Source organism: Shewanella sp. 0m-8, assembly GCF_052977265.1.
Map to the genome: position 1 here is coordinate 57,672 of NZ_JBRIMB010000013.1, position 57,671 is coordinate 115,342.

A 57,671-nucleotide genomic window follows, 5' to 3' on the forward strand; every position below is an offset into this window, starting at 1 on the left:
TTTTTTATGATTACTAATGAGTATATTGGGATGATTGGATAGGATTCAATGGCGAAAAAAAATTATTTAAAAAAGTGTACAAAAAAGGAGCCAATTTGGCTCCTTTTCAACTCACCATCAAACTATAGGTGAAATTTTATTCAGCTGTTGCAGCTTGCGCTTCGTTGTTAGCGTAAATCAGTATAGGTGTTGATTCACCTTTAACCACTGATTCATCGATAACCACTTTAACAACATCATCTGTCGATGGAAGATCATACATAATATCAAGTAGGATCCCTTCAACGATTGAGCGAAGACCACGAGCACCGGTCTTACGAGTTTGCGCTTTAAGGGCAATCGCCTTTAACGCATCTTCTCTAAACTCAAGCTCTACATTTTCCATCTCAAATAATGCAGCAAACTGTTTAGTGATCGCATTCTTTGGCTCTGACAGAATTTGGATTAACGCTTCATCGTCAAGCTCAGACAGTGTCGCAAGTACAGGTAGGCGACCGATAAACTCTGGGATCAAGCCGAACTTAACTAAGTCTTCTGGTTCCACTTCTAACAGTGAATCCGAGATAGTCTTCTTATCAGCTTCACCTTTTACTTTGGCGCCAAAACCAATACCAGTACCGACATGAGCACGCTGTTCGATGACTTTTTCCAGACCAGCGAACGCACCGCCACAAATAAACAAGATCTTAGAGGTATCAACCTGTAAAAACTCTTGCTGTGGATGCTTACGACCACCTTGTGGTGGTACTGCTGCAACAGTACCTTCGATCAGCTTAAGTAGTGCTTGCTGCACCCCCTCACCCGATACGTCACGCGTAATTGATGGGTTGTCAGACTTGCGACTGATTTTATCAATCTCGTCGATGTAGACAATACCACGTTGCGCTTTTTCAACGTCGTAGTCGCATTTTTGCAGTAGCTTCTGAATGATGTTCTCGACATCTTCACCTACGTAACCCGCTTCAGTTAGCGTTGTCGCATCTGCCATCGTAAATGGTACATCAAGAACACGTGCCAACGTTTCGGCTAACAAGGTTTTACCGCTACCGGTTGGACCAATTAGCAAGATGTTACTCTTGCCAAGTTCTACGCCATCTTTAGGGCTCGCATTTTTAAGACGCTTGTAGTGATTATACACTGCGACTGCAAGCACCTTCTTCGCTTTATCTTGACCGATTACATAATCATCCAAATGCGCTCTTAGCTCATGAGGCGTAGGCAACTTGTCTTGATCTTGCTTTGGTGAGATCTCTTTAATCTCTTCTCTAATAATGTCATTGCAGAGTTCAACACACTCGTCGCAAACATATACAGAAGGCCCAGCGATGAGTTTTCTTACTTCATGCTGGCTCTTACCACAAAAAGAGCAGTACAGCAGTTTTCCGCCGTCACCGTTACCTTTGTCTTCACCCATTACTTTACCTCTGTTTGCAGTAATCCTACTGCCTAAATCTTTTCATTACTTCATATTTGAGCATAGCTCAGAGGAGAGTAAAAATCAGCCTCGTTTTGCTATCACTGAATCGACCAATCCGTATTCAGCAGCTTCAGCTGCGCTCATGAAGTTATCACGGTCTGTATCACGTTCAATCACTTCAAGAGGCTGGCCAGTATGCTCAGCTAACATAGAGTTAAGCTTGTTCTTAATGCCCAGGATCTCTTGAGCATGAATAGCAATATCTGATGCCTGACCTTGGAAGCCACCTAATGGCTGATGGATCATTACTCTTGAATTTGGTAAGCAATGGCGCTTGCCTTCTGCACCGCCTGCTAATAAAAATGCGCCCATGCTCGCCGCTTGACCAATACACACTGTGCTCACATTTGGCTTAATAAACTGCATAGTGTCATAAATAGCCATACCCGCAGTCACGCTGCCACCTGGTGAGTTAATGTATAGATAGATATCCTTATCTGGGCTCTCTGATTCCAAAAACAGTAACTGAGCAACGATAAGGTTAGCCATATGTTCTTCAACTTGGCCAACGAGAAAGATCACTCGCTCTTTTAAAAGGCGAGAATAGATATCATATGAACGTTCACCCTTAGCTGTCTGTTCGACAACCATAGGAACGAGTGCGTTAAGTACTGATTCTGGCGCTTTGTGCATGATTAACTTCCCTAAATAAAAATGGCCCGCATGAGGAACCTCATACGAGCCATTATAAATGGCTAATAGCCATTTAAGTCAAGCGATGGTTACGCGCGACCTGTAGCCTTGTTCATAAATTCTTCAAATTTGACTGCTTTTTCAGTCAAAGTTGCAGTTTTTAACAAAGCTTCAACCGCTTGCTCTTCTAGAGCAACGTTACGCATGTTCTGCATAAGTTCTTCGTTACCATTGTAGTATGCTACAACTTCACTTGGATCTTCGTATGCAGAAGCCATAGAAGCGATCAAACCTTGAACACGCTCATCTTCAGCTTTAAGCTCGTTAGTCTTGATCACTTCGCCAAGTAGTAGACCTACTTTAACGCGACGTGCAGCTTGCTCAGTGAATAGATCAGCTGGTAGCTCAGGCATGTTTGCAGCTTGGTCGCCGAAACGTTGCATAGCTTGCTTGCGCAATACTTCAACTTCGCCGTCGATTAGTGCTGTTGGCAATTCGATGTCGTTTTGCTCAACTAGACCATTAAGCACTTGCTCTTTAACATTCGCTTTAAGCGCTTGCTCAAGCTCACGGCTCATGTTTTTGCTGATTTCAGCGCGAAGAGCATCGATGCCACCTTCAGTGATACCGAATAATGTAGCAAACTCATCGTTAACTTCAGGAAGGTTAGCCGCTTGAACTTCGTTCAGAGTAATAGCGAAAGTTGCTACTTTACCCTTCAAGTTTTCTGCGTGGTAATCTTCAGGGAAAGTCACTTCGATATTGAACTCTTCACCTGCTTTGTGACCTTCAACACCAGACTCGAAACCTGGGATCATACGGCCGCTGCCTAGTTGTAGTTCGAAATCGTCAGCTTTGCCGCCTTCAAACTCTTCACCGTCGATTGAACCAACAAAGTTGATTTTAGCTTTGTCGCCTTCAGCCGCTGCGCGGTCTGCTACTTCAAAAGTAGCGTGTTGGTTACGTAGCGTTTCAATCATAGCGTCAACGTCAGCTTCTGTTACTTCAGCAGTAGGCTGCTCAACAGTGATTGACTCTAGACCTTTTAGCTCTACTTCTGGGTAGATTTCAAAAGTAGCAACAAACTCAAAGTTTTCGCCTTCAGTTGAACCAGGAGTTAACGTTGGTGCGCCTGCTGGGTTTAACTTCTCAGCAATGATTGCTTCAACGAAGTTACGCTGCATCACTTCACCAGTGATATCTTGACGAATTGCATTACCATAACGCTTATTAATAACGCTTACAGGTACTTTTCCTGGACGGAAACCTGGGATACGGGCACGCTTAGCTTCGCTTTTTAATGCTTCTTTAACAGTGTTCTCGATCTGCTCAGCAGGTACAGAAATTGTTAGGCGACGCTCTAGGCCTTGTGTGGCTTCAACAGAAACTTGCATTTTTTTACCTCGAAATATGTCTATCGTCCTTTGCAATAGTCGAAAAATCAACTATTCAGGTATTCGTTTCTTGATCCGTAAATTTCACCAAAATGCCCATAATTACTGAAGATCGGCACAGGTATCTTTTAGTTGATAATTATCAAGACGCGACATTATAGCTATGGAATGCGCCAGAGTCGAGCCTCAAAGCGTGATTTACAGGTGTAAAAAAAGCGACCTGAGGTCGCTTTCTTAACTTCTTTGCAGAATGAGTGGGGTGACTGATGGGGTTCGAACCCACGACAACCGGAATCACAATCCGGGACTCTACCAACTGAGCTACAATCACCACAAAAATGGTACGCCCGGCAGGATTCGAACCTGCGGCCACCCGCTTAGAAGGCGGGTGCTCTATCCAACTGAGCTACGGGCGCTCGGTAATGAAATAAATTCCATTTCCTGAACTGGGCAACTAACGTGTCACGCTAGTTTAAATGTGGTCGGTGATAGAGGATTCGAACCTCTGACCCTCTGGTCCCAAACCAGATGCGCTACCGGGCTGCGCTAATCACCGAAATTTGAAACCTAATGTAAAGTACGTTTTCACGCTGGGACACCCTTTACTGTTTCTGGCTCTCAAGGACAACAACTTGCTGCTCGTTGAGAACGGAGCGCATAGTACCCCCGCACCTAAAAGTCGTCAATGACTTTTTTAAAAAATACACTCACATGGCTATTTAACACACTAACGGGTGCAGCTTTGACCATTGTGGCCAAAATTAAGACTACGCAGAGTGATTTGCTGCTAATGACTAACTAAAGTGACATAACTGGTATTTAAAACCAAACTTCAATACAGTTAATACTGCAATCAATTGCCTAAAGCTTAATACTGCAACCAAATGACTAAGCTAACCTTGTTCCATACAGAAAGTTATTATCCGTATATTAGAATTGTTTGTTAACAGTCTAAATCAATGACACCCTTGGTCTGTCCTGTTAAAATGCAGCCGTTTTCCATTATCGCGTCGTATAAAGGACACCAACCCCAATGACAGCCCAAAACATCGATGGTAAAGCGATTGCGCAAACCATTCGAACACAGCTCAAAGATAAAGTCACCGCCCGTAAAGAGGCTGGTCAAAGAGCCCCAGGTTTAGCCGTAATTCTTGTTGGAGCAGATCCTGCATCGCAAGTTTATGTCGGCAGCAAGCGCAGAGCCTGTGAAGAAGTCGGTTTTATATCTCGTTCTTACGATCTAGACTGCAGCACATCAGAAGACGCCTTATTGTCACTCATTGATGAATGTAACGACGATCCAAGCATAGATGGGATCTTAGTTCAGCTACCTCTTCCAGAGCATATCGAAGAATCGAAAGTTATTGAGCGTATTCGCCCAGACAAAGATGTAGATGGCTTCCACCCCTATAACGTTGGCCGTTTAGCTCAGCGGATCCCAGTACTTCGCTCATGCACTCCCATGGGGATAATGACACTGATCCAATCGACAGGTATTGATACCTTTGGTTTAGATGCTGTTGTCGTCGGCGCATCTAACATCGTTGGCCGCCCAATGTCACTGGAGCTGCTATTAGCAGGCTGCACGACCACAACATGCCATCGTTTTACCCGTAACCTTGAAGATAAAGTAAGACAAGCCGATTTAGTCATTGTAGCAGTGGGTAAACCTGGGTTTATTCCTGGCGATTGGATAAAGCCCGGCGCAATCGTTATCGATGTAGGTATTAACCGTTTGGAAAGCGGTCAGCTTGTAGGTGACGTACAGTTTGATGAAGCTGCCGAGCGTGCAAGTTTTATCACGCCAGTACCTGGCGGTGTAGGTCCGATGACGATCGCAAGCCTACTTGAAAACACGCTATATGCTTGCGAGCAGTATCACGATTAACAGAAGGTTCTAGGTTTAAAACAAGGTCCTAGGAAAAGCAGCTAACAGCCAAGACGGAAAAGCTATTTCCATGATATTCCATCTATCCATGTGTGGTGGTATAAATATTCCAGACCTAGTTACTCAAAAAAGAGATACCACACCTTTCCATCCATGGGGTGTGGCATAAGTGTTCCAGACCTAGTTACTCAAAAAGAAAAGCCTGCATTAAGCAGGCTTTTTTGATGTCTTACATCAGAGCAATCAGTGGTTAAGAATTACTTCTTACGCCAGGTGGTGCCTTCTGGACCATCTTCTAAAATCACACCTAATGCATTAAGCCCGTCACGTGCAACATCGGCTGCAGGCCAGTCTTTTTCTGCACGAGCACGGTTACGCTCAACAATTAAGGCTTCAATTTCTGCCACTTCGTCATCAGTCCCCTCTCCTTTAAAGAAGGTATCAACATCTTGACCTAAAATGCCTAGTACATCCGCCAGCTCTTTAAGTGCGACACCTAATGCTGAGGCTTTTGCCATGTCAGTTGCTTTTAAACGATTGATCTCACGCACAATATCAAACAATACCGAATAAGCTTCAGGCGTATTAAAATCATCATCCATCGCCGACTTAAACTTGTTAACGAAGTCTTCAGCAGGTGCGGCTTCAACCGTTAGGTCTAAATCTTTAAGTGCAGTATAAATGCGCTCTAATGCTGATTTAGCTTGCTTAAGGTTATCTTCTGAGTAGTTTAGCTGGCTGCGATAATGACCAGATAACAAGAAGTAACGAACCGTTGCAGCGTCGTAGTGACCCAGCACATCACGGATAGTGAAGAAGTTATTCAAAGACTTTGACATCTTCTCTTTATCTACCATCACCATACCAGTATGCATCCAATAGTTTACATATGGCGTATCATGAGCACAGCAAGACTGAGCGATTTCATTTTCATGATGTGGGAACTGAAGATCGCTACCGCCGCCATGGATGTCGAAATGGATCCCTAAATGCTTGCTATTCATTGCTGAACATTCGATATGCCAACCTGGACGACCAGGTCCCCATGGAGAATCCCAAGTCGGCTCGCCTGGTTTTGACATTTTCCACAATACGAAATCCATTGGATCGCGCTTAGTGTCTTCAATCTCGACACGAGCACCCGCTTGCAGTTGCTCAAGGTTCTGCCCAGATAAACGACCATATTCAGGGAATGATGACACGCTAAATAGCACATCCCCACTTGAAGCAACATAGGCGTGATCACGTTCTATGAGTCTTTCGACCATATCGATGATTTCAGGTATATGCTGTGTGGCACGAGGTTCGTTATCTGGACGAGCCATGTTCAAGGCATCAAAATCTTTATGCATTTCAGCAATTAGACGCTCAGTTAACGAATCGCAACTTTCATGATTTTCATTCGCGCGCTTAATAATTTTGTCATCAACGTCGGTAATATTACGTTGAAAATTAACGTCATATCCGCTGTATCTTAGGTATCTAACAATCATGTCGAAAGATACAAATGTACGCCCATGGCCAATATGACATAAATCATAGATGGTCACCCCACACACATACATGCCAACCTTTCCTGGCTGTATTGGCACAAACTGCTCTTTTTGGCGGGTAAGACTATTGTAAAGCTTCAACATTGATTATTCTCTTCAACGGCTATATTTAGAAATTAGTTGTTCAGTCTACCACTGCAAAAGTCGCTGTTCCAAGCTGTTTTCGTACACCAAGCCCGCAAAATTGAGCAGATATACCGCAACTAAGCAAGTTTGCGATCTTATCCCGATGATTCACAAGCGTTACAACAATGCTGTGGTGCACTTTCGATTCCAATATCGCATAAATGGTGCTTAATTTAATTAGCCAAACACACAATGCTTTATGGTTTTACGCAATTACGTTAGAATCCAACCATTATTACAGCGTGTTAAATGACGAGAGTTTAAATATGATCACACTTCATACAAACCATGGCGAAATCAAAATAGCTTTGAATACTGAAAAAGCGCCGAATACTGCCGCTAATTTCTTAAACTATGCTAAAGAAGGTTTCTACGATGGCACTGTTTTTCACCGTGTAATCGACGGTTTCATGGTCCAAGGTGGCGGTTTTACTGAAGATATGGGCCAAAAACGCCCTAACGAAACAATCGCAAACGAAGCAAATAACGGTTTATCGAACAAAATCGGTACTATCGCAATGGCTCGTACTTCTGATCCACACTCAGCAACTGCACAGTTTTTCATCAACGTTGGCGACAACACTTTCCTAGACTTTAAGTCTGAGTCAGCTCAAGGCTGGGGTTATTGTGTATTTGGTGAAGTAGTTGAAGGCATGGATGTTGTTAACAAGATTAAAGCCGTTAGCACTGGTAACCGTGGTATGCATCAAGATGTTCCTCTTGAAGCTGTTATCATCGAAAAAGTAACCATCGAAGAGTAACATTGCCTCGATGCGAACTCTATTTGTGGGCGATTTGCACCTAAGTGCCGATCGCCCCGATATCACCCAAGCTTTTCTTACGTTTCTCGATACTCAACTTCACGACACTGATGCATTATACATCCTTGGTGATCTCTTCGAAGTATGGGTTGGTGACGACATAGCTGAACCTTTTGCTAACCAACTTGCTGATGCAATAAAACAAGCCTCAAAAAAACTGCCTATTTACTTTATTCATGGCAATCGGGATTTCCTAATTGGCAATGCATTTGCTACACGTAGCGGTATGACACTGTTACCTGAAGTCTATACTTTAGATTTATATGGGGTAGCTACAGTGATTTTGCATGGCGATAGCCTCTGCACCTTAGATAAACCTTACCAGCGTTTTAGAAAATTTCGAAATATGAGCTGGGCCAAGTGGCTTTATGCGCATTTACCGCAATCTAAACGACTTGATATTGCCAGTAAACTACGAGCAAAAAGTCAGAGCAGTAATCAACAAAAAAGTTATAGCATTATGGATGTTGAACCTGAGGCTGTGCTTGAGCTACTCGATGAGACGAAAACCAAGCAGATGATCCACGGTCATACTCATAGACCCGCAATTCATCAACTTAACAATGGTAAACGCCGTATTGTTGTTGGGGATTGGTATGATCAAGGCAGCATGCTAAGTGTTAGTAAAGACTGTGTTGAACTGATAGAACTTCCTTTCGGCAAGTAGTTTACTGCTTGCCTCTTTAGGATTCCCCTTTAATGACAGCCTAAGTAAAGACAAGCAATTTAATTGCTTGTCACTGTTGCCAGCGGCGCCCCGCTATGGAACTTAAAATCTTCATCATCAGATAAAATAAGCTCCGCTTCTACTGCGGCAAAATGGGCTACTCTATCACTGATATCGGTAGCTGAAATAGCCTGCGCCAATGTCAGGTAATCTTGATAATGACGCGCTTCAGAGCGCAGCAAGGAATTATAAAACTTCTTTAGCTCTTCATCTAAATGCGGTGCCAACTTAGCAAAACGCTCACAAGAACGTGCCTCAATAAATGCACCAATAATTAATTTATCGACAAGCTTGGCAGGATCATGAGTTCTAACCTCTTTCATCATGCCTTTGGCATAACGCCCCGCGCGAATGTTCTGGTATTCAATACCTCGACTATGCATGATGCCCAGTACCTGCTCAAAGTGATGAAACTCTTCTTTGATCAAGCGTACCATCTTATTGATTAAATCCCTGCCGTGTTCGAAATCATCACGAGCGATAAGCTCTGCTGAAAACTCATTTTTTTTACTGTCTTTGGCCAAAAAAGATTCTGTATTTCTGCCCTTATCATAAACAAATTCTTCATAGGGTTTTACCCAGTCAAGCAGCACTTGGCCACTTTGTTTATCTACGGCATATTTACGGACTAAAAACAGAGCCGTCTGCGCAGCCTTTAGCTCACAGTTACAATGATCGATTAATAGTCCTGTTAATTGCTCAGGTTTCTTTGCCTCTTCAACCCAACTATCTGGCGTTTCGCATTTTAAAAAATTGTAAATTGGCGCTAATAGCTGCTGCATGGCTAAGTTCATCCTGGTCCCATCTCGACCTTGTCAATAGGACACTATTTTATCAGCAATTTTCAGCAGAGTCCTAGCTTAACACCTATGATTAATTTGACAGGCTTGACTCTTAGCAGATTTTGTTCAATAAATAACCTTAGAGCTGTAACAAGTTCGTCTGCAGTTTGGCGAGCCAATTTAATATAAAAGTTAAATGCTAAACGAGGATAATTATAATGATATTGAATCACTTAATGGGGCTATACACTCATCCAAAGGAAGAGTGGCACACTATTGAAAAAAACCACGAAGCACTGCGCAGTAGCTTAAGCCATATCGTCATTGTTGCGCTTATTCCAGCTATCTGTTCTTTTATCGGCACATCTCAAATTGGTTGGGACTTAGGCGTTGGTGACCGTCAGTTCCTAACTGCGCAAAGTGCTATGATCATGTCTACTGGAATGTATTTTGGCCTAATCGTCGGAGTGTTTGCCCTCGCCTACCTCGCTTTTTGGATGGCAAAAACCTTCGATGCAAAACCGAGTTATACCCAAGCACTAGAGCTTGCAGCCTATACTGCTACACCGCTGTTTATGGTGGGCTTAGCGGCGCTTTATCCTACACTGTGGTTTATCATGGTTGTCGGGCTTGCAGGCCTTGCTTACTCGGTTTATCTGCTTTATACCGGTGTACCGATTATTATGAACATCCCAGAGGAAAAAGGCTTTATTTACGCAAGCTCTGTTGTGACTGCTGGCTTAGTCTTGCTGGTCGGGCTAATGGCTTCGAGCGTCATTCTTTGGAGTGTTGGTTTTGGCCCTATGTATCAATAAGCTCACTTTGACTACTTTCAACTCTTTATATTGATGGGTATTCATACTAATCAATATCACAAAGTAAGCCAGCGAACTCCAAAACACAAGCAACAAAAAAGCCGACATTATGTCGGCTTTTTTAGTGTTAATAAGTACTTAGATAAGGCTTACTCGAAAGAGTCTCTTAGTGGCACGGTTAAGTTAAACACTAACGCGTCCTCTGTAGAATCTTTACTGTCTGCGCAGAAGTAACCTTCACGCTCAAACTGATAAGCTTTTTCAGCTTCTGCAGTGATAAGGCTAGCTTCTACTAAACCATGCTTAGTTGTTAACGAGTGCGGGTTTAGCACTTCGTCAACAGACTCAGCAGCAGCTGGATTAGGGTCGCTGAACAATCTTTCATACATGCGAAGCTCTGCTGGTTTTGCAGTCGTTGCTTCAACCCAGTGAATAACGCCTTTAACTTTACGACCATCACTTGGGTTTTTACCCAACGTTTCGTCGTCATAAGTACAGAAGATAGTGGTGATGTTGCCATCAGCATCTTTCTCACAGCGCTCAGCTTTGATCACGTAAGCATTACGCAAACGTACTTCTTTGCCTTGGACTAAACGCTTGTACTTCTTGTTTGCTTCTTCGCGGAAATCATCTGCATCGATAAATAGTTCACGGCCAAAAGATAGCTCGCGCTTACCCATCTCTTCCTTGCTAGGATGATTTGCTGCGTTAATGATCTCAACCTGACCTTCTGGGTAGTTTTCGATAACCACTTTCACCGGGTTAATCACTGCCATTGCACGAGGAGCGAACTCGTTAAGCTCTTCACGAATACACGCATCAAGCATTGCAACTTCGACCATGTTGTCTTGCTTAGTAACACCAATACGCTTACAGAATTCACGAATAGACGCAGCGGTATAGCCACGGCGGCGGTAACCCGCAATCGTAGGCATACGCGCATCGTCCCAACCTGTTACTAGGTTGCGTACCACTAAGTCATTAAGCTTACGCTTTGACATTAATGTGTATTCAAGATTCAATCTTGAAAACTCGTACTGACGTGTTCTGTTTGGCGCTTGGAAGTCATCTAATTGATCTAGCACCCAATCATACAGTCTACGGTTATCTTGGAATTCTAACGTACACAATGAGTGGGTAATGTTTTCAATCGCATCAGAAATACAGTGAGTAAAGTCGTACATTGGGTAAATGCACCACTTATCGCCCGTCTGATGATGATGAGCAAAACGAATACGGTAGATGATTGGATCACGCATACACATAAATGGTGATGCCATATCAATCTTAGCTCGAAGCGAACACTCGCCTTCTTTGAACTCACCTAAACGCATTTTTTCAAATAACGCCAAGTTCTCTTCAACTGAGGTATCGCGGTATGGGCTGTTCTTACCAGGCTCTTTAAGCGTACCGCGATATTCGCGAGTCTCTTCACCATTTAAGAAGCACACATAAGCTAAGCCTTTAGTGATTAATTCAACCGCGTACTGATGTAATTGGTCAAAATAGTTTGATGAATAACGAATATCACCATCCCACTGAAAACCGAGCCACTGCACATCAGCCTGAATAGAATTAACGTAATCGATATCTTCTTTTTCAGGGTTGGTATCATCAAAACGTAAGTTACATTGACCTTTATAGTCTTGTGCAATACCAAAGTTTAGGCAGATAGACTTAGCGTGGCCGATATGAAGAAAGCCGTTTGGCTCTGGTGGAAAACGAGTTTGAACACTCGTGTGCTTACCAGTAGCGAGATCTTCATCTATGATGTTACGTATGAAGTTACTAGGACGTACTTCAGTGTCCACATGACTCATGGAATTCCTCTTTGCGAACGATGATTAAAGACTAAAAATGCATAATCCTACAGATCTTGTAAAGGATCAACGACTGAGGTTTAAAAACCTCTCTAATGGCTATTTTTATAGCGCAAAAAGCAGCGAATCATCGCTGCTTTTTATTATTTGATCACAGTATACGCTATTCGCGTTATTCAGTAATCACTTTAATGCCAGGGATAATGGTCTGTGTTTTCTTACCCTTTTTCTTTAGCCAGAGATAGAAGACAACTAAAGCTATTACGAAAAATCCTATCCATAAGCTTGATTGCAATGGGTGTTGTGCAAACGTTGCGCCTTGATAGAATACGGTAGCAACACCATAAGCTAAAGCAAATGTCCAAAGCCCTGCAAATCTTGCCCAACGGCTACCAAACTCGTTCACCAATGCGCCCATAGCTGCTACGCAAGGTGTATATAACAAGATAAACAATAAGTAAGCAAATGCAGCAGTGACCCCAGCGAAACCAGCCTGCAGTGCGCCAAAGGTCGACGTATCCACTTCAAGCTCTTCAGATGCAGCCTCTACCGATGACACATCCCCCACTGAAATCGATAACGGATCATCAGGGGCAATACCAAATAAATTCTCAGGGATTGTTGCTAGCGCTTCACTAAACGTGTCGCTTATTGGCGCTAAAGCTTCATCACCCGCACCGGCATCTGAATAAAGGCTATTTAGAGTACCTACTACGGCTTCTTTTGCAAAAATCCCCGTAATAATACCTACTGTTGCTGGCCAGTTATCTTGCTCAACGCCCATAGGGGCAAATAACGGGGTTACTTTTTGGCTCACTACACTCAATACTGACTCTGAACTATCTTCATGACCAAATGAGCCATCAGTACCGATTGCATTAACAAAGTTAAGCAGAGTCACTACAATCACAATCGTTTTACCCGCGCCCATGATAAAGCTCTTGGTACGCTTACCCGTTCGCGCCATGACGGTCTTGAACTTTGGTTTCTCGTAGCTAGGTAGCTCCATAACCACTGCGCTGCTAGAACCTGGAAGTAAGGTTGAGCGAAGTAATAATCCAGTACCGATAGCAGCAAAGATACCAATAATATAGAGCAAGAAAACTAAATTCTGACCCGATTCAGGGAAAAAGGCTGCTGCAAATAATGCGTAAACAGGTAGTCTTGCGCCACAAGACATAAATGGCGCCATCATACCAGTAACGATACGCTCACGCTCACTGCCTAGGGTACGGGTTGCCATAATCGCAGGTACCGAACAACCAAAACCAACAATCATAGGCACAAATGCACGTCCAGGAAGGCCAATACGGCGCATTAAACCATCAACAACAAATGCCGCACGCGCCATATAGCCAGAACCTTCAAGCACTGACAGCGCTAGAAATAACGCTGCAATGACCGGAATAAAGGTCGCAACAGTTTGAATACCTTGACCCACACCACCAGCGATAATGGTGACCAACCAGGCCGGAGAACCTAGGCTAGACATGAATGCGCCTAAATGATCAACAAAAAGCGCACCTGCTGTAATATCGAAGAAATCAATAAATGAGCTGCCCACGTTGATACTGAACATGAACATTAAGTACATAACAAATAAGAAAACAGGAATACCTGCTACAGGGTGCAGTACAATTTTATCTAACTTATCGGTGAATGTTTCACGATTATCGCTATCTACTGAGCCGGTAAATACACGCTCAACGAAATCAAATCGCGTTGTCGCAACCATGATCTCAATGTCTTTCCCTTGGCTAGATAATGCCTGAGAGTATTGCTCTACTTCACTCGCCATTTGACTGTTTTTACACTTACCACAGCCTAATCCATTAGCCAGCATAGCCAGAGCACGACCGCGACTTAATGAGTCATCTTGAGCCAATAAATTGGTCACGCCCGCTTCAATTTCTGCGTCGTAATTAAGCACTAATGGCGCTTCAGAAACCTTACCGTCGAGTAAAGCAACAAATTGCAGCTTTATCTTTTCAATATCTTTTTCTTCACGAGAACACACTGCGACGACAGGGCAACCTAACTCTTCGCTCATTTTAGCGACGTCAATCTTAATACCACGTTCGAGCGCCGCATCAATCTTGTTCAGCACAACGACCAACGGAATGCCTAGCTCACGAAGCTGTACCGTTAGGTATAAATGGCGTTCAATATTAGTAGCATCAACAAGGTTGATAATGCCATCAATAGATTGTTCAGCTAGGTATTGCTGTGCAATCTGCTCATCTAACGAGCAATCACAACTATTACCCGCTGGAAGCAGATCGTAAATACCGGGTAAGTCAGTTAAGAAGACATCGGTGCCTTGCAGTGCAAACTGGCCAGTTTTTTTCTCAACCGTCACACCCGACCAATTACCCACTTGCTGGTTAGAACCCGTTAATGCATTAAACAGTGTGGATTTTCCCGCATTTGGGTTACCAACAGTTACGCAGTTAAATTGTTTAGCCATTCGCTTTTTCAACCTCAATAATATCTGCTAAATCGCGACGCATACATAATTTACTGCCACGGATATCTAACTCTACGCCCGAGCCCATCGGCGCTCTGCGGATCAAGGAGAATCGAGTATTTGGGGTGATCCCCATCGAAAGGAGTTTGCGTTTAACTACCGCGGGCAAATCTATCTGGCCCACTTGAGAAATTCTGGCTACATCGCCTGGATTCAATTCACTTAACTTCATTGTGCATTCCACCTATTTACAGGCCTCGACTCTCTTTGAAATTAATGCTGATTCTAAAGCAGACAAAAGAGTAATAACTTTACCTAGATCAACATTTCGGACTGTAAACGATAATAATTTTCAATTGTGTTCTCCATTATGTGACAAATATCTCAACTAATAAATGCCTACGCCGAGATAAATTTTCCTGCCGAACCACCACACTAATTAAGAATGGTTATTATTTAACAAATGCCAGTTCATTGATTCAACAAACGACAAATGTGATCGGTGTCACACTTATTGATTTAGTTCTATATAAATCAGTCTATCCAGTAAATTAAACACACATTTTTGTTATGGGATTGTAATAAATTCACCCTATAATTAAACATTAGTAATTTACATAATTACTAATTTTAAATTATCAAAAAATAATCGCTTTAAAGGCGAATGGGAATGAGATGATGAACAAGAACACTGGATGGTTCTCTAGCGCCTTGGTGCGTCTGCTGTTAATAACCTTAGTGGCATTAAGTACAAGCGTTTACTCCGCTCCGTGGGACGACCAAGATCCACAAGAAGTAGAAGCTATACTCGACAAAAAGTTTGCTGAAGGGAAATACTCCCCAAAAGGCGCTGACTCCTGCTTGATGTGTCATCGGAAAAATGAAACTGTCATGGCGCTATTTGACGGTGTCCACGGCAGCAGTGTTCAAGGATCACCAATGGCCGATCTTCAATGCGAAGCGTGCCATGGTCCCCAAGGTAAACATAATCGTGGTGGTAAAGAGCCCATGATTACCTTCGGTTCAAATTCTCCCGTCCCAGCTGAAAAGCAAAATAGTGTTTGTCAGAGTTGCCATAACAATGACAACTTCATGGCTTGGCAAGGCAATCATCATGACAATGCCGATGTGAGCTGCGCCGACTGTCACTTAGTCCATACCGGGCAAGACCCAATTGCACAGCGAAGCACGGAAGTGGCTGTGTGTACCAGTTGCCATACTCAGCAAAAAGCAGACATGAATAAACGCTCATCGCATCCATTAAAATGGCAACAAATGGTATGTACAGATTGCCATAACCCTCACGGAAGCTTAGCTGACGCCAATCTAAAGCAGATGAGCGTCAATGAAAATTGTTACTCGTGTCATGCAGAAAAACGTGGACCCAAACTTTGGGAGCACGCCCCGGTTACTGATGACTGTGCGACTTGCCACAATCCTCACGGCAGTGTCAATGAAGCCATGTTAACCACAAAACCTCCCATGCTTTGCCAGCAGTGTCACGCATCGGTAGGTCACACATCGAATGCCGTCTTTGGTGGTCAGCCTAACGCGTTTAACGCTGGGCAAAGCTGTATGAACTGCCATTCACAAGTTCATGGTTCAAATCACCCGTCTGGCAAATTACTGCAGCGCTAACAAGGAGTGGCCGTTATGTTTGGAATAAACAAAAATATCAACACGCCGCAGCAACTATCAATACTAGCGCTGGCCATCAGTGCCAGTATTTCCCCTGTGTTTGCAGACGGCTATGGCTTAAAGAATGTCAATAGAGACCAAGCAAACACCGCTGAGTGGGAGTGCAAACGCTGTAACGTTGAATCTGGCTTTAAAGGCAGCGTCGGCGTAGGTGCTGCTTATAATGATGCGTCAGATATTCACTTTGGCAATACGACCGGTACAGATAAAGATGGTGCAGTAGCTCATCTAGAAGCAGACTTAACTAACAAATCCGAGTCTGGCTACCAAACTTCTTTTGTTGCTGACAAGCTGGGTTACGACACTGGCAGTACTCGCTTAGAAACTGGACGTCCAGGGCAATATAAGCTGGCATTCGGTTATCGAGGTTTTGCCCTATACGACACAAATTATGCCCTAAGCCCCTATACCAATAGCGGTGACGATCTATTGTTGCCAGCAAACTGGCAAGCGGGCGCAGTTACCTCACAAATGCCTAACTTACTCGAGGATGTCACTGACGTTGAATTAAAAATCCAACGAGAACGTTTTTTGGTCGATGCGCAATACAAAAGCTCATTTTATCAAGCTGACATCAATTACCGACATGATAAGCGAGAAGGAAAACGGACTTTCTCTGGAAACTTTCTCACCAATAGTGCAATGCTCGCACAACCAATCGATGACAGCACTGATGAGCTAGGTGCAAAAATTTACTTTAATGGTAACGGCTGGCTCGTTGGCCTTGACTCAAGCTTTAGTCAATATAAAAACGACCATAACGCTCTCAATTGGCAAAATGCTTTTACGCCTACATTTGGTGCCGCCTACGCAGGCCAAAGTGCTGTTTCACCCGATAATAAAGCCTATCGTATTGGCGCCAATGCGCAACTTGGCGGCAACGGGCATCAAATACTGATGCATTTAGGTGTTGCAAGCTTTACCCAAGACGAAGCTTTCTTGCCTGCGACAATCAATGGACCAAGCCCCGCCTTGCCAACAACCAGCCTCGACGGCAAAGTTGATACCACAGATATGAAGCTCAAATACACAGGTCGTGTCATGCGCGGGCTAAGTATCAGGGCGAGCTATGACTATTCCGATAGAGACAACAAAACGGCACTTAACCCCTACCCTCAAGTCATAACCGACAGTTATTATGCCGGTAACGCAATCAACCCTGAGTACGATAGAACCAAGCAACAAGCGAAGGTAGGTGCAAAATATCGCTTTACTCGGACTATCTATCTTGATGCAGGCTATCAATATGATCATAACGACTATAGTGATTTAGACAGGGACTCATTGCAACAAAACGGACTGTTTGCTCGAGTGAGCTATCAAATTACACCGTCTTGGAGCACCTGGTTAAAAGCTGACTTTAGTGACCGTACAGGTAGTACTTATAAAGCAGTCACTACCACTGGTAGCCCAAGTAACCCATACCTTAGAAAATCCTATTTAGCCGATAGAGAGCGCCAAGAGTACCAGCTGAGTGTGAACTATAGCTCAGAGTCCAACCTCTCTGCGAGTGCAAACCTTAATGTCACCAGTGACGACTACGACGATACATTAGTTGGCTTAACAAAGGTCAATACTCAAGGTTATGACGTCTCTGCTAATTATCTATTAAGCGACGATATCATCATCAATGCCTTCCTCAATCAAGATTGGCGTGATAGCGATCAAGCCGGTAGTAGCAATTTTGGCCTGCCAAATTGGTACGTCAATACAGACGAGGAGTCTACCTTAGTCGGCGCAGGTCTCGACTACCTTCAGCTATTAGATAAGAAGCTCGATTTAGGGGTCGCTTACACCTACTCCGATGGTCAAAGTGATACTGAGATAACCCAAGGTCTCACTTCTCCCTACGGTGACTATTTTGCAAAGAAACATAACATCAATGCCTTTGCCAAGTATCAGCTTGGCGAGCAAATGGCGTTACGTTTTGATTGGATATTTGAAAACTATAAAGATTCTGATTGGCTAAACCAGGGGTTAACGGTCGATTCAATTCCCAACGTCTTAACGTTCGGCGACCTTAGCCACAATTATAGTGCTCACTATGTTGGCCTAACGTTCAGTTACCAACTATAGCCATGTCAATTAAAAGGAATTCAAGGACATCAATATGAAACGAGTCACTCAATCACTACTAGCTAAAAGTATTCCTCTAACGCTAATTGCCATGTTAACGGCTTGCGGTGGCGACGATGGTTCCCCGGGTAACCCAGGAGAACCAGGAGGGCCACCTGCAAGTGAAATTAACAGCCTTGATATCACTGTAAATGAAGTGCTATTCGACTCAGGTGTAGCAACGGTTAACTATCGCATCACCAATGAAAGCGACGAACCGGTAGTGGGTGTTCCCTCTGCTACGTATATTGCCGCTCAGCTATTACCAATGGGCTATACCAATGCCGGTAATGCCAGCCAATGGCAATATATCACGTCGCAATCTTGCCCTGGTTCTAAATGCCTTGGAGAGTTTGTCGACCATAAAAACGGAAAATACAGCTATACCTTTGATTATGTGAGCGATCGCGATAACGGCTTTTCATTCATCCCCGGAGCAACCCAAAGGATGGTTATCAAAGTGGGCGGGGATTCACTGAGTGATGGCACGAGTTTACCTATCACCAACCAATATTTAGACTGGCAAAATCAGGGCCGTGAGCCTGCATATACCCGAGATATTCTCGTCATGCAGAGCTGTAACACCTGTCATGATGATTTGTCATTCCACGGGCCCGCGGGTAAAGGAAGTTATAACGAGATACAAGCTTGTGTCACCTGTCATAACACTGACAGAGTCAGCAATCCTAGTAATGTATTTGCTCCTATGGTCCACACTAAGCACTTAGCTGGATTTCCAGTGTCTCTGGCTGACTGTCAAACCTGTCACGCTCCCGATGAGTCGCTCGCCCAAAACATGAATTGGACTCGCGTACCGACAATGGAAGCTTGCGGTAGCTGCCATACCAATATCGATTTTCCAGCAGGTCAAGGTCATCCAACTCAGGTCGATAATAGCAACTGTGTTGCGTGTCATAACTCAGACTGGACCATGAATGCACATAGCCAAGCGAATACTGACGCAGTGCTTGGGCAGTTTAAGGCCGAAGTGGTCAGCGCTGAGCTCGTTGGCGATGCCGTTAACTTCTCGATAAGACTATCGAACCCAGCAACGAATGAGGTTTATGCAGACAGTGCCGATAAGCTTAACTTTATAAATGATCTACGTGTTTATGCCAACTGGGGCATTAGTGTGGATTATACGACTCGCAGCGCTAAATCGATAAAGCTGCAAGACGCACAGCCTATCTCTGGCAGCAACGGCATTTACCATTACCAAATTGCTGGGCTCACCTTAAGCGCCGATCCAGCAACAGATAAAGGCACACTCGCCCTTCAAGGTAAGTTATGTAGCGATGCAACTATGTTAGCGAGTTGTGATAATACCGACTCAACCACCACGATAAAGTCTAGCCATCAATTCTTTAGCGCCACTACCATTACAGAGGTCGGTCGAAGAGTCATCGTCACCAACCAAACATGTGGCAGTTGTCATGGCGATCAACAGTTGAACTATCACGGCTCTCGCAACGATCTTGAAGGCCAGTGCCAAGTTTGCCATAACCGTAATATGCAAGCTGACGCAGGCTCTGATAATCCTGGTGCATCAACGGCCGATTATAAGCATCTTGCTCATACTCTGCACGCAGGCTCCAGGGAAAGTTACCCTGACATCAACTACCCAGGCAATATTGGCAATTGTGCTCAATGCCATACAACTGATGAAGCCGGCACATTAACAGCCGCCCTGCCTCTAAACACAGCCGTGCAACCTTTGGCCTTTAATAACGGAACCTTTACCAGTGCAACATCTGCCATTTGTAGTGATTGCCATTTAAGTGAAACGGCCAAATCACATATGACTCAACAAGGTGGTGTATTTAATGGTACCGAAGCTGACGCTATGGCGGGCACTGAAAGCTGCGCCACATGTCACGGTCAAGGGGCTGCGTTCGATGTCTTAAAGGTTCACCCAATACAGTAAGCGCAGAGGCCTAGAACTGAGGTTTTAGGCCCTGTTCTTTAAATAAACAGTTTGTGATGTAAAACAATTAGCGACATAAAGAATGGAACGCATAATTATGGATAACAAAATTCGACACTTAAAACTGAGTTTACTTGCACTCACCGCTTCAGCGCTGCTTTTTGGTTGTAGCGATGGTAATGACGGAGCCGACGGAAAAGATGGTGTAGTTGGAGTCAATATCGATTCAGCCACTAGCGTCCAGGCGCAATTTTCAGAAGCGACTGTCACTGATGGTACCGTAACAGTGAACTTCAACCTAGAAAACGCTAACGGCGTAGCTGTGCTGGGTCTAGATAAAGACTATGACTTACGCTTTGGTATTGCACAGCTTGCCAAAGTAACTGAAACCATTGATGAGGTCGAGTACGACAGAGGTTATCAATGGCAGGCTTATATTAATGCACTGAAAGAGCCTGGCACTCCACCTGCTGACACGAGCGACCTAAATCCATCGCCGCAATATCAAGCCAACGTTGAAGCTGCCAAGAACTGTGAAGATTGTCTGGTCGATAATGGTGATGGTAGTTACAGCTACACCTTTCAACAAAATATTGCCAACGTTACTGAACCACTCGCAATCACCTACGGTGAAGATAATACCCATAGAGCAACAATGGAGTTAAAACTTCCCCAAGCAACGGCAAACGCACACTACGATTGGCAACCCTCAACAGGTGCTACGACAGACATTCAAACGCGTAATGTCGTGACAATTGAAACCTGTTATACCTGTCATCAGCCAGAGAGTCTTGAGCTTCACGGTGGCCGACGTATTGCACTAGCCAATTGTGCTAGCTGCCATACATCTACCTCTGGCGACCCAGAAAGTGGTAATAGTGTTGACTTTACCTACATGATCCACGCAATTCATAAAGGCGAAGATAGAGAAACCAGCACACCCGACGGTATGGTACCAGCGCCATACAAAATTGTTGGTTACGGTGGTAGCGTACACGATTACGGTAAAGTTATGTTCCCGCAAAAGCCTGCTGCAAACTGTGCCTCTTGCCACGTTGAAGGCGAAGGCGCACCAGCAAATGCAGACTTGTTTAAAGCTGACTTAAGTAACACAGCTTGTATTAGCTGTCATACAGAGAAGCCATCTCAAAACCATAGCAGTACCAATTGCGTAGCTTGTCATAACTCAACCGACACTTACCCAGGTACAGGTAGTGCAGAAAAACGTCACGGCGATGTATTAAAGGCATACGTTGACGCCAAAGCCATGGGAGTCATGTTCAGTAATGTCGGCCTTGACGGTAATGGTAAACTCACATTTGACGTTCAAATTCAAGATAGCAATGGCGCTGCAATTGGTTCTGAGTTTATCGAAACAGGCACCCGTGTAGTTGTAGCCTGGGACACTAATAAAGACTTCCCAGCTTACGCCACTGCACCATATAGCCAACGTCGATTCAAGCTATCAGACGGCACCTATGATGCGGCAACGAAAACCTTCACGATTGTGGGTAGCACATTTGATATGCCAGCAGATGCTGATGGAAAGACCTTTGAGCTTTGGTCAGCAATCGAGGTCTGCTTCAATAATGGTGGCTACGGTGTAGCAGAAATCGTTATGACAGAGTGCTCCGACAAAACTCGCTCGGTAGCGGTTAAAGAAGCGCCTTATCAATTTGTGTGGTCCGGCACAGGAGTCGATGAGACTATGCAGGCTGCTATGCGCCGCTCGATTATTGACGCCGCAAAATGTCAAAGCTGTCACAACCAGGAAAATTACCATTACAACAATGGGTATAACTGTCAGACCTGTCATACATCAGACAAGACAACTAAAACCGATAGCACTTACCCTGGTGGTAAGAAAGCCACTAGTTATGCATTTAAAGCACACGAAGCTGATGGACATTACCTAAAATATGCTGGTGTCCAATCTGGTACTGTGCTGAAAACTGACTGCTCAACCTGCCACACCTCTGATGGTATTCAATTAGGTCGAGCTAGCGATCGAGTATGGCGCTACGGTGATACAACAACTGGCGCTGATATATGGGTTTCATCTGATGCGGGCGCTTGCCTAAGCTGTCACCAGAAGTACCTAAGTGACTCTGGTGCAAATCATATCGTTGCGAACGGTGGTATTTTAGATGGTATGAGCGCAGATGATGTGAGAACTCGAGCTTCAGAGGCCTGTTCTACCTGTCATAATCCAGCGCAGTTAATGCAGATCCATGGTAACTAATTGTGGATATGATTAACACTCGCTAAAGTAAAACTAAAAAGAGGCTACGGCCTCTTTTTTATGGCCCTCTCACCGCTTCGACAAACATTAAGTTCAACAGCAAGCTGATTGATTTAACATTACCACTAACAAGACTCAACTCAACACAAACATCAAACGCTAACTGAATAACATTCAACCCCTACAATGTAAAAGTTTGGTTAAACCTCAAAGCTCATCCATGGCGGCATGTTTGATTCAAATCAATTTCCTATACAAATTAACCTAATTGCTTAAGCCTAACTTAAGCTTTAACCGCTCAAAATTAACACTGGTTTAAAGCTGGCCTTAGACACGATATAACTATATGTAAATAATGGGTATTAACATAATTTAACACCCTATTGTTCAGCAGATGACTCAGTTCACATTTAATCCCCTCACCTCAAAGTCAGCGACCTCTTTTGAGTAAGATCATGTTGAGGAAGATCCTCATGCTTAAAGAGGTACAAACCTCACAGCAGATATAACCTATGCAGGGAATAAAAATGATGATGAATCGGTACAGCGCTTACAAGCGCTGTAAAATCAGCCATCGGCATCGGAGCGTTTGCAATTGCTCTGATCGGTTGTGGCAGCGACGGCAAAGATGGCGAAGACGGTAATAATGGCAATATCGGCATCGATATCCAACAAGCGACTAGCCTCAAAGCCAATATCTTACATGCAACAATCACTGAAGGTGTTGTTGCCGTAGACTTTGAACTGCTAACGGCTAATGGCGTTGCGGTATCAGGCTTAGAGTCATTCGATGACATTAACGCCTTAGGCTTTGGTATCGCAAAGCTTGATGCATTGCAAAAACGCGACCGTCCGTTGCCAGGCTTTGACAGCCCTGAGCCGGAAGCGACGCCGATGAAAGGAGAGAAATCATCACAGTGGGTTAGCTATATTAATAGCATCAAAATCCCTGGTAGTATCGCCGATGGTCAAGCGTTACCAGAAGGATGGGATAAACATCAAGGCCCACAAATTCAAGCGAATATTGAAACTAGCTGTAAGACGGCCTGCATCGAAGTACTCGCTCACGGTGAATATCGCTACACCTTTTCTAAAGCGCTCAACCAATACGAGCAAATTGAAGGCTTAGATACCGAGTTTAAAAGTGAGTTAACTCACCGCATCACGCTAGAACTAAAGCCGACCAATGTAGTCAGTAACGCAACCTTAATTAACACCCATTACGATTTCATTCCAGCTCTTGATCGCGAAGCCGAAGCGGATGAAACCCGTAACTTGGTAGATCTACAAGAATCATGCATTCGCTGCCACAATGACAACTACGAGCACGCATGGGCACCTAAGCTATCAATGCATGGTGGTAAGCGCATTGAAATCGAGAACTGCGTCGTCTGCCATACCACCTATTCAGGTGATCCAGAAACTGGCGCGACTATCGATATGGGCTCTATGCTGCACCAGATCCACAAAGGTCAATACTTTATGATTGGTTATGGCGGAAAAGCGCACGACTACAGTGAAGTCACCTTCCCAGCAGATGCTAAAGCGTGTCAATCTTGTCATATCGAAGGCGAAAACGCGCCAGCTCAAGCGGAGCAGTTTCACTTCCATAGACAGGAAGCCTGTCTAAGTTGTCACGAAAAATTCGCAGCGCCTGAATGGGATGGTACAGCCCGTGGTCTATTCCACTCTGAGCAGTTCCCACAATACGTTGAACGTGATTGCGCAGCTTGTCATGCCGATGACAGTAACCCTATGGGCGCGGCGAAGTTCCATTTAAGAAGTGAGTTGGAACGCGCAATAGTTAAACAAGACTTTAATTTCGAAGTCACTAATAGCGCAATATCGTTTGATGATGCAACTGACGCAACCTTGTCATTTACCGTCACATTTGATACTGCACTTGAGTCATCGCCTAGCGAGTTGTCGTTCTTTAAAGACCTAAACGTAATTGCAGCAGGCTCGACAGAAACTGATTTCAATAACTATGACAGAAGCCATAAAAATAGAAAGTCGTGGAATGTTGCTTCGTCTGCATTAATTGAAAGTGGCACCGTTTCTGTTAAAACTGAAGATAACAAGTCATACGACTATGCCATCAACAGTGTAAATGCTGCTGATTTTGGTACTCAAAACTCAGGTAGCCTATTTGTCGGCGCGCGTTTATGTACGAACCCAGATAGTGAAGAGGTATTAGCCTGTGACGATGAAGTTGTTGTATTCACCACCATCAATGCTGACTCAACAACATTTGGTATAATTCAAGATAGTCGCCGCGTTGTATCTTCCGATAACGCTTGTCAGGGTTGTCATGATAATAGCTTAGACATTACTAAACATCATCCAGCAAAATCTAGCTCATGTGTAGCATGTCATTCGCCAGAGGCGACCGTATTGAATAATGGATCATTTACTGATGGCTCTTGCGCTTCATGCCACACAGCAGAATTAACCCAACGTCATAATGGCCGTGAGCTTAACAACGCTTTTGACTATAAAGTCTTAATTCATACGCTTCACGCAAACAAGCGTGACTTGCGTAAAGGCAGTGAACAGATCACCTTTACCAAGCATTATGGTGATTGTGCTTCTTGCCATGATAAAGGGCAATTAGCAATGAGCGATACCGCAACGTTGCCAGCGGTTATGGCTAAGCTTGACGGAGAAAATGTAGAGTACTCTCCAATTGCAGCAGCTTGTGGCTCATGCCACACAAAAGAAAGCTTCGGTGCTCACGTAGAATCTAACGGTGGCGTATTTGGTGCCCCACGTGGTACTTATGACGGCACAGAAAGCTGTGCAACTTGTCACGCTGAAGGTAAATCTTTCGGGGTAGACAAAGTACATCCAACTAACTACAAATAGTCTTTAGCCTCTCCGTGATTAACGGGATAGCAGACTTAACTCCACAGCAAAGCGAGAAGTTTATCTTCTCGCTTTTTTTTATGTCTAAGAAGCAATCAACCACGAGCATATTGTCGCCACTATGTATCGGTAGCATAACGAAAAAACATCCAAGTAAAGAGGTGAAAACTTAAGCGCCAACCAACCAACATTTATGCAACAAACGGAGTTCTATTTGCGAGCAATTCTTAAACGATAATTAAATTAGTCCTAAAAACACTCTTTTCTGACTACCTCTAAAGAAATAGTCAGATCTCAATCACATAAAGGGGTTAAAACACCTGCTAATTGCTTCCCGCTTAGTTAGCCTTAGAAATGGAAATAAAATTCCACACATTAATTACGGGTTAAAGAGAGTCATTCTCATACAACTAATGTAATTGGTGATGAATAAAACTATTGCAGGGACAAAAAATGATGAAAAAATTTAATCTAAGCGCTGATTCAAAAGCATTGCTTACAGCCGGATTGCTATCACTAGCAATGACAGGTTGTAGCGGTGATGATGGTAAGAACGGTGAAGATGGTAAGCCAGGTCCAGTTGGCTTAACCGTTGCAGAAGCGACAAGTCTAAAAGTAGACATCACTTCTACTGAAATTGTCGATGGTATTGTAAAGGTGAACTTTGACCTAACAAATTCCAATGGCGTTGCTATTACTGACCTAGATACCTATGAAAATGTAGATACCTTAGGCATGGGCATCGCCAAGCTAGTGCCTCAAGGTGGTAAAGGCTACAAAACTCCTCAATGGGTTAGCTACAACAACAAGATGGTTGATGTTGAATATAAGATTCCACCAGGATTCGAAGACAAAGCCGCTCCGCAAATTCAGGCTATTATTGAAGGCGATTGCAAACAAGAGTGTCTAATTCAAGTTTCACCGGGTGAATACACTTACACTTTCAAACTCAATTTAAGTACTATTGAACCCGTAGGTGACTTAGATCTGACTTATGACGACAGCATAACTCATAGAATCACTATGGAGCTAAGAGCCGATAAGAACACGAATAAACTCGTTAATACTCATTTTGACTTCCTACCTTCTTCGGGTGATGAAGTCGAAGCTGAAGACACTCGTACTATCACTCTATTAGAAGAGTCATGTTTACGTTGTCATAGTGATGATTATGACCATTACTGGGCGTCTAAACTTATCATGCATGGCGATAAACGATTCGCGCTTGAAAATTGCCAAGTTTGTCATACTAGCTACTCAGCAGATCCAGAAACAGGTACCCCACTTGATTTGGGTTATATGATCCACAAACTCCATAAGAGCGATTACCTTATGGTTGGCCATAAAGGTAGCCTTCATGACTATCAAGACCTAACCTTCCCTGCTGATATGTACGATTGTCGTACTTGTCACCAAGAGAAAGAAACAAGTCCTGTCGACGCTGGTAACTTTAAGCACCATACAGCGTTAGCTTGTGGCTCATGTCACTCAGGTTCGACCGATCCTCAGCAAATCAAGACTGATATGCATGAAAAGTATATCGAAAAAACAGAATGTAGCACTTGTCATGCAGAGCAAGGTGAGCAAGGTGCTGGCCATCATATGACCGACGCTATTGCTAAAGACAATGCAAAAGATGCTTATAGCGCCAAGCTTGTTGATGGTTCAGTCAGTCTAGACTCAGGTATGATCACATTTAAGGTCAGCTATGCTGATAGCAGCCTAACAGGTGATGTGACAAGTCCAGATGCTGATAAGCGTATCAATTACAGCACCATCTATTTTGGTTTTGGTAATGAGACTGACTTTGAAACTGGTAAACAGTCATATAAGTTAAAAGAGCTAACGCCAACTGCAGCAAGTGAAGGCGTTTATACCTACACTGAAGCATTTAGCTTAACTCCGTCAAAAACTGAAGCAGCTACAGCAGTAATAACAACTAAGATGTGTGTAGATAGAGATACACTTGCTGGTGTTGAGTGTGGTGCTGGTACCGATCCATCAATTAACCCAGCAGTTATCGTTGGTGAACTAGTTGCCTTTAACTTAAACGGAGACGAAGAAGTCACTGCGCGTCGTACAGTCATTAGCAATGAAACCTGTGCTAACTGTCATGATGAGAAGTTTATCGGTAAGTTTGGTATCGACTTTAAGCATGGTGGGAATTATGCAAACTTTGAGGGTGAGTGCCAAATGTGTCACAACCCAACATATAGCGATCGTAAGCCTATAATCGAGCATATCGATTTTAAAGTACGTATTCACGCGCTACATGCAAGTAAGTTCGGAGATAAAATCACCTTCCCTGAGCATTATGGCGATTGTTCTACTTGTCATGATAAAGGGCAGCTAAGCATGAAGGGACTGTCTAAGCTTCCAGCAACGACAGCAACAGATGCTGAACTTGGAAAAGTAGAGTTTTCTCCGATTGCTGCTACGTGTGTCAGCTGTCACGGTGTTAAATCAGAATTAATCGCTCATATTCGCAGCGAAGGTGGTGCAGCCAACGATACTGTAGGCACGTACACTCCAGGAAGTGAAGGTTGTGCAACTTGTCACGCTGAAGGCGCTGCTTTTGGTGTTGATAAACTTCACCCTGTAAATTATAAGTAACTAAGTACATATAATTTAAATATCTACAAAGGGAGGCTTAGCCTCCCTTTTTCTTTGCAATATGATTGTCCCGCCCTGAGAAACGATTGCCAACAACCGCTGAAAGCTTTTATTACAGATATCACGCATATAAGTCCGATATTTTCAACTTTTATAACGTTTCCCGCCTCTCCTACATACCTCTTTATAAATAGACAGATCTAGGTCACATCTTGGCACCTGTTATGCAGATTTTAGCCCTACATTACGTTAGCCTTTCATTGGGGAATCTTATTTCCAGCATTGACTTAAAACGGAAATTAAAAAATTACAGTCGGCCTCGTTAAATTGAGCCACACGTTTAAGACAGTGCCAAACCTATGCAGGGAAAAAATGATGAATACTAACAAATCTAAAATTGCGCTGCTTCTCGCAGCAGGTGCTGTCTCTATGGCCCTTACAGGCTGTGGTGGCGACGATGGTAACGACGGTAATCCTGGCAATCCAGGTGGTCCAGCGGCTAATTACATCAACACACTTAATCTCAAAGTGACTGATGTCACTTACACTGATGGCGTTCCCACAATCAATGTGTTTGCCACAAACGAAGAAGACCTACCTGTTGTAGGTTTAACTGCGCTTGAAGTGAAAAATGTCGCTCAACTTATCCCACAGGGCGCTACTGGTGCGGGTAATCGAGCCCAATGGCAACCGATAGGCTCTCAAAAACAGTTTGAAGATCAAAAGAACGGTAACTACCGCTTCACTATCGATAATATCAAGGTTGAGAAGTTCAATGCTGAACTGACTCAGCGCTACAACGTTATCGCCAGCGCTTCGACGCTAGCTGATGGTGCAACTACAGTTCCGCGCACAGAAATTTCACAAGATTTTTCTGGTGAAGGCTATGATGCGCTTTACACTAAGAATATCGTTTCTCAGCAAACTTGTGCGAAATGTCACGCAGAAGGTGAGCCTCTGACTCGCCGCCACAGCACTTATATCAATCAAGAGAGCTGCGCAACTTGCCATGATAGTGGCAACTATGGCATGGAAGAAGAGAAGCATTGGAATCACTTGATCCACAATATTCATAACACCGACAAGATATTCGAAAGCAAAGGTTATGTTTTTGATGGCGAAAAAGCTGAAGCGCTTATCCAAAACAACTGTAAGTCTTGCCACGTTCCAGCAGAAGAAGGCGAGCCAGAATTAGCTGAATGGGGCAACTGGTCAAGCGTTCCAACCATGGAAACCTGTTCTAGCTGTCACAGCGACATCGACTTTAAAGCGGGTCAAGGTCACTCACAACAAGCTAATAACTCAAACTGTATTGCTTGTCATAACGCGAGCTGGACAGAAGAGATCCATTCAGAAAGCTATACTCAGACAAAAAACCTAATCAATCAATACGGTATTGAGACTAGCTCAACTGTCGACCCGACAACCAAAGCAGCCACTATTACTATCCAAGTCGTTGATGCTGATGGCGTTGCACTTGATATCAACACTATAAAGTCGCAGATCCAACGTATCGATATCATGACGAACGTAGGGCCAAATAACATGGCCATGAGTTACGGCAAAAAAGATTCGATTACAGCAGTTAAAAATGGTGTTGTTCTTTCAGAAGAAGGTATTGTCGATGGTAAGCTCGTTTACACTACTATCAAGCCTCTAGATTTTGGTGCAGCAAAAACTGACACAGATACCGCGGTGACCTTTGTTAACTGGGCTATGTGCTCTGAAAATGATCAATTTACAGACTGTAACGAAGTAAATATTGAGACGAATTTAGCAACCAATCCCGACAGTGGTAACAAATTCTTAAAAGTTGATTTCTTTACAGGCATGAAAGCAGATATGGCCTTTGCTACTTTATCTGGAGAAACTGCAAGTACCCGCCATGTAGATTCAGTTAACTTTGGTGCCTGTGCTAACTGTCACGGTACAGAGTGGCAATCTAATTACCATAAAGGCGAAAACAGCCCGGGTATAGTCATGTCAGAGCAAGTTGCTCATAGTGAAGATGCTAATGGTAACCCAATTATCGGTCTAGATGGTTGTGCAACTTGTCACACTCCTGCTGGTACCTATGCAGCAGGTAAAAACAAAGGTGCACTTGAAATGAAACTGCACGTAAAGCATAGCCAAGGTGATTACGCCGTTATCAAAGGTATGAACTGTGATCAGTGCCATAACGACTTCAACCTTGACGCATTCAAGAAGAAAGACGCTTTAGCAACAAGTGTCGAGGGACTATTTACTCCTGCTCAAACTAGTTTTTATACTACTCCAATTGCAGCGACTTGCGGATCTTGTCATAGCTACAACATGGACAGCTTCAAAACTCACGTTGAAGGTAAAGGGGCATTGGTCAACGTTGAGTTTGATGAACTTCCAATTGATGCAGATGGCAACTTGACACACACAGAAACGTGTTTCTTCTGCCACGAGCCTAATCCAGGCGATCACACTTCTATGAAGATGTAATTTGCGCAACACTCAATGACTCTCGTTGTTAACGCTTGAGTCCAAGAGTTTTGAAAAAAGGGGGAGGCCTCTCCCCCACTTTCTCTTCAAAATTGTGCAAGTTTAGGAAGCTATTATGAAGATCACTAAAAAATTAAAAACCCTACTGCCAGCTTTGATGGCGACGGCTGTACTGTCACTTGGTTTTGCTCAGACGGCGACTGCGTCAAAGTGGGATGCTAAGATGACGCCAGATGAAGTTGAAGCCACACTGGATCAGAAATTTGCCGAAGGTAAGTACTCACCAAAAGGTGCTGACTCTTGCCTTATGTGCCACAAAAAATCTGAAAAAGTGATGGACCTATTTAAGGGTGTTCACGGCTCAGTTGATTCAAGCAAGAGCCCTATGGCTGGCCTTCAATGTGAAGCGTGTCACGGCCCAATGGGTAAACATAACCGCGGCGGTAACGAGCCAATGATCGCTTTTGGTCCTGATTCAACACTGAGCGCTGAGAAGCAAAACAGTGTTTGTATGAGCTGTCATAAAGACGACAAACGTATGGATTGGAATGGTGGACACCACGACAATGCAGACGTTGCTTGTGCTTCTTGTCACTCGGTACACACAGCCAAAGACCCTGTTCTTTCTAAGAACACTGAAATGGAAGTGTGTACTAGCTGTCATACTCAGCAAAAAGCGGACATGAACAAGCGTTCAAGCCATCCAATGAAGTGGGCGCAAATGGTGTGTAGCGATTGTCATAACCCACACGGCACCATGAGTGATTCAGATTTAGTTAAGCCTAATGTTAACGAAACCTGTTATTCATGCCATGCAGAGAAACGCGGCCCAAAACTGTGGGAGCATGCACCCGTTACTGAAGACTGCGTGACATGCCACAACCCACACGGCAGCGTTAACGAAGGCATGCTAAAGACTCGTGCTCCACAGCTTTGTCAACAGTGCCACTCATCAGCACATAGCGGTCAAGCGCTATTTGGCAACACTGAACAAGGTTCAACTGTTGGCGGTAACGCAATGACTGGTGGACGTAGTTGTTTGAACTGTCATAACCAGATCCATGGTTCTAACCATCCATCTGGCCAACTATTCCAGCGCTAACGGAGACGAGAAGATGAAATTCAAATTAAATTTAGTCACGCTCGCTTTGCTTACCAACGCCGGAATGTTTATGTCTGGTGCAGCTATCGCAGCTGATGGTTATGGCATTCAAAATGCGAACACCGAAAAAGTAAAATTCGACAAGTGGGTGTGTAAAAACTGTAAAGTCGAAAAAGGCACTGTAGGTACTGTTGGCGTAGGCGCGGGTTATAGCGACAGCGATGATATTCGCTCCGCGAATGCCTTTGCAACTGAAGGCGGCTTTGTCGGTAAAGTTGACGCCGATGTGAAATACACTGGCGAAAATGGCTACCAAGCCACTATCGAAGCTGACAATTTAGGCATGGAAAATGGTCGTGCCGAGATTAATGTCGGTAAGCAGGGTCAATACAACTTGAACCTAAATTACCGTCAAATCAAAACTTACAAAACCGATGAGGCGATGAGCCCTTATCAAGGTATTGGCGGTGATGATCTAACGCTTCCTGGCGATTGGGTTCATGCCGGTAGCACACAAGACATGACCAGCTTGTCTTCAAGCTTAAACCCACTTGAGCTTTCACTTAAGCGTGAACGTGCTGGCTTAGGCTTTGACTATACGTTTTCAAATGAGCAAGGTGAATCATTATGGAGCACCTACGTTAATTATCAACGTGAAGACAAAACTGGTCTTAAACAAGCATCTGGTAGCTTTTACAACCTGTCAATGATGCTTGCTGAACCTGTGGATTACACCACAGATACTGTTGAAGCTGGCGTACGCTTCTCTGGAGACAACTGGTTTACTTCGGTTAATTATAACGGCTCTATCTTCAAGAATGAGTATAGTGAACTGTCGTTTGAGAATGCGTTTAGCCCAACCTTTGGCGCGCAAACTACTGGCTACATGTCACTCGATCCTGATAACGAAGCCCATACGGTATCTGTTCTTGGTCAATATGTTGCTGGCCGAACAGTGATGAATGGCCGTTTTTACTTAGGCCAGATGACTCAAGATCAAGACTTCAATACATCGGGTTATGGTTATCAATTGCCAAGTGAATCACTTGACGGTCGAGTCGACACGCGCGGCGCCACCCTAAAAGTGGTTTCTCGTATTAATCGTCAACTGCGATTAAACGCAAGCTATGATTATAGCGACCGTGATAACAAGACCAATGTTGAAGAGTGGACGCAGATCAGCATCGATTCTACTACGGGTCAAGCGGCTTACAATACGCCATACGACATCACCACTCATAAAGCTAAGCTAGGTGCAGACTATCGTCTTGCTCGCGGCCACAAGCTTGAAGGTGGCTTTGACTACCGTAAGGATGAGCGTAGCTATTCAGATCGTGAAACCACTGATGAAAGTACACTTTGGGCTAAATACCAGCTCAGTGCTTTTGCCAACTGGAACATGTGGATTAAAGGTAGCTACGGTCAACGTGATGGTTCTAAGTATCAAGCGTCTGAGTTGACATCTGATGAGTCAAACGACCTACTGCGCAAGTACAACCTTGCCGATAGAAACCGTACTCAAATCGAAGCACGTGTTACCCATAATCCAACTGATAGCTTAACGCTAGACTTTGGTGCTCGTTATGCGCTTGATGATTATAACGAAACTCAAATCGGTCTGACCGAATCGAAAGATATGAGTTATGACGCTAGTGTCAGTTACCTAATCAATGATGATATGACAGTAACGGCTTTCTATAACCGTCAGAACATCGATTCAGATCAAGCAGGTAGCACTAACCTTGGTGCACCAAACTGGTATGGTGTAGTTGAAGATCAATTCGACATTATCGGTGCAGGCTTTAGCTACAACAACTTGATGGAGCAAAAGCTACGTCTAGGTGTTGATTATACATACTCAGACTCAAACAGTAACACTCAAGTCACCCAAGGTATCACCGGTGATTATGGTGATTACTACGCTAAAGTGCATAACGTCAATGTTTACGCCTTATACAAAGCAACAGAGAAAATGGATCTGCGCTTGGACTATAAGATGGAAAACTATAAAGACAACGATGCAGCAAATGACATCGCAGTAGATGGCATTTGGAACGTGTTAAGCTTTGGTAATAATAGCCACGACTATAATGCACACCTCATCATGCTTAGCATGAGCTACCGTTTGTAATTCAAGTAAACCTCGGTACATCAAAAAACCCGCTTAATGCGGGTTTTTTATTGCCTATAATCGTCGCTATTGTCTTCGTGCTTGGCTTCTCTGTGTGACCGTTGCAAAAAATTTACATCAACCATAACTCTTCCATAAGTGCTTATCTACCATGAAGCGCTTCGCTTTCACCGAGTTCTCGGAGGAAAAGCTTAAAGATAAAACTCAACGAACTTAGCTTTTGTCTTCGTGCTTGCCCTCTCTGTCTTTCATGGATAGCCACTTTTGCCCTAATACTGTTTAGCTAGCGCAGACACTATAGAGTGACCAGTCAGCCCAAACATCGCAAACAATTAAGTGAAATCCCAAACAATTAAATGAAGTCCAGAACAATTAAGTGAGCTCGATCACCGCAAAGATAAAAATTCGCGCTAAAAGCTCGCGTCATCTCCATTCAACTTGAACTTATCACTGCTTTAGTAGATCTTAATATCATCATATTCATTTAAAGACTTCTCATGACTCGTTCAACATCTATTTATAAAGCTGCTCTTCTTACAATCTTTATTGCACCACTTCCCGCATTTGCTATGGCGTCTGACACCACCAACGTGTTGCTGCTCGCTATAACACTTGGCGGTTTCAGCTTGTTTAATTTACTGCTCAATGCATTGTTTTACTTTACGGGTAAATATCACAGCCGTAACTTTGCCAAAATGCATACGCTTGTCGCCATTATCCCGTCGGTTATTGCGTTGTTTGTCGCCCTAATCTACTTCGATACTGCTGGTGCTATTTCGATGAATATTGGTGTAATTATTATTGCCATCGGACTGAGCTTATTACCACTTCAACTGAACTTGTCAGCCACTAAAGCACCGACTAAAAACAGTGCGTTAATTATTGTACTCGCCGCTATCTCGCTATTAATCGCTGCTTATTTCGTTACACCTATCGCCATTTTTGCAATTGCATGCGCCCATGTCGCCTTGATTAGCCAAGCCGACATTAAAGTGAAGTTCTTAAGCCTATCAACCCTTGCTATTGGCTACGGTTACCTAGGCTATTGGGCTTACCAAATCATTCAATATAGCTAGGTAACTAGCAGCAAAACCAAAATTAAATACTATGCCTAACGAACCTAGCTTCACACAGTTCCAAGCAGATATTGCGCGATGCCAGATCTGCGCGAAGGTTTTGCCGCTTGAGCCTAGGCCTATTGTTCAGTTAGGCAAGCAAGCCAAAATCCTTATTGCAGGCCAAGCTCCAGGGCAAAAAACACATCATAAAGGGCGACCTTTTGATGATGCTAGTGGCGAGCGCCTGCGCACATGGCTTGGCGTCACTAAAGCGCAGTTTTACGACCCTAACTTGTTTGCCATCGTCCCTATGGGGTTTTGTTATCCCGGTAGTTACACCACTGCCGATAAAAAAAGTGGTGATAAACCACCCCGTCCAGAATGTGCCCCAAAATGGCGCGCCGATGTATTAAAACAACTTGAGCAGATTGAGCTCACTCTAATAGTTGGAAAATATGCTATTGAGTGGCACCTAAAGCAGAATCTTAGCGTCACTGAGTCGGTAGCTAACTGGCACACATTGTGGCCAAACACCTTAGTGATGCCGCATCCCAGTCCAAGAAATAATATTTGGCTTAAACGAAACCCAGATTTTGAACAGCTGATTATCCCTCAATTACAAAAGCGTGTTGCCCTGTTAATTGCCGCAAACCAAACGCAGCGCACAAATGCCTATCAAGCTCACAAATAACTTATAAAGTAATGCCACATTTCATCAGTTTAAGGCACTGTAGCAATACTTTACGCCGATCACCATTAGGCAAAAACGTCGATTATTTCAAGCATTAGTGAGGCTAAACGTGTACTTTTTAGATGGTTCTTTGGCACGGCAAATCGTTAAGCGCACCATGAAGATCATTGGTCACAATATTAATGTGATGAATAATCATGGCGTGATTTTGGGTTCGGGGGAATCCCACCGCATTGGTGCTATCCATGAGGGTGCACTACTTGCGATTAGCCAGCAGCGAACTGTTGAGATCAGCACACAAAGTACTGGCACGCTACAAGGTGTTAAGCCAGGAATTAACCTGCCCCTGCACTATAAAGGCGAGATTATTGGCGTAATAGGCATAACCGGCGAACCTGAAAAATTACACAGTTATGGTGAGCTACTCAAGATGACTGCTGAAATTATTGTTGAGCAGGCCAATACGATAGAACAAGCTCAATGGCAGTATCGACAAAAAGAGGAGTTGATCATTGAGTTGATTAAATCGGAAGGGCCATTTACGTCTCATCAGCGTAACTGGGCTTCTCAGCTTAATATCGATCTTGATGCACCCCGTGTGGTTGCCGTTATTCAAGTACAGACTGATGAAGAGGAAACCGCGGCTAACTCGATGCTAAAGCAAGTATTGCACCTGCTGGAGAACCCATCGCGCGGCAATCTAGTGGCGATGACGTCGATGACTGAACTCGTCATTTTAAAACCTGCTTTCCTCGATGGAAAGTCCTGGGATCCCGAGCTTGAAAGTGAACGTATCGATCAACTCCTCAGCAGGCTTCCTAAAGAGTTCAATCGTCGTCTTAAGATCGCACTCGGACATTTTTTTCCTAAACCACAAGAGATTAATCGCTCCTACCAGACGGCATTAGAAACCTTGGCCATTGGCCAACAGATGCAGCCCGAACACAGTAAATACCTTTACGAAGACTATTCGCTACAGGTGCTATTATCCGTTCTGAAAGATAATTGGCGTGGTAAAGAACTGCTCTGCCCCTATCAAGCACTCATCAAGGCTGATAAAAATGGTCAATTGATAAAAACGCTGACCGCTTACTTGCAGCACTTTGGCGACCTGCAACTGTGTGCTAATGTTCTCTTTATTCACCGAAATACGCTACGCTATAGACTCGACAGGATCCAACAAATAACCGGCACAAATATCAATCAACTCGATGGATTATTGCAACTGTATATTGGCCAGGTGGTACTAAGAAAATCTCAAACGATAGGAGCTGTATGACCTTAACCTCTGCACGTAAACGTGGTTTTACCCTCATTGAAATAGTCGTGGTGATCATAGTACTAGGGGTTTTAGCGGTTATCGCCTTACCCAAGTTTGTTAATTTTCACGCCGACAGTAAAGTCGCAGTGCTAGAGGGTATCGCTGGAGCGATGAAAAGCGGTCTGGATTTAATCCATAGTAAAGCGGTGATTGAAGGGGAAAATGTCGATTCTGGTAGCATTGAATATGCAGGAGTCACTATTCCGCTTTACAATGGCTAGCCTGCAGTCGATGGTAACGATAGCTTCGATGAGCTTAATCGTCAGGTTCGCGCTTGGCTTGATATCGATTCAGTATCACTGACCACCATTAAACTTGATAATGATGCTGCGCCTTTCTTTGTCGACAAATCGAGCCCCAACAATCAGATTTATATATTTTTCTCCGAAGATCTTAATGATAAAAGCGTCAGCTTTAACTGTCATATTCGTTATGACAATGCCATAAACGCCACAGAGCCCGTTATCACTGTCAAGCACAGTGATTGTTAATATAAAAGCTTTAAATAGAAAGCGTTAAATAAAACTCTAACTCAAAAAGCCCTCTGCGCCTAAATTGTGCATCCGCACAAAATATTTGTATTCATCTCATCAAAATTCGTGAACATCGCCAAAGAAATATTCCTTTCACCGCCGCATAATATTTCGGCCTGAAATACCTTGGTCAGCACTGTCGAAACGGTGCGCCAACCTGGCTAAAACAACAATACCTTACATATAAAAATACCCATACAGGGATCCCCTATGAGCTTAGTACTGATCTTACTGGCTGTAATTGCGTTTATCGTTATCGCCACCTCTAAATACAAACTACACCCTTTTTTAACGTTAATTCTCGCATCGTTTCTAGCGGCCTTTGCCTACGGCCTGCCGAGCGCTGATATCGCCAAAACCATCACCTCAGGTTTCGGCGGGATCTTGGGCTACATCGGTCTCGTCATCGTCTTAGGTACCATCATAGGCACTATTTTGGAGAAAAGCGGTGCGGCAATAACCATGGCTGACGTGGTGATTAAGGTTCTGGGCAAACGCTTCCCAACGCTAACCATGTCGATTATCGGTTATATCGTGTCTATTCCTGTGTTTTGTGACTCAGGCTTTGTCATTTTAAACTCACTTAAACAGTCGATGGCAAATCGTATGAAGGTGTCGAGTGTTTCTATGAGCGTGGCATTAGCTACAGGCTTGTATGCGACTCATACCTTTGTGCCACCAACGCCTGGTCCAATCGCCGCTGCAGGTAACTTAGGTCTAGAGTCAAACTTAGGTTTGGTAATTTTCGTCGGGATCTTTGTTGCAGCAGTTGCTGCTTTAGCCGGTACACTGTGGGCCAACCGTTTTGCCAATACCCAACCTGATGGCGAAGGTGCAGAGGAGCTGTTAACTCAAAAGGATAACTTCGAAGAGCTTAAGCAAACCTACGGTACGCTTCCAAGCCCGACTCGTGCATTTGCGCCGATTTTTGTGCCAATTTTGATGATCTGCTTAGGCTCGGTAGCTAACTTCCCATCGGCGCCACTTGGTGATGGCATGCTTTTCGATATCTTGGCCTTCTTAGGGCAGCCAGTTAATGCCTTGATGATAGGTTTGTTCTTGTCACTATCACTACTGAAAGGCAACGACAAAATCAAAGAATTCAGTGAGCGTATTAGCCAAGGCTTAGTCGTTGCAGCACCGATTTTACTTATTACTGGTGCGGGCGGTGCATTTGGCGCCGTGCTTAAAGCAACTGACATCGGCACTTTCTTGGGTGAATCACTGTCTGCATTAGGCATAGGGATCTTTATGCCATTTGTCGTTGCTGCAGCCCTTAAATCGGCGCAAGGCTCTTCTACCGTTGCGTTAGTTGCAACCTCAGCATTGGTAGCCCCTATGCTAGGTGATATCGGCCTTGCCAGTGATATGGGCCGCGTATTAACCGTTATGGCCATTGGTGCAGGTGCAATGACAGTTTCTCATGCCAACGATAGTTTTTTCTGGGTCGTTACTCAGTTTAGCCGCATGAGTGTTAAACAAGCTTACAAAGCCCAAACCATGGCCACGCTGATTCAAGGTGTTACGGCTATGGCTTTGGTTTACCTACTAAGCTTAGTGTTACTTTAACGCTCTTTGCTCGATACAAATAGGCAAGCCTTGAACGGCTTGCCTACTGTACAGACATGAATCCACACTAGCATCATTACAAGTCTGTTAGCCCTTTTTTAGCCTGACTCGTTTTATAGGAATACTGCATGAAAATTGTGATTGCCCCCGACTCTTTCAAAGAAAGCCTCACTGCAATGGAAGTGGCCAATGAGATCGAGCGAGGATTTCGCACGGTTTTGCCGACAGCCGAGTACATTAAAGTCCCTGTCGCAGATGGTGGCGAAGGCACGGTACAATCCATGGTGGATGCAACCCAAGGCTCTATCGTTGAAATAAATGTGACGGGGCCTCTGGGCGATCGCGTGGCCGCTTTCTACGGTATTTTAGGTGAGGGTTACCAAGGCAGTAAAAAGACCGCTGTAATTGAAATGGCCGCCGCCTCTGGCTTGCATTTAGTCGCACCAGATAAGCGCAACCCGCTTATCACCACCAGCTACGGCACCGGTGAGTTAATTGTCGATGCATTAAATCGCGGTATCGAACATATTATTATCGGTCTTGGCGGCAGCGCAACTAACGATGGCGGCGCTGGTATGGCTCAGGCCATCGGCGCGCATTTACTCGATAGTGCAGGCAAAGCGCTCTCACCAGGAGGCGCTGCTTTAGCTGAGCTAGTCAGTATTGATTTAACCGACTTGCACCCGCTTATCAAAAAATGCTCTTTTGAAGTGGCTTGCGATGTTAACAACCCGCTTTGCGGTGACAAAGGCGCATCAGCAATTTTTGGCCCCCAAAAAGGCGCTACGCCAGCAATGGTTAAGCAGCTTGATGGCACGCTTAGTCACTACGCCGACATCATAGCTAAAAGTGGGTTCACAGATAATCGTGACTATGCCGGAGCGGGCGCCGCTGGAGGCATGGGCTTAGGTGTAATAGCCTTTTTAGGCGCTGAGCTAAAACCCGGCATAGACATAGTGATGCAGACGGTTAATCTTGCAGGTTTACTTGAGGGCGCAGATCTAGTCATTACCGGTGAAGGTCGCCTTGACAGCCAAACCTTGCATGGCAAAACACCGATGGGCGTTGCAAGTGTTGCAAAAGCTCAAGCCATTCCTGTTATCGCCATTGCGGGCTGCGTGAGTGATGATGCTAACATGTTACTTGAGCATGGCATCGATGCACTGTTTTCAATTACGCCAAGAGCCCTGCCCCTTGCAGAGGTGTTAAGCAGCGCTAAACACAATCTCTACAGCACTGCGACGAATGTAGCGGCGCTATACGCGCTATCGGCGGCTAAATAAGCTGAGCTACCCGCGAGTACCGTTCACTTAAAGAAGTAACTCAGAGAGTTTGATAACTTTAAAAGATAAAAGTCGGCCACTGAGAACATGAAGACCACGAAGCAATACTGTCCGAGTTTTTCTTCGTGCCCTCTATAAAGTAAGCGAAGCAAATGAAGTGTTCGCTTCGTGGTTTATAAGCTTTTAAAGCCAAGATCCCTGCTTAAACAGGGTTCTTGGCTTTTTGTTTACGAATCAAGTTTGGCTTAACTTACCGACATTGGCGCATAAGTTTTTTGTTTTTAGTGACCACATGAAAACGCCTTACACTTAAGAGAAATCTATCCATCTATATCTCGGCGCTTTACAGCAACCAAGATGCCCACTTTATTTTTCTACTTGATGCGCTATACAGCATAAAGTAAAGTGACCGTCCGTTTTGACCGTCCGTTTCGAAAAGCTGTTCAGCTCAGAAAGCAGCGTGATTAGTAGAGAAAGTTAGCCCCATGACAGCAAGAAAAGCCACCGCTTCAGAAGAGGCATTACTGCGAATTTTTACGGTTCCAGAAGCCCCAGATTCAACCCTGAGTGTAATTGAGCAGAATATTTCACAGAATTTAATGGGTTTCTTGCAAGAAAGTGTGGTCACGGTAGAGAAACCCCTCACAGAAGTTGAACTTGATTTTCAGCAGTATCATATTCCGGCTGCGCCGCAATTTGTCTCCGATTACGCCGACAATATGATGCAAACGCTGGTTGCACATTCGGTGCACACCTCGGCGCCAAGTTTTATTGGCCATATGACCTCTGCATTGCCCTACTTTGTATTACCTCTGTCTAAGATGATGGTAGGACTGAACCAGAATCTGGTAAAAATTGAGACATCTAAAGCCTTCACGCCACTTGAACGCCAAGTGCTCGGCATGATGCACCATCTTGTTTATGCCGAGAATGAATCGTTTTACCAAAGCCAGATGCACAGCGCCGATGTCTCTTTAGGCGCATTTTGCTCCGGCGGAACAGTCGCTAACATTACCGCGCTATGGACAGCACGAAACCAACTGCTTAAAGCGGATGGCGACTTTAAAGGCGTCGCCAAGCAAGGGCTGCTCAAAGGATTACGCCACTATGGCTATGACGATTTAGCCATTTTAGTCTCTGAGCGCGGTCACTACTCACTTGCAAAAACTGCCGACCTACTCGGTATTGGCCGAGAAAACATTATTCAAGTACCCACTTCAAACGATAACAAGGTCGATGTGGTTAAGATGCGTGAAATAGCTAAGCAACTTGAACAAGATAACGTTAAAGTCATGGCAATTGTTGGCGTTGCGGGTACCACTGAAACCGGCAATATTGACCCGCTAAATGCATTAGCCGATCTAGCCGCTGAGCTAAATTGTCACTTTCATGTTGATGCAGCATGGGGCGGCGCGAGCTTACTATCCAATAAGTATCGTCACCTACTTGCAGGTATTGAGCGGGCCGATTCTGTCACCATCGATGCCCACAAACAGATGTATGTGCCTATGGGCGCTGGCATGGTGCTCTTTAAAGACCCGACCTTTGCTAATGCCATTAAGCACCACGCCGAGTATATTCTGCGTCAAGGCTCAAAAGATTTAGGCAGCCAAACCCTTGAAGGCTCGCGCCCAGGAATGGCGATGCTAGTCCATGCTTGCCTTACCGTGATAGGCCGAGAAGGCTATGAGATTTTAATCAACAACAGCCTTGAAAAGGCGCGTTATTTCGCCGATTTAATCACCAATGAAACCGACTTTGAACTGGTATCTAAGCCTGAGCTTTGCCTGCTCACCTATCGCTACGTTCCACAATCTGTGCAAATAGCTATGGCTAAAGCGCGTGAAATTGGCGATATAGCCTCGCTCACTAAGTTTAATGCGCTACTAGACGGTCTCACTAAGTTTGTGCAAAAAACTCAGCGTGAACAAGGTAGCTCGTTTGTATCGCGTACCCGTATTAATCCTGAAAACCACCAGCTAATGGATATCAAAGCCGTGGTATTTAGAGTGGTGTTAGCAAACCCGCTAACTAGCCATGAAATTTTACAACAGGTGTTAGCGGAGCAAGTAGAAATAGCCAATAGCGAAACGCAATACTTGCCCGAGCTACTTACGTTGGCACAAAGCTAACCTTGTAAAAAAGTTAACATTAGGAAAAAGCTAACAACAGTTAACGATTAATTCAGTCGCGATCTGGTTAGCTGGCAATATCCAACCTTGAACTTAACATGATTTCCAGGTTGGATTTATTCTTAGAATTAAAGCCACTTACGCCAGTAAAACAAGCCCAAGAGCAGCCCCATAATACCAGTGCACATCCCGACTACAATCCAAAATGCCAACTTATACTCCACACCGGGCATTCCCCCAACGTTGATGCCCATCAAACCGGTAAAAAAGCCTAAGGGTAAAAAAACCGCAGCGACAATCGTTAACACGTAACTGCGCTGATTCAAATCATCAGCAACTTTACTTGCCAATTCATCATGAGCCATACTGGCTCGCTCCTTTACCGCATCAATATCCTCAATATGACGGATCTGACGCTCTGCAATGCTCCGAAGGTTAAGCCGATCCAACTCATTGAGCCAGCTTAACGGCTCAGAAATCAAGCGATTCAGGGCTTCTCGCTGTGGAGCAATATAACGCCGGATCCCTATACTTTGTTTGCGCACTCGTAATAGCGCACTACGGATATCTTTAGGCTCGCCTAAAAACAATTCATCCTCAACCGTCAACAAATCATCTTCGAGTAGATCGACTGTATCGGTCGTTCTCCTCACTATGCGCTCTATCCAACTAACTAACAATGCAGCGATATCCTTTGGGCCAACATGTTCTGCTAAGTCGCTAGTCAAATCTCCGGTGGATAATAAAATTCGCTTTCGAGTACTGATCAATACGCGGCCATTAGTCCATATTCTTACAGAAACCATATCCTCAGGTTCAGCTCCAGGATTAAGATTTACACCGCGTAATATAATGAGCAGATTTTCGCCACGAGTGAGCACGTGAGGTCGATTACCTTCACTTAAGAGTCCATCGACAGCAACTTCATTTAAACCACTGCAGTCTTTAATCCATTGCTGTGCTTCAGGTTCATCATAATCAAAATGCAGCCAAAGATGTTCTTGACTCGGGGTAACGTCTAAGACTTCCCGCCAAGCAATGTTGGTCGCCCCGCCCTTGCCATCCAGCTTTAATGCGTGGATCAAACCCTTTGGTTCTTTTTCAGAATCAATCATCTGCAGCATATTATTAAATTCCAAATAAAAAACTAAACTAAATATTTTGATTATCGAAAGCTTGCACCAAAATAAGTCTAGTTGCTCTGCCATAACATTTATTAGTTAAAGCATGATATATCAATCCTATCAAGTAACACCCAATATTCAATTGCTTGCGCTAACGTATTTACCCTCATGCATTGATACTCATGCATTGACTATCAGACCATGCTAGTAAAATCGATAGTTAACCAAATCGATAATGAGTTAAATAAATCGTTTATTAAATCAACAGTTAATTAAATCAATAGTTAGCTAAATCGAGAATGGATTAAGTCTAGAATGAACTAATCCGAGAATTAGCCGTTCTTGCGTAGCTTGCCCATTGCATAAAAGTCATTGAAAAATGCTCAATTGACTCCCAGCTTATTACGCTTCAACCTTTTGTTAAATATGAGCAAAGATAGAAACTGTCAACGATTGCATAAATCAGACACATCAAGGATAGATAAGGGTTAAGGGAGCAAGGATGACGGATTTAAAAGGTAATTTAAAAAGTGAGCTATTAGCACTAGGCTATCGAGTCGAACAGCAAGACAGCAAGCTCAAAGTAAAACTTGGTGGATTGGCGACCCCCATCTATATCGAACATGACATAGCCAAAAATAGGTTTATCGTGAATACCCAAGATCTTAGAAACGCTGTTAGTTATGCTTCGCAGTTTTTTCTTGCACAAATCTCTTTATCGGGCTGGCAACAAGCGCTGCTATTTAGCATGACTGCCATAGGTGGTTTCACCATAGTACTGACAGAACTCAAAGCACAAGCGCTAAAACAGCAAGTCGCTTTATTTAATCAAATAAATATCCCATAAAAATGGCCAATGCAGATCAATAATCACCATGGTTCGATCAACTGCGGTGTACCTACAGCAGTAACGGCCCAAACGCAGCCCTAAGTAGCCTTCAGTGCAACTCAAATATTGCTAACAAAAAAGGCCGACACTTGGTCTGCCCTTTTATAATTACCAATAAAATCAGTTACTCATATTCTGAAGAGTATGTCTCTTGGTAGGTATGGGAGTAAAGCTCAAATAGGTTACCAAATGGGTCTTCTAGATACACCATCTTAGCTTGCTTACTATCATCTTCTGGATGGTAGCGCATAATATCCATTCGAACTTTGCCGCCAAACTTTTCAGTACGCTCAATCACACCGTGAAAGTCATCCGTTTGCAGACAAAAATGAAAAATACCAATCCGAGAAAAATCCACCAGGTGACGCTCTTGGCGCTGTTTCATTTCAAACAGTTCAAAACCAATACCGTCTGCCGTGACTAAGTGAGCAATATTAAACCCTTTAAAACCTTCACCAAAAACAGCAACACACATTCTACCAATTGCAGTTTCACGCTCTTCTTCTACTTGCGTGTTGCCCATGACGACTTCAAGACCTAAAGCTTTAGTATAAAACTCAACCGCTTTGTCCATATTGCCTACCATGATACCGACATGATTCATTTTCATAATTATCTCCAAAGACTAATATTTAATTCATAACTTGTTTCGATGAAGTGAGTATATGGCGCATGAAGCATTAATAAAAATTATCAATAGTTATTAAATTCATAACCAGCTGTTATCATCAAATCAATAACAATTAGCTATCATCAATTCATTACACGTGCAGCGACAGCAGCCTTTTTATCAGTTCCTAGATCGTAGTCATAAGTGACACTACTCCCTTACTAGAAAAGATTAGGCGATTTGATAGCGAGGACAGCCACTGATATAACGGCAGTGGTAGAGGTGAGACCTGGTTAGATAGTTAGCGAGATGTTAGCCCTAAGGGAGGTTCACTCTCCCTCAAGGCTTACTGTGAGCAGCTAACTGCTTGTGTTCAAAGTTACGTGTTCAATATTAAGTTCTAAGAGCTAAGTGCTAAGTGCTAAGTGCTAAGTGCTAGATACCGTCTCACTAAGTGCTAAATATTAATTGCTAGCATCAACTCAGCAGTAAAATAAGTTTACTTAGGCAGCGCCGCCTGATGCGCCTCAATAAAGCGCGTCATTTCTATCTGCGCGCGTTGCTGAGCACTCACCAAGGTGTCTTCAGCACTCATAGACTCAACAACCTCGTAATAACACTTAATTTTAGGCTCGGTACCTGAAGGCCTTACAATCACCCGCGAGCCATTTTGCAGGCGATAAATCAGCACATCGCTAGCCGGTAGCGCAATATCTTCCTCGCTCCCATCAGAAAAGAAGCGTTTACCTAGGCTAATATCATCAGTCGATATCACCTTATGGCCTGCAATCTCTACTGGAGGATGCTCTCTAAGGTAAGCGCCGATATTGGGCGTTGTTGGCTTTAACGCAATACTCACTTGAGCATTAAGGTGGAAGCCATGTTCACGGTAGATCGTTTCTAGCCGATCCCAAATGGTTTGCCCTTGGCTGGCAAGTTCAGCGGTTAACTGCGCAAACGCAACGATTGCCGACAAACCGTCTTTGTCCCACACCATAGAGCCTACGGTGTAACCGAGCGCTTCTTCGTAAGCAAACACAAAGCGGTTATCGTCAGTCTCTTCACTCATGCCCACATTGGTTAGCCACTTAAATCCTGTCAGTGTCGTTAGGCAAGTGCCATTTAGGCTCTGGGCAACCTTTGATAATAAACTCGATGATACAATCGTAGTGCAAGTTAAATTGTGATTGTCACTAGCGTGAGTTAACAGATAATGGCCAAATAGCACACCGACCTGATCGCCCGTTAGCATCTGATAATCACCGGAAGCAGTTCGGACTGCGACGGCAAAACGGTCAGCATCAGGATCGTTTGCACAGGCAAGCATGACATTGTGCTTTTTAGCCTCAGCAATCACCATATCCATCGCCCCTTTCTCTTCAGGGTTAGGAAAGTTTACCGTAGGGAAATCACCATCAGGCTCTGCCTGCTCGGCAACCGAATACACTTGCGTGAACCCTGCATCTTTTAATACATCGAGTGCCATCTCGTTACCCACACCATGCATGGCGGTATACGCCATACTGACCAATTCAGGTTGAGTATTATTTTGCAGCACTGGGGCTAAACTCACGCCCTGGCGATAAGCATAATAAAAGTCATCTTCAAGCATGATAAGCTGACCAGCAGCTTTTGCGATCTTAAGGTCGAGCAATGGAATGGCCACTGTAGCAGCCTTATCAATACAGGCAGCAATACCACTGTCATGGGGCGGAATGATCTGCGCGCCATTACCCCAATACACTTTATAACCATTGTATTGCGGCGGATTATGACTCGCTGTCACCACGATGCCAGCTGCGGTGCCAAGGTGCAGAACACCAAAGGCCACCAGCGGCGTTGCGGCTACATTGGCAGTGAGGTAGACCTTTATGCCCAGAGCAGCCAATACACTGGCTGTGTCATGGGCAAACTGCTTTGAGTCGTGACGACCGTCATAACCAATAACCACGCCGCGAGTCGCAACATCGCTAATTTGCGCTTTAAGGTATGCGCCAAGTCCTGCTGAAGTTTGCTGCACCACCAAGCGATTCATTCGAGTCGGACCAGCGCCAACTACGCCACGCAATCCCGCAGTACCAAAGGCGAGTCGACCAGCAAAGCGCGCCTCAAGTTCTGCGCTATCATCTGAGTCCAGCAAAGCTTGCAGCTCTTGTCGCATCAATGGGTCTGGGTCACTGGCCATCCAATGTTTTACTCTTAATGATAATTGCGTATCCATCACTCACTCCATTTGCTATTTACACTGGCAAGGGGATCAAACAAGGCAAGCTATTTGATTTCCATTGCATCAATTTACGTTAATTAAACACTAAGCCTAGCAGCTCACTTGAACAAGACAATTTGCATTAAGTTTTCATCACAAATAGCCAAAGGCTTAAGATCCTCTTGAGTCATTAACCACCCTCTCTTTTTGTCTAATCAAGCTCGCTTGCCCACCGCGATATTAAGTTTTAAGCAGCATAAACCAATCAGTATAAGAAAGTGATTCGATAATCGTGTAAAATTACCAGCTTGCTAAATAACACCCTGTTGCGAACTGTTAATCATGAGCCCGTTAAAAATAGAAACCCATATCAAAGTCCAGTCCAGTGAAATTGATGCTGCTACCCTGCTCGCAGAAGATACGGGCTTATCCAAGCAAATTATTAAGCAAGCAATGCAAAAAGGCGCGGTTTGGCATAGTCATGGTAAGCAAACCAATCGCCTTCGCCGCGCGAAAAAAGCATTAAAGGTCGGTGATCAAATCCACCTCTATTACAACCAAGCAGTGTTAGATGAAAAGGTCAATGATGCAGAGTTGCTGTTCGATGAGGGGCAATACAGTATTTGGTATAAGCCTTTTGGCATGCGCTGCCAAGGTTCTAAATGGAGCGACCACACCACCATTAATCGCTTTGCTGAAACTCACCTTGAACCTGCCAGAAGCGCTTACATCATCCATCGATTGGATCTCGCCGCCACCGGATTGATAGTCTTAGGCCATAGCAAAAAAGTCACCGCTGCGATTGCTAATCTATTTGAGACCCGTGCACTGGATAAATTTTATCAAGTGATTGTTGAGGGCAAGTTCCCCGATGGCAAGGTCACAATCGACACCGATGTTGATAATAAGTCGGCGCTATCGCATGCTCATCGTCTTGAATACAACAGCGAGCTTAATCAGTCGAAAGTACAGGTAAAGATTGAGTCTGGACGTAAGCACCAAATTCGCATCCATATGGCAAGTATTGGTCACCCAGTGGTCGGTGATCGGCAACACGGCAATGGCAGCGAACTCACACCTAACCTACAGCTCACCTCTTGCCATTTAAGCTTTACCTGCCCAATGAGTGCTGAGCACAAAGTATTTGAACTGCCGCAAAGCTATCGCCCTGAGTTTCAATCGCAGCGAAAATAGCAAGTTGTAGACCGAGTATAAAAAAGCCCGCTATATGCGGACTTCTTATTAAATGTTAGCTCATAAACTATCTAGCTTACTCGTCAACAGGTTTGTCTTTAAGGTACTTTTTACCAGAGAACATCGCTGAGACAATTCCTGGCTGATGGCGTAACTCTGCGATGACGACACCGACTATATGAATAAATATCAATAGCATGAGTAAATATGAACCATAAAGGTGCACCTTACCTATAATACTTTTATAGGGCTTTAACTGTGCCACTTTTTCTTGATTAACCCCAGTGTCATCATAGGGTTTGAGCGAGGCTGGTGCGACACCATCTTGTGCTAAATACTCAGCAACCGTCCCACCTAATGGCGGGTAATACACATCTGTCCCCGCGCGGAATAATCCTGTCGCCATAATCACAATTAACAACACAAATATTGCTGCAACAGCTAATTTACCCAACGGGTTATGACCCAGATATTGTGGATTTTCTCCCGCTTTTAACGCATTTCGATAGTCTCGGCTCTGCTTAAGGCTAGGCAGCATATGGGCGAACTTTGTATAGCGACTGCCAATAACACCAAATAGCAACCGAATCGTTAGATTGACCGCAAATAGGTAACCAATAATGATATGCAACTCTTTGAGTTTTACTTTTGCAGCTAGACCCGTAATCCCAAGTTCTGACTTAAATAACATAATCAAGCCAACAAACATTAAGCTGGTTACCAAAATAAGGTTAATCCAATGGAAAATCCTAACCGACTTGTCCCAAACGACATATTTAACCCACTTGCTCTGTTCGCTGTTCTCTTTGCCCGTCATAAATTCATCACTCATTATTTCAGTTCTATATTGCTTAAAGGAATACTGCTAAAAGGTTTACCCATCTAACCTGTGCTAACCTGTGTTAAACATCGCGCGTACATATTTGAGCGGCGCCATAAGTGCAATCACATCACAAAACTTTTGCTAATTGATGGCAAACGCGAGAAGCCAAGCGTAAGTGTAAGGTCTGAATATACCTCAGCCCTAATACTGACTTTGAGACTCACTTAAGAGCTCACTTTGATGGCTACATTAATGGCTTCATTAATGTTAGGCACTCATTATAACTCAACAAATTTAAGTTTCAGTTAATATTCGTTAACTAGCAACAACAGGCTCTTAAACATTCACTTTGGATCTAATTCGTTGAATCGTATTACAAATCATTAGCGCTAAACACTATCCCTTCCCCTGTTTCTAGCCATAATGGATGCTGAGTCATTACTTTGCTAAACATTCGACTTTGTAAATAACTATTAAGCCAATCCCTCACATTGGGATAAGGTGATTGCCGATACCATTGGCGCTCGACCCGAGCAAACTGACGTATAAAAGGTAACAAGGCTAAATCAACCAAACTGGGGCTATCTGAGATTAAATACTTGTGTTGGGTTAATCGTTGTTCAAGCCCCTTTAAATAGGTTTCACAGGCCTCTCTATCTTCAATAAGAGAGGCTTCATGGTAGCGTTTTGAGCAACGATACTTTTCCAAGCAAACTTTAAACTCTGTATCAAAAACCGTGATAAGCGCTAGCATCTCATCTAATGCTTGTGGATCTGCGTTATCGAGATGGTCATCTGGATCACTTAAGGTTAATGCCCACAGCATCACCTCAAGGCTCTGTTCGATAACCTTACCATCTGCTTGTACCAAAACCGGCACCGTGCCTTTAGGTGATGCTTGAAGAAGTTCAAACGGCTTATTACTTAAGACGAGATCCCGTAATTCAACCTGCTGCCTCGAGGCATAGATAGCCAATCTTGCACGCATTGCGTATGGGCAATTTCTTAACGAGTAGAGTACGGGTAATTGTATGCTTTTATCCATTGTGACTTGCAGAGCTCCATTAGCAAATGCGAATAATTTACTTTAACGATATTCATTCGCAAAATATACGGGTAACATCCCCTCTAAATTTATGACAACAAGTGGTAACCATGGATCCGAAAATTGAATTATTAGCACCGGGCGGTGATGTCGATGCGATAAAAGCGGCCATTATTGCAGGAGCCGATGCAGTCTACTGTGGCTTAGATACGTTTAATGCCCGTAACCGCGCCGCTAATATTTCCTTTGAAGAACTGGTTGGCATTATTCGACTTGCACACCAATACCAATGTGAAATATTTCTCACGTTAAATATTGTTATCTTAGAGCAAGAGTTTAAGTCTCTCGCTAAGCTATTAAGTCGTCTGGTTAATACCACCTTAGATGGCGTTATCGTACAAGATATCGGTATGTTCCATCTGCTTACCAAGCATTTCCCGAGCTTAGCAATCCATGCATCCACGCAGTTAACCACCCATAATGCTGGCCAACTGCCTTTTCTTAAAAAGCTTGGTGCATCACGGGTAAACTTATCAAGAGAACTTAACTTACGTGAGATCACGGCGCTCACTGCAACCGGTCGTGAGCACGACATTACCACTGAGGTGTTTGTACACGGTTCTTTATGTATTGCTTTCTCAGGGCTATGTTATTCCACGTCTGCAAGTGTCGGTAACTCAGGCAATCGCGGTCGATGCAGTCAAGCATGCCGTGAAGAGTATCAAACCACGCCATCGGGCAATAACTTCCCGCTAAACATAAAAGATAACTCGGCCTTTTTCGATCTCCCCGCCTTAATCGAAGCCGGAGTGCATTCATTTAAAGTTGAAGGACGCATCAAAGGCGCGAGTTATGTTCATACCGTCATTGACAGCTTTCGTAAGCAAATTGACGGCTACTTAGCCACAGGTGAGCTACTCGAAGATGGCGAACGCCTTTATAAAGTATTTAATCGAGATTTGACTAACGCCTTCTTAAAAGGCGATTTAAACCAATCGATGTTTATCGATAATCCTCGTGATCACTCGAAAAACCATCTAAAAGACAAGTTAACGAACAACGGCAGTCAATCCATCTCGGTGGTGCAGATCCACGATGCTGAGCAAGCACTGCAAGTAGAGAAAAGCCAGATCCAGGCAAGCGTGACCGATAAGATAAAACACTTAAGCATTGAGAAGCTACCGCTAACGCTCGCCTTTGCTGGCAAGCTCGGTAGCCCCCTATCAATTAGGGTTAGCACCAAAGACTTTGTTGTGGGACAAACCCAACTTGAGGCAAAACATTTTGTGGTGCAATCACGTAGCTTACTGGTTAACAGTGACGATGCGTGTATCGATAGCAGCGCCATTGAGAAACGTTTTAAAAGTTTAAACAATGCCGAATTTAATCTGCAACTACTCAATATCGACGACTTAGCGACAGGGTTAAGTATCCCGTTTAAAGAACTGAGCGTGCTTAAAAAACAGATACAATTTCAACTCAACCATGAAACGCCAGTATTGCCCACAGTTGAACTGCCTAAACTGGTTAATCATCCAAAGCCAATACCTAGCCAACAAGCAAAACTGTCGATATTAATCTGTGATGAGGCCGATACTGCGCTACTTGATGCCACCGACGCAGACATTTACTTTAAGCTTCCTGATGCTTACAAGCGGGGTTGCACTCAATATGTTGATTTCTTAAAAGCTAACCCACGACTCATCCCTTGGTTCCCATCGGTACTAATTGGTAAAGACTTTGATGTGGCTATCAACCTATTAGAGCAAGTCAAACCGGCACTGATTGTGACCAATAATACCGGTATTGCCTACCGAGCATACGAGCTAGGTATTAAGTGGATTGCAGGGCCGTTTTTAAACACGACTAACTCCTATGCGTTACTTGCATTACAGGAGCAGTTTGATTGTAGTGGTGCCTTTGTCTCAAATGAGATAAACCTGCAGCAGATAAAACACATTGCTCGTCCTGCCAATTTTAAAATGTTCTACAGCATTTACCACCCTATTCTATTGATGGCCAGTAGGCAGTGTTTTTTCCAACAGAGTGTTGGTTGTGAAAAGCCCCGTATCGATAATGGCTGTATGTTGTCATGCGATAAATCGACAAGCATTACCAATCTTAAAGGTGATAATTTTGCGATTGATAAGCAAAAAGCTGGCTATCCAAGCATTTACAATCAAGATCAGTTTTTGAATATTGAGATCATCAATGATCTTGCTCATCTATTTGATGGCTTTATGATTGATCTAACCAATATCGGTTTAGGTGATAAAACCGCCCCCGATAAAGTGGCGCTCATCGAGCAGTTTGAGCAACTATTGCAGGGCGAACCTCAAGTCGTCGACACGCTTAATCGCATGGTGCCGCAATCAACCGTGAGCCAGTATCACAACGGTTTATAATAACCAAAACGTCAATCCCTTCACTTGAGGGGGTTGGCGGTGTGATGATTAAGTCATATAAACAGCCGGTTTAAGTCAGGCTATCGCCATAACACGATAATTTTGCTTATAATGTTTTAGATTGGTATTAATAAATCACTGCCTTACAGTGATGGCTCAGCGAACGTTATTACTTTAATTAAAATTCAAAAGAGGGCTTTGTGGAGAATCTAACACTAGTGGTCGATTTTTTATTAAACCATAAACTGTTACTTACAGTCCTAGTCATCGTCTTAATTTCACTTGTTAAGCGCTTAATCATTTCCCAAATTCGTGGTGATGTGGCGTTTCTCACTGAAATTCAGCGCAAGTGGATGTCTCGTACTAAAAACGGCACTTTTATCTTAATTCTTGTGATTCTGTTTATGCTATGGCAGACAGAAATCAGCAAATTTGCCCTGTCGGTGACCGCGATTGCGATTGCGTTTGTTGTGGCATCCAAAGAAATTATTTTGTGTTTTACCGGTTCGATTCAAAGAGCGAGTTCGCGCTCGTTTGTGATTGGCGACTGGATTGAAGTAGGCAAAATATGTGGCGAAGTGATTGAGCACAACTTAATGGCAACGGTTATTCAAGAAATTGATCTATACCACGGCCAGTATCACTTCACCGGTAAAACAGCCACCTTGCCTAATAGTATGTTCTTTAGCTATGCGGTGAAAAACCTCAACTTTATGAAGCGTTATGTCTACCATGACTTTAGTATTACTGTGGTGGAATTTTATAACTTGTACCCACTGTTCCCTGAACTCCATGAGAAAATTGAAGCACATTGCGAAGACTTTTATGAAGTGGCTAAGCGTTATAATGGCATTATTGAAAAACACGCAGGTGTCGACCTACCAGGGCCTGAGCCGCATATTCATATCAATAGTGGCGTAAATGGCGAACAAAATGTCCATATCATGATTTTCTGCCCGACAGAGCAGGCTGTTCATTTAGAGCAGTTAATCAGAGAAGATTTTATGATTGCCTACCATGAGGCCTTTGGTAAAGAAGAGATTATTTAGAACTTAGATAAATTGAATCTTTGCGTCTGTAATGACGCAAAGCTCTGCTCTTGTTTATTGTAAAGAGGTCTTAAGTCGCTTCATTCCTTCATCAATACTCACTAAGGCGCTATAACCGAGATCATTTTTGGCTGCGCTGATATCAAAATAATGGCTGGTCGAAAGCTGCCTTGCGACAAAACGCGTCATGATTGGCTCTTGCTGCTTACCTAATAAACCATAAACAGCTTCAAGCACACACCCTGCCATATAAGCCACATGACTCGGTACTCGCTTTGTCACTGGTGCAAACCCTTGGCAGGCGAGGATTTTGTTTAGCATCTCCGCCATAGTAATCGGCTCATCGTTACTCAAATAATAGGCTTTACCAGCACAAGCGGCACGACTCGCATCTTCACTGCAAAGTTTAACCGCGGCCAAGATATGAGCGTAAGCTGCATTGCCCACATAGATGGTATCGACTAGCTTGTCTTGCTTGCCCACCAGCTTCAATTTACCTGCTACTGCACGTTCAAGCACCCGTGGTACGAGATGTGGATCGTTTGGCCCCCAAATAAGATGTGGCCTTAGCGCTGTGGTGCCTAAGTGTTTGCCATTACCCAGTATGCAACCGTTAGCGTTAAGCATCATCTGCTCGGCTATCGCCTTAGACTCGCCATAATAATTCAAAAAATGTTCAGCATAGGGCGCGGATTCATCATTGCCCGCTTCATCTTCCCCAGCAAAGGTGACACTTGGCGTGCTGGTGTAAACCAAACGCTCAATATGACGCTTTTTACAGGCATCAATAATGTGGCGAGCACCGTCGACATTGGGTGAAAAATAGCTTTGTTTACTGCCCCAGACTCCCGCTTTGGATGCGACATGAAACACTAAATCACAGCCTTGCATAGCCGATAACACTGCCTGCTCGTCAGCGATATCACCTTGGATCATATCGATGCCCATTGCATCTAATGCTGGATATGCTCCGCGGGCAAACCCTGTGACTTTAATACCCGCAGCGAGTAGACGCTCACAAATGGCTTTACCTAAGAAGCCTCCTGCTCCAGTAACAAAGGCGCGATTAACCTTGTGCTTAAGCGCCGTTAACGCGGCCTGCTCTTGAGGGGGAAAATAATTCAGGCTAAGCGTATCGATAACAACTGACAAAATAGATTATTCCTTGATCTGCTTTTGTGCCCAAACAGCTAATTTCTCACGGAAAATTTTAGCGTTATGACGAATATCAACAGGAAAATCGGGGTGAATTAAGAAGCGCTCAATACCTCGAGTCTGCGCATGTTGCTCGGCAATCGCTCTAAGCTCACTATAAAGCACACCAGAGAGTGAGCAGGCTACAGACTGTTTTAGCTCTATGCACACAAGTGGCGTTACCTTGCCAGCAATGTTAACGCCCACTAACGCACTGCGTTTTACGTCGCTATGAGTATTAAAGATGCGTTCGCAGGGAATAGAGTAATAACGTTTAGTCTGGTTATTGGTTGCTGGTAAAGCATCTGCATCGACTCTATGCGCCTTTCGGCCACACATCCACAATAAACCATCACTATCTAAATAACCCAAATCTCCCATACGGTGGCGAATACTGTCACCATCTTGAATTTTTGCCAGCAAGGTTGCACTGTCGCGCTGATAATAACTGCGACTCACCATGGGGCCTTTAACAACGATTTCGCCAATTGCATCAACAGATAAGGCTAAGCTGTTATGCCAGCGCGCTATCGGCTTCTCATCGATAGCTATGATGGCAATTTCAACGCCATCAATCGCTTTACCCACACAAATTCCGCCGCCGTTATCGGTTACCAAAGTTGTGTCAAACAAGGCTTGGCTTCCTATTTTGCTAATAGGTAAAGACTCGGTTGCGCCATAGGAGTTAAGCACTTCAACATCTTGATTAAGCATCAAGCTAAAGCGTTTAATCGATGAAATTGTTGCTGGCGCTCCCGCTGAAATAACACGCTCAATGCTGCTAAGTTTATGCGCTGTGGCCGCTCCCGCTTGACCCAATCGCTCTATTAGAGCTGGGTTTACAAACATATTGCTGCATTGATACTTATCTATAGCTGCAAAGATAAATTCAGGATTGGCGGTAATCGGCTTACTGGCATCCATATCAGGCACAATTGATGCCATGCCTAATGCCGGGCCAAATAATGAAAATAGCGGGAAGGTGGCTAAGTCTCGCTCACCGGGCTTGATTCCATAATCATTTTTAAGCGCTGTAATTTGCGCCTCAAACATCTTATGAGAATAAATTACGCCCTTAGGCGTCCCCGTGCTACCGCTAGTAAATAAAATCGCCGCCATGGCATCTTGATCTAGCCATTGCATCTCAAACGGCTGAGAAGGCGCTGATTGATTGGCTTTCAATAAGCTATCTAAATGAGCAGCCCCTGTTAATGCCCGCACTATCGAGCTACCGCCGACATTGATCAGGTGTTTAACGGTCGATTTTCCCCAACCAAATAGGCGTCTAGCGATATGGGCCTTAGGGATCCCGATAAAAATATCAGGCTTAGCCTCTTCAAAACACTGCTTAAGGTTATTAATCCCCATACCCGGGTCGACTAGAATTGGAATTATTCCGGCCTTAAACAGGGCAAAGGTTAAGCAGAAAAAATCGATACTCGGCGTCACCATCAACACCGCCTTCATACCTGGCGCTAAACCATGACTGAGGAGCGCGCTGGCTATCTCATCACTTTTAGCATTAAGGGTTTGAAAGTCCATCTCTTGATAACGCAGCCCACTGACGGCTCTGCCGTTAGACTGCTGCACTGCAACTGCGAGAGAGTCAGGAAGTGTCTGTGCGGCACTAACTAAATGACGGCACAAATTTGCGCCGTCATTGTTTTGATTAACCAGTGTTGCCATCGGCTTTACGCTACCGACTCAGTGTTAGATACTGGGTCTGGGTTAGCTTGCGTATTCACTTCGGTTTCAGCCATAAAGTCTTTAATGTGGCCAATGACTTCATCGCTCGCGTCTTCAAGAATATAGTGACCACAATCGCTAAACTCATGCACCTTGGCATGAGGCATTCTTTGCTTCCACTCGGTTAAGAAGTGCTTATCGAACACAAAATCTTGCAAGCCCCAACAGATCACGGTGGGAACATCTTTGAATTTAGACAAGCTAGCAGCAATATCTGACACTAACTCATAATTGCGATCGCCAGGTTTTAGTGGAATGTCCTGCACAAAGCGCAGTGTCGAAATTCGGTTCGCCCAAGAGTTAAAGGGAGCAACGTACGCTTCGCGAATATCTTTATGCATAGGCTTACGCTTAACACCAACGTAAGATGCAGCCGACGAAAACGCATTAAAACCACGCACTAAAAACGTGCCTAGCAAAGTATTGCGGCAAATCGATAGCGCCCACGGGAATGGCTTACTCGCTGGAAGATGAAATGCGCCAGTATTAAGGATAACTAAACGTTTGATACGTTCAGGGTAACGCGCCGCGTACCCCATGCCTATCATTCCGCCCCAGTCATGTACCACCAGCGTAATGTTTTTTTTCACATCTAAGTGTTCGAGTAAGGCTTCTAAATCATCGATACGGTTTTTAAGGGTGTAGTCGTAACCACTGTCGTCAGGCTTATCAGACAAACCACAGCCGATATGATCAGGCGCAATGCACTGATGCTTATCACTTAATGCACTGATAAGGTTGCGATAATAAAAAGACCAGCTCGGGTTACCGTGTACCATCACCACAGGCTCACCTTGGCCTTCATTGACGTACTGAAGCTTGTTGCCGTTTCTATCTAAGTAGTTACGTTTAAAAGGGTGCAGAGTGTCTAGCATGACGTTTCCTATCTTTGTGTTACTTGTCGAACGCTTTATTAGCTAAAGGGGGCTAGCCTGTATATGGACAAGCTTCCTATTAACGTAAGTGTGTGAACTCTTACTCGTTAGCGCTTACCCATATATAGTGACTTACCACTTAAGACCTAACATCATGCAGTTCAAACCACTGCCTATTCCTAAAAAGCTGACCTGATCGCCGCTTTTCAAAAAGCCTTGGTCATGTGCCATTGCTGCCGTAACGGGCAATGAAACCGTG

At 44.1% G+C, this 57,671-nt stretch carries 41 protein-coding genes and 3 tRNA genes (1 of these 44 only partly in view); 24 read left to right on the forward strand and 20 right to left on the reverse strand.

Annotated features, from left to right (window positions below; translation table 11 throughout):
- Positions 1-136: 136 nt before the first annotated feature.
- The 6 genes from clpX to ACVBIO_RS08965 all read right to left on the reverse strand — a co-directional run bounded on the left by clpX (position 137) and on the right by ACVBIO_RS08965 (position 4,060).
- The gene (clpX, locus tag ACVBIO_RS08940; protein WP_447161594.1) at positions 137-1,414 is read right to left on the reverse strand and encodes an ATP-dependent protease ATP-binding subunit ClpX; all 1,278 of its coding nucleotides are present in this window, start codon (positions 1,412-1,414) and stop codon (positions 137-139) included.
- Between the two features lie 84 nt (positions 1,415-1,498).
- Entirely contained in the window at positions 1,499-2,110 is a 612-nt protein-coding gene (clpP, locus tag ACVBIO_RS08945; RefSeq protein ID WP_447161593.1) for an ATP-dependent Clp endopeptidase proteolytic subunit ClpP, read from the reverse strand.
- 89 nt (positions 2,111-2,199) lie between these two features.
- The gene (gene tig, locus ACVBIO_RS08950) at positions 2,200-3,504 is read right to left on the reverse strand and encodes a trigger factor (RefSeq protein ID WP_447161592.1); all 1,305 of its coding nucleotides are present in this window, start codon (positions 3,502-3,504) and stop codon (positions 2,200-2,202) included.
- A 255-nt stretch (positions 3,505-3,759) separates the two neighbouring features.
- Positions 3,760-3,835 (reverse strand) — tRNA-His (locus ACVBIO_RS08955).
- A gap of 8 nt (positions 3,836-3,843) precedes the next feature.
- Positions 3,844-3,920, reverse strand: a tRNA-Arg gene (locus ACVBIO_RS08960).
- Positions 3,921-3,983: 63 nt separating this feature from the next.
- Positions 3,984-4,060, reverse strand: a tRNA-Pro gene (locus tag ACVBIO_RS08965).
- Positions 4,061-4,537: 477 nt separating this feature from the next.
- Between ACVBIO_RS08965 and folD the strand changes: the two genes are divergently transcribed.
- On the forward strand, positions 4,538-5,392 hold the full coding sequence (gene folD / locus ACVBIO_RS08970) for a bifunctional methylenetetrahydrofolate dehydrogenase/methenyltetrahydrofolate cyclohydrolase FolD (RefSeq protein WP_447161591.1): 855 nt from the start codon (positions 4,538-4,540) through the stop codon (positions 5,390-5,392).
- Between the two features lie 257 nt (positions 5,393-5,649).
- Here folD and cysS read toward each other — a convergent pair whose 3' ends face one another.
- Positions 5,650-7,029 carry a cysteine--tRNA ligase gene (gene cysS, locus ACVBIO_RS08975; RefSeq protein WP_447172432.1) on the reverse strand — a complete coding sequence of 460 codons (1,380 nt, stop codon included), beginning with the start codon at positions 7,027-7,029 and terminating at the stop codon, positions 5,650-5,652.
- Between the two features lie 308 nt (positions 7,030-7,337).
- On the opposite strand from cysS, the gene ACVBIO_RS08980 reads away from it, so the two are divergent.
- Complete coding sequence (locus ACVBIO_RS08980) at positions 7,338-7,832, forward strand: peptidylprolyl isomerase (protein ID WP_447161589.1); 495 nt, start codon at positions 7,338-7,340, stop codon at positions 7,830-7,832.
- A 10-nt stretch (positions 7,833-7,842) separates the two neighbouring features.
- On the forward strand, positions 7,843-8,559 hold the full coding sequence (locus ACVBIO_RS08985) for a UDP-2,3-diacylglucosamine diphosphatase (protein ID WP_447172433.1): 717 nt from the start codon (positions 7,843-7,845) through the stop codon (positions 8,557-8,559).
- A gap of 59 nt (positions 8,560-8,618) precedes the next feature.
- On the opposite strand, the gene miaE is transcribed toward ACVBIO_RS08985, so the two are convergent.
- On the reverse strand, positions 8,619-9,401 hold the full coding sequence (gene miaE / locus ACVBIO_RS08990) for a tRNA isopentenyl-2-thiomethyl-A-37 hydroxylase MiaE (protein ID WP_447172452.1): 783 nt from the start codon (positions 9,399-9,401) through the stop codon (positions 8,619-8,621).
- A 218-nt stretch (positions 9,402-9,619) separates the two neighbouring features.
- On the opposite strand from miaE, the gene ACVBIO_RS08995 reads away from it, so the two are divergent.
- Positions 9,620-10,216 (forward strand): Yip1 family protein, encoded by a 597-nt coding sequence (locus ACVBIO_RS08995; protein WP_447172434.1) that lies wholly within the window; start codon positions 9,620-9,622, stop codon positions 10,214-10,216.
- A 149-nt stretch (positions 10,217-10,365) separates the two neighbouring features.
- Here ACVBIO_RS08995 and glnS read toward each other — a convergent pair whose 3' ends face one another.
- The 3 genes from glnS to ACVBIO_RS09010 form a co-directional block, all read right to left on the reverse strand.
- A complete protein-coding gene (glnS, locus tag ACVBIO_RS09000) occupies positions 10,366-12,036 on the reverse strand; it encodes a glutamine--tRNA ligase (protein WP_447163528.1) in 1,671 nt (556 codons plus the stop codon).
- 172 nt (positions 12,037-12,208) lie between these two features.
- Entirely contained in the window at positions 12,209-14,503 is a 2,295-nt protein-coding gene (gene feoB / locus ACVBIO_RS09005; RefSeq protein WP_447161585.1) for a Fe(2+) transporter permease subunit FeoB, read from the reverse strand.
- Entirely contained in the window at positions 14,496-14,735 is a 240-nt protein-coding gene (locus ACVBIO_RS09010; protein WP_012155917.1) for a FeoA family protein, read from the reverse strand. Before ACVBIO_RS09010 ends, feoB begins: the two co-directional genes overlap by 8 nt.
- A gap of 446 nt (positions 14,736-15,181) precedes the next feature.
- Here ACVBIO_RS09010 and ACVBIO_RS09015 point away from each other — a divergent pair, with 446 nt between their 5' ends.
- The 16 genes from ACVBIO_RS09015 (at position 15,182) to panP (ending at position 42,252) form a co-directional block, all read left to right on the forward strand.
- Entirely contained in the window at positions 15,182-16,141 is a 960-nt protein-coding gene (locus tag ACVBIO_RS09015; protein ID WP_447161584.1) for a DmsE family decaheme c-type cytochrome, read from the forward strand.
- Between the two features lie 15 nt (positions 16,142-16,156).
- A complete protein-coding gene (locus ACVBIO_RS09020; protein WP_447172435.1) occupies positions 16,157-18,277 on the forward strand; it encodes an MtrB/PioB family decaheme-associated outer membrane protein in 2,121 nt (706 codons plus the stop codon).
- 34 nt (positions 18,278-18,311) lie between these two features.
- Positions 18,312-20,240, forward strand: a complete 1,929-nt coding sequence (locus ACVBIO_RS09025) for an OmcA/MtrC family decaheme c-type cytochrome (RefSeq protein WP_447172436.1) — start codon at positions 18,312-18,314, stop codon at positions 20,238-20,240.
- Positions 20,241-20,322: 82 nt separating this feature from the next.
- Positions 20,323-22,482, forward strand: a complete 2,160-nt coding sequence (locus ACVBIO_RS09030) for an OmcA/MtrC family decaheme c-type cytochrome (RefSeq protein WP_447163530.1) — start codon at positions 20,323-20,325, stop codon at positions 22,480-22,482.
- A gap of 579 nt (positions 22,483-23,061) precedes the next feature.
- Complete coding sequence (locus ACVBIO_RS09035) at positions 23,062-25,347, forward strand: OmcA/MtrC family decaheme c-type cytochrome (RefSeq protein WP_447172453.1); 2,286 nt, start codon at positions 23,062-23,064, stop codon at positions 25,345-25,347.
- Between the two features lie 453 nt (positions 25,348-25,800).
- A complete protein-coding gene (locus ACVBIO_RS09040) occupies positions 25,801-27,960 on the forward strand; it encodes an OmcA/MtrC family decaheme c-type cytochrome (protein WP_447172437.1) in 2,160 nt (719 codons plus the stop codon).
- A gap of 375 nt (positions 27,961-28,335) precedes the next feature.
- Positions 28,336-30,432, forward strand: coding sequence for an OmcA/MtrC family decaheme c-type cytochrome (locus tag ACVBIO_RS09045; protein ID WP_447172438.1), 2,097 nt, complete (start codon positions 28,336-28,338; stop codon positions 30,430-30,432).
- Between the two features lie 115 nt (positions 30,433-30,547).
- Entirely contained in the window at positions 30,548-31,534 is a 987-nt protein-coding gene (locus tag ACVBIO_RS09050) for a DmsE family decaheme c-type cytochrome (protein ID WP_447163534.1), read from the forward strand.
- Between the two features lie 13 nt (positions 31,535-31,547).
- Entirely contained in the window at positions 31,548-33,665 is a 2,118-nt protein-coding gene (locus ACVBIO_RS09055) for an MtrB/PioB family decaheme-associated outer membrane protein (protein ID WP_447163535.1), read from the forward strand.
- A 497-nt stretch (positions 33,666-34,162) separates the two neighbouring features.
- Entirely contained in the window at positions 34,163-34,741 is a 579-nt protein-coding gene (locus tag ACVBIO_RS09060) for a hypothetical protein (RefSeq protein ID WP_447161575.1), read from the forward strand.
- A gap of 31 nt (positions 34,742-34,772) precedes the next feature.
- Positions 34,773-35,414: a uracil-DNA glycosylase family protein gene (locus ACVBIO_RS09065; RefSeq protein WP_447172439.1), complete on the forward strand. Its 642-nt coding sequence runs from the start codon at positions 34,773-34,775 to the stop codon at positions 35,412-35,414.
- 109 nt (positions 35,415-35,523) lie between these two features.
- On the forward strand, positions 35,524-36,693 hold the full coding sequence (locus ACVBIO_RS09070) for a sugar diacid recognition domain-containing protein (RefSeq protein WP_447161573.1): 1,170 nt from the start codon (positions 35,524-35,526) through the stop codon (positions 36,691-36,693).
- Positions 36,690-36,956, forward strand: a complete 267-nt coding sequence (locus tag ACVBIO_RS09075) for a prepilin-type N-terminal cleavage/methylation domain-containing protein (protein WP_447172440.1) — start codon at positions 36,690-36,692, stop codon at positions 36,954-36,956. Before ACVBIO_RS09070 ends, ACVBIO_RS09075 begins: the two co-directional genes overlap by 4 nt.
- 522 nt (positions 36,957-37,478) lie before the next feature.
- On the forward strand, positions 37,479-38,837 hold the full coding sequence (locus ACVBIO_RS09080) for a GntP family permease (RefSeq protein WP_447170019.1): 1,359 nt from the start codon (positions 37,479-37,481) through the stop codon (positions 38,835-38,837).
- A gap of 128 nt (positions 38,838-38,965) precedes the next feature.
- Positions 38,966-40,120 (forward strand): glycerate kinase, encoded by a 1,155-nt coding sequence (locus ACVBIO_RS09085; RefSeq protein ID WP_447172441.1) that lies wholly within the window; start codon positions 38,966-38,968, stop codon positions 40,118-40,120.
- A 485-nt stretch (positions 40,121-40,605) separates the two neighbouring features.
- The gene (gene panP / locus ACVBIO_RS09090; protein WP_447172442.1) at positions 40,606-42,252 is read left to right on the forward strand and encodes a pyridoxal-dependent aspartate 1-decarboxylase PanP; all 1,647 of its coding nucleotides are present in this window, start codon (positions 40,606-40,608) and stop codon (positions 42,250-42,252) included.
- Between the two features lie 128 nt (positions 42,253-42,380).
- On the opposite strand, the gene ACVBIO_RS09095 is transcribed toward panP, so the two are convergent.
- The gene (locus ACVBIO_RS09095) at positions 42,381-43,376 is read right to left on the reverse strand and encodes a zinc transporter ZntB (protein WP_447163542.1); all 996 of its coding nucleotides are present in this window, start codon (positions 43,374-43,376) and stop codon (positions 42,381-42,383) included.
- A gap of 502 nt (positions 43,377-43,878) precedes the next feature.
- Between ACVBIO_RS09095 and ACVBIO_RS09100 the strand changes: the two genes are divergently transcribed.
- On the forward strand, positions 43,879-44,223 hold the full coding sequence (locus tag ACVBIO_RS09100; protein WP_447172443.1) for a hypothetical protein: 345 nt from the start codon (positions 43,879-43,881) through the stop codon (positions 44,221-44,223).
- Positions 44,224-44,389: 166 nt separating this feature from the next.
- Here ACVBIO_RS09100 and ACVBIO_RS09105 read toward each other — a convergent pair whose 3' ends face one another.
- Together ACVBIO_RS09105 and ACVBIO_RS09110 are read right to left on the reverse strand one after the other, a co-directional pair.
- The gene (locus ACVBIO_RS09105; protein ID WP_447161559.1) at positions 44,390-44,875 is read right to left on the reverse strand and encodes a VOC family protein; all 486 of its coding nucleotides are present in this window, start codon (positions 44,873-44,875) and stop codon (positions 44,390-44,392) included.
- Between the two features lie 499 nt (positions 44,876-45,374).
- Positions 45,375-47,096, reverse strand: a complete 1,722-nt coding sequence (locus ACVBIO_RS09110) for a phospho-sugar mutase (RefSeq protein WP_447172444.1) — start codon at positions 47,094-47,096, stop codon at positions 45,375-45,377.
- A 327-nt stretch (positions 47,097-47,423) separates the two neighbouring features.
- Here ACVBIO_RS09110 and ACVBIO_RS09115 point away from each other — a divergent pair, with 327 nt between their 5' ends.
- A complete protein-coding gene (locus ACVBIO_RS09115) occupies positions 47,424-48,275 on the forward strand; it encodes a pseudouridine synthase family protein (RefSeq protein ID WP_447163545.1) in 852 nt (283 codons plus the stop codon).
- A gap of 76 nt (positions 48,276-48,351) precedes the next feature.
- Here ACVBIO_RS09115 and ACVBIO_RS09120 read toward each other — a convergent pair whose 3' ends face one another.
- Both ACVBIO_RS09120 and ACVBIO_RS09125 read right to left on the reverse strand, forming a co-directional pair.
- Positions 48,352-49,107: a cytochrome b/b6 domain-containing protein gene (locus ACVBIO_RS09120; RefSeq protein WP_447172445.1), complete on the reverse strand. Its 756-nt coding sequence runs from the start codon at positions 49,105-49,107 to the stop codon at positions 48,352-48,354.
- A 364-nt stretch (positions 49,108-49,471) separates the two neighbouring features.
- The gene (locus ACVBIO_RS09125; RefSeq protein WP_447172446.1) at positions 49,472-50,143 is read right to left on the reverse strand and encodes a glutathione S-transferase; all 672 of its coding nucleotides are present in this window, start codon (positions 50,141-50,143) and stop codon (positions 49,472-49,474) included.
- A gap of 110 nt (positions 50,144-50,253) precedes the next feature.
- On the opposite strand from ACVBIO_RS09125, the gene ACVBIO_RS09130 reads away from it, so the two are divergent.
- Together ACVBIO_RS09130 and ACVBIO_RS09135 are read left to right on the forward strand one after the other, a co-directional pair.
- Positions 50,254-52,548 carry a U32 family peptidase gene (locus ACVBIO_RS09130; protein ID WP_447163548.1) on the forward strand — a complete coding sequence of 765 codons (2,295 nt, stop codon included), beginning with the start codon at positions 50,254-50,256 and terminating at the stop codon, positions 52,546-52,548.
- 200 nt (positions 52,549-52,748) lie between these two features.
- The gene (locus tag ACVBIO_RS09135) at positions 52,749-53,597 is read left to right on the forward strand and encodes a mechanosensitive ion channel family protein (RefSeq protein ID WP_447161553.1); all 849 of its coding nucleotides are present in this window, start codon (positions 52,749-52,751) and stop codon (positions 53,595-53,597) included.
- Between the two features lie 54 nt (positions 53,598-53,651).
- On the opposite strand, the gene oleD is transcribed toward ACVBIO_RS09135, so the two are convergent.
- The 4 genes from oleD to ACVBIO_RS09155 form a co-directional block, all read right to left on the reverse strand.
- Positions 53,652-54,749: a 2-alkyl-3-oxoalkanoate reductase gene (gene oleD, locus ACVBIO_RS09140; RefSeq protein ID WP_447172447.1), complete on the reverse strand. Its 1,098-nt coding sequence runs from the start codon at positions 54,747-54,749 to the stop codon at positions 53,652-53,654.
- Positions 54,750-54,755: 6 nt separating this feature from the next.
- Positions 54,756-56,477, reverse strand: a complete 1,722-nt coding sequence (gene oleC / locus ACVBIO_RS09145; RefSeq protein WP_447161551.1) for an olefin beta-lactone synthetase — start codon at positions 56,475-56,477, stop codon at positions 54,756-54,758.
- A gap of 5 nt (positions 56,478-56,482) precedes the next feature.
- The gene (locus ACVBIO_RS09150) at positions 56,483-57,412 is read right to left on the reverse strand and encodes an alpha/beta fold hydrolase (protein ID WP_447163551.1); all 930 of its coding nucleotides are present in this window, start codon (positions 57,410-57,412) and stop codon (positions 56,483-56,485) included.
- 132 nt (positions 57,413-57,544) lie between these two features.
- Positions 57,545-57,671, reverse strand: the 3' end of a protein-coding gene (locus ACVBIO_RS09155) for a 3-oxoacyl-ACP synthase III (RefSeq protein WP_447161549.1). It continues 923 nt past the right edge of the window; the window shows 127 of its 1,050 coding nt (coding positions 924-1,050); its start codon lies beyond the right edge, outside the window; the stop codon is at positions 57,545-57,547.

Coding starts and splice junctions, on each gene's coding strand:
- ACVBIO_RS08995 (WP_447172434.1), top strand. CDS start 9,620: ATGATATTGAATCACTTAATGGGGCTATACACTCATCCAAAGGAAGAG.
- clpX (WP_447161594.1), bottom strand. CDS start 1,414: ATGGGTGAAGACAAAGGTAACGGTGACGGCGGAAAACTGCTGTACTGC.
- ACVBIO_RS09110 (WP_447172444.1), bottom strand. CDS start 47,096: ATGGATACGCAATTATCATTAAGAGTAAAACATTGGATGGCCAGTGAC.
- tig (WP_447161592.1), bottom strand. CDS start 3,504: ATGCAAGTTTCTGTTGAAGCCACACAAGGCCTAGAGCGTCGCCTAACA.
- ACVBIO_RS09085 (WP_447172441.1), top strand. CDS start 38,966: ATGAAAATTGTGATTGCCCCCGACTCTTTCAAAGAAAGCCTCACTGCA.
- feoB (WP_447161585.1), bottom strand. CDS start 14,503: ATGGCTAAACAATTTAACTGCGTAACTGTTGGTAACCCAAATGCGGGA.
- oleC (WP_447161551.1), bottom strand. CDS start 56,477: ATGGCAACACTGGTTAATCAAAACAATGACGGCGCAAATTTGTGCCGT.
- ACVBIO_RS09100 (WP_447172443.1), top strand. CDS start 43,879: ATGACGGATTTAAAAGGTAATTTAAAAAGTGAGCTATTAGCACTAGGC.
- ACVBIO_RS09150 (WP_447163551.1), bottom strand. CDS start 57,412: ATGCTAGACACTCTGCACCCTTTTAAACGTAACTACTTAGATAGAAAC.
- ACVBIO_RS09010 (WP_012155917.1), bottom strand. CDS start 14,735: ATGAAGTTAAGTGAATTGAATCCAGGCGATGTAGCCAGAATTTCTCAA.
- miaE (WP_447172452.1), bottom strand. CDS start 9,401: ATGCAGCAGCTATTAGCGCCAATTTACAATTTTTTAAAATGCGAAACG.
- ACVBIO_RS09045 (WP_447172438.1), top strand. CDS start 28,336: ATGAATACTAACAAATCTAAAATTGCGCTGCTTCTCGCAGCAGGTGCT.
- ACVBIO_RS08985 (WP_447172433.1), top strand. CDS start 7,843: ATGCGAACTCTATTTGTGGGCGATTTGCACCTAAGTGCCGATCGCCCC.
- cysS (WP_447172432.1), bottom strand. CDS start 7,029: ATGTTGAAGCTTTACAATAGTCTTACCCGCCAAAAAGAGCAGTTTGTG.
- ACVBIO_RS09030 (WP_447163530.1), top strand. CDS start 20,323: ATGGAACGCATAATTATGGATAACAAAATTCGACACTTAAAACTGAGT.
- ACVBIO_RS08980 (WP_447161589.1), top strand. CDS start 7,338: ATGATCACACTTCATACAAACCATGGCGAAATCAAAATAGCTTTGAAT.
- ACVBIO_RS09125 (WP_447172446.1), bottom strand. CDS start 50,143: ATGGATAAAAGCATACAATTACCCGTACTCTACTCGTTAAGAAATTGC.
- ACVBIO_RS09075 (WP_447172440.1), top strand. CDS start 36,690: ATGACCTTAACCTCTGCACGTAAACGTGGTTTTACCCTCATTGAAATA.
- ACVBIO_RS09080 (WP_447170019.1), top strand. CDS start 37,479: ATGAGCTTAGTACTGATCTTACTGGCTGTAATTGCGTTTATCGTTATC.
- ACVBIO_RS09130 (WP_447163548.1), top strand. CDS start 50,254: ATGGATCCGAAAATTGAATTATTAGCACCGGGCGGTGATGTCGATGCG.
- ACVBIO_RS09050 (WP_447163534.1), top strand. CDS start 30,548: ATGAAGATCACTAAAAAATTAAAAACCCTACTGCCAGCTTTGATGGCG.
- ACVBIO_RS09095 (WP_447163542.1), bottom strand. CDS start 43,376: ATGCTGCAGATGATTGATTCTGAAAAAGAACCAAAGGGTTTGATCCAC.
- glnS (WP_447163528.1), bottom strand. CDS start 12,036: ATGAGTCATGTGGACACTGAAGTACGTCCTAGTAACTTCATACGTAAC.
- ACVBIO_RS09065 (WP_447172439.1), top strand. CDS start 34,773: ATGCCTAACGAACCTAGCTTCACACAGTTCCAAGCAGATATTGCGCGA.
- ACVBIO_RS09025 (WP_447172436.1), top strand. CDS start 18,312: ATGAAACGAGTCACTCAATCACTACTAGCTAAAAGTATTCCTCTAACG.
- ACVBIO_RS09015 (WP_447161584.1), top strand. CDS start 15,182: ATGAACAAGAACACTGGATGGTTCTCTAGCGCCTTGGTGCGTCTGCTG.
- ACVBIO_RS09060 (WP_447161575.1), top strand. CDS start 34,163: ATGACTCGTTCAACATCTATTTATAAAGCTGCTCTTCTTACAATCTTT.
- ACVBIO_RS09020 (WP_447172435.1), top strand. CDS start 16,157: ATGTTTGGAATAAACAAAAATATCAACACGCCGCAGCAACTATCAATA.
- ACVBIO_RS09120 (WP_447172445.1), bottom strand. CDS start 49,107: ATGAGTGATGAATTTATGACGGGCAAAGAGAACAGCGAACAGAGCAAG.
- ACVBIO_RS09040 (WP_447172437.1), top strand. CDS start 25,801: ATGATGAAAAAATTTAATCTAAGCGCTGATTCAAAAGCATTGCTTACA.
- ACVBIO_RS09105 (WP_447161559.1), bottom strand. CDS start 44,875: ATGAAAATGAATCATGTCGGTATCATGGTAGGCAATATGGACAAAGCG.
- ACVBIO_RS09115 (WP_447163545.1), top strand. CDS start 47,424: ATGAGCCCGTTAAAAATAGAAACCCATATCAAAGTCCAGTCCAGTGAA.
- clpP (WP_447161593.1), bottom strand. CDS start 2,110: ATGCACAAAGCGCCAGAATCAGTACTTAACGCACTCGTTCCTATGGTT.
- ACVBIO_RS09055 (WP_447163535.1), top strand. CDS start 31,548: ATGAAATTCAAATTAAATTTAGTCACGCTCGCTTTGCTTACCAACGCC.
- panP (WP_447172442.1), top strand. CDS start 40,606: ATGACAGCAAGAAAAGCCACCGCTTCAGAAGAGGCATTACTGCGAATT.
- folD (WP_447161591.1), top strand. CDS start 4,538: ATGACAGCCCAAAACATCGATGGTAAAGCGATTGCGCAAACCATTCGA.